Origin of the sequence: Mordavella massiliensis, assembly GCF_016902415.1 — a bacterium.
GTDB classification, from domain to species: Bacteria; Bacillota; Clostridia; order Lachnospirales; family Lachnospiraceae; genus Merdimonas; species Merdimonas faecigallinarum.
The window spans coordinates 1-47443 of record NZ_JACJLV010000019.1; the positions used below are offsets into that span (position 1 = coordinate 1).

Sequence of the window (47443 nt, forward strand, 5' to 3'; positions counted from 1 at the left end):
GGATGTGGATGACATGGGTTTTAAAACAGACATTGAAATTGCACAGGAAGCAAAGATGAAGGTGGTCAATGAGATCGCCGATACGCTGGGGATCCCGGACGAATACGTGGAGAACTACGGAAAGTATAAGGCAAAGATTGACTACCGCTATTACAATGATTCTCTGAAGGATCGTCCGGACGCAAAGGTGGTGCTGGTGACAGCGATCAACCCGACTCCGGCAGGAGAAGGAAAGACTACCACAACCATCGGTGTGGCGGATGCGCTCAATAAGATCGGCAAGAAGACCATGGTAGCCCTGCGTGAGCCTTCCCTTGGCCCGGTCTTTGGCGTGAAAGGAGGAGCCGCCGGCGGCGGATATGCCCAGGTCGTTCCCATGGAAGATATCAACCTTCACTTTACAGGAGATATTCATGCCATCAGCGCGGCCAACAACCTGATCGCCGCTATGCTGGACAACCACATCCATCAGGGGAATGCCCTGGATATTGATACAAATAGAGTAACCTGGCGCCGCTGTGTGGATATGAATGACCGTCAGCTGCGTAATATTGTAGACGGTCTTGGACCGAAGGCAGACGGCGTTACCAGACAGGACGGATTTGATATCACCGTTGCGTCAGAGATCATGGCAGTATTCTGCCTGGCCAGCGACGTGATCGACTTGAAGAAACGTGTGGCCCGGATCATTGTTGCATATTCCAGAGACGGAAAACCTGTGACTGCCGGGGATATCCATGCTGAAGGCGCGGTAGCCGCCCTGTTAAAGGATGCGTTAAAGCCGAATCTGGTACAGACACTGGAGGGGACGCCTGCATTTGTACACGGCGGACCTTTCGCAAATATTGCGCACGGATGTAACAGCGTGATCGCAACCAAGATGGGAATGAAACTGGCGGATTACATGATCACAGAGGCCGGATTCGGCGCGGATCTTGGCGCTGAGAAGTTCCTGGATATCAAGTGCAGAATGTCCGGTGTGCGCCCGTCCGCTGTTATCATTGTTGCAACGATCAAGGCTCTGAAATATAACGGCGGTGTTCCGAAGGCAGAGCTGCAGGAGGAAAATCTGGAGGCTCTGGAACAGGGTATTCCGAATCTTCTGAAGCACGTGGAAAATATTACACAGGTATACAAACTTCCGGCTGTGGTTGCCATCAACCGGTTCCCGACGGATACAGAGGCAGAGATCGCACTTGTCCGCAGCAAATGCGAGGAGCTTGGCGTAAATGTTGCTTTATCAGAAGTATGGGCAAAAGGCGGAGAAGGCGGTATTGAACTGGCCAACGAAGTAGTACGTCTCTGCCAGGAAGAGAGTCATATGGAATTCGCCTATGATACAGAAAGCTCCATCAAAGAAAAGATCGAAGCCATTGCGACAAAGATCTATGGAGCGGACGGAGTGGATTATCTTCCGAAGGCAGAAAAGGAGATCCGCAACCTGGAGAACATCGGCCTTGGAAACCTGCCGATCTGTATGGCGAAAAACCAATACTCACTGACAGATGATGCCAAGAAACTGGGAAGACCGGTCGGCTTTCGGATCACCATCCGGGATATTACGGCTTCTACAGGAGCGGGATTCCTGGTTGCTCTTACCGGCGATATTATGAAGATGCCGGGACTTCCCAAAGTACCGGCTGCAGAAAAGATTGATGTAGACGCAGACGGCGTGATCTCCGGACTGTTCTAAGGAGCCGCCGGTTATGATGCTTGAAAAGAAAACAACGGAATTTCTGGAAGTGTTGTCTTCCAAAGAGCCGGTTCCCGGCGGCGGCGGTGCAAGCGCCGCCGTCGGGGCTTTTGCCGCAGCTCTTGGCATGATGGTCGCAAGTCTTACAGAAGGCAAGAAAACATATGCCGCAGTGGAAGAAGAGATCCTCTGTGCAAAAGACCGGCTGAAGGAGATCCGTGACCGGCTGGTCCATCTGGCAGATGAAGATGCCAGGGCTTTTGAGCCCCTGTCAAAAGCCTACGGGCTGCCAAGGACGACAGAGGAGGAACAGAAGGTCAGAGAAGAAGTCATGGAAGAGGCGCTCAAGGAGGCCAGCCTTGTGCCGCTTACCATTATGGAAACGGTGCTGGAGTCCATGGCCGAACTGGAGGTTCTGGAAGAAAAGGGAAGCAGACTGGCTGTCAGCGATGCGGGCGTGGGCATCCTGTTTGCCCAGGCGGCACTGGAAGGAGCGTCTTTAAACGTCCTGATCAATACGAAGATGATGAAGGACAGGGAAACAGCCGGACATTATGAGCAGCGGGCGGCGGAACTGATCCGGGAGGGACGTCAGAGAAAAGATCGTATTTATGAAAGGGTATTAAAGAAATTGCAGTAACAGGGAGGACACAGATAAAATGAGTATCATCATGAAAGGCGCGGAAGTGGCAAAAGCTATGAAAGAACATCTGATCCGTGAGACAGAAGCGCTGAAGGAAGCAGGAGTCAATCCCTGTCTGGCTATTATACGGGTGGGGGCAAGACCGGATGATCTTGCCTATGAAAGAGGCGCAAAGAAGCGGATGGCGATGGTCGGGATCGAGTGCCGCGTCATAGAGCTTCCCGGGGATATCGGACAAAAGGAGTTTGAGGAAGTGTTTGACCGGGTGAATGAGGACAGTACCGTGCACGGCATTTTACTGTTCCGGCCGCTTCCGGCCCATCTTGACGAGGAACCGGTGAAGGCTGCGATCCATTCGTATAAAGATGTGGACTGTATGAGTGCGGTAAATATCGCAAAAGTATTTTCCGGAGATGCGACCGGATTTGCTCCCTGCACGGCAGAGGCAGTGATCCAGATGCTGGACCATTATCAGATCGATCCGAAAGGGAAAAAGGTTACAGTGGTAGGGAGAAGCATGGTCGCGGGAAAGCCTATTTCCATGCTTTTGCTGGATCGTCACGGCACAGTGACGCTCTGCCATACCAGAACTGCAGATCTTGCGGCGGAATGCAGGAAGGCGCAGATCCTGATCGCAGCGGCCGGAAGAGCCGGGATGATCACGGAAGATATGGCAGGCAGCGGGGCGGTTGTCGTAGATGTCGGGATTAATGTGGATGAAGAAGGCAGGCTGTGCGGCGACGTGGACTTTGAAGGGGTACAGGAAAAGGCTTCGTATATCAGCCCGGTGCCGGGCGGAGTCGGAAGCGTAACCACCTCGGTGCTTGCGGCGCATGTGCTTCGCGGCGCCCGTTATCTGAATCCGTTAGCGTAGATGAATGGGGGAACAAATTATGAGAGAAAAATGCAGGATCTTTTTTTCAGCCGTGGCGGCAGGCATCGGGATTGCGATCGGCGGAACGGTCTATATGTCCCTGGACAATAAGATTGCCGGCGCCCTTCTTTTCACAGCCGGCCTTTACGCCATTGTGCTGAACGGACTGCATCTGTATACCGGAAAGATCGGTTATCTGGTCAATGAAAAAAATAAAGGATCCTATGGGGTGCTTCTTTTGCTGACCTGGCTTGGCAATCTGGCCGGGACCTGTCTTGCGGCGGCGGCTCTTACTGCCACCAGAGTGTCTGGATTGTCAGAGACTGCAGCCGGTCTATGCGAGACAAAGCTTGGAGATACGCCGGTCAGTGTATTCTTCCTGGCTGTATTCTGCGGGATCCTGATGTATGTGGCAGTGGACGGGTTTAAGGAAAAGGGGAATCCGCTGATCCTGTTTCTTTGCGTCAGCGTATTTATCCTTTCCGGTTTTGAGCACTGTGTGGCAAATATGTTTTATTTTGCCATGGCAGGCGCATGGTCGGCAAAGACTGTACTGTATCTTCTGATCATGACGCTTGGAAACAGTGTGGGAGGCATGCTGATCCCTGCCATAAAGAAAATCTGAAGATCCGGGGAAACTTAAGAAAACAGCCTCGGAGACAGAATGGAGAAAATGTATGAGTCAAAAAATTGTATTGATAGACGGTCACAGTATATTGAACCGTGCGTTTTACGGTCTTCCGGATCTGACAAACTCGGAAGGACTTCATACCAATGCCGTCTATGGTTTTCTGACCATTTTATTTAAAATATTAGAAGAAGAGACACCGGAGTATCTGACCGTGGCTTTTGATGTACATGCGCCCACGTTCCGCCATGAGATGTATGCGGAATATAAGGGAACGAGAAAGCCGATGGCAGAAGAATTAAGACAGCAGGTTCCTGTCATGAAGGAGGTCTTAAAGGCCATGGGCATCAAGACCATCGAGTGTGCAGGCCTGGAAGCGGACGATCTGATCGGGACGCTTTCCGCCTGCTGTGAAAAAGAAGGGATGGAAGTATCCGTCATTTCCGGAGACCGGGATCTTCTTCAGCTTGCCACAGACCATGTTAAGATCCGGATCCCCAAGACCAGGCAGGGACGGACGGAAGTGGAAGATTATTATGCGGCGGATGTCAAGGAACGCTATCAGGTGACGCCTTCGGAGTTTATTGACCTGAAGGCGCTGATGGGCGATTCCTCCGATAATATCCCGGGCGTACCGGGAATCGGAGAAAAGACGGCTGCAAAGATCATTGTGAAATATCATTCCATTGAAAACGCGCATGCGCATGCTGATGAGCTCAAACCACCAAGAGCTGCCAATGCGATGAAAGAGCACTGGGATCTGGCAGTTATGAGTAAGGAACTTGCCACGATCAATGTCAACGCAGAGTTCCCCTATGAACTTGCAGAGGCAAAGCTGGAAAATATCTATACAGAGGAAGCATATGCGTGGTTTCAGAAACTGCAGTTTAAGAACCTGCTTTCCCGGTTTGATGTGAAAGCTCCATCCAACAAGATTGAAGATTCCTTCCATGAGATCAGGAACCGGAAAGAAGCGGAGGCAGTTTTTGAAAAGGCGGACGGCGCCGCATGTATCGGCGCCTGCATCTTTAAAAATAAAGAAGAAGTGCTGCCTTTGTTTGCAGACCAGGCACAGATCGGCGGGATCGGGATCAGTTTTTCTAAAGAGGACCACTATTGCATCCGTACCGGGCCGGATCTGCAGATATCCTGGCTGCTGGAACAACTGTCACGGGTTGCAGCAGGCGCGGAAAGATTTGCCATCTTCGATCTCAAATCACAGCTGGACAATCTGAAGATCCAGAAGAAAGAGAACTGTTTTGATGTGACCGTGGCGGCGTATCTTCTGAATCCGCTGAAAAGCAATTATGATTATGAAGATGTGGCCAGAGAGCAGTTGGGACTTGTGATCGAAGAAAAATCAGAGGAATATGTGAAAGTCTGCTATGAAGCATACACTGCATTTGCCGCTTCTCGGATCCTTCTTGATAAGTTAAAAGAAACCGGTATGGAAGAGCTTTTTACAAAGATTGAGATGCCGCTGGTATTTGCCTTGTATCATATGGAGAAAAACGGCGTCCGGGTCAACTCCGATGCGCTGAAGGAGTACGGCGATCAGCTGGCTGTCCATATCCAGGCGCTGGAGAAGGAGATCTACGAGGAAGCGGGAGAGACGTTTAACATTAACTCGCCGAAGCAGCTGGGCGTGATCCTGTTTGAGAAGATGCAGATCCCGGGCGGAAAGAAGACGAAGACCGGATATTCCACTGCGGCAGATGTACTGGAAAAACTGGCGCCGGATCATCCGATCGTGTCAAAGATCCTGGAGTACCGGCAGTACGCGAAGCTAAAATCTACTTATGCGGACGGACTGGCTGCCTATATCGGACCGGATGGCCGGATCCACGGTAAGTTTAACCAGACGATCACCGCCACAGGCCGGATCAGCAGTACAGAACCCAATCTTCAGAACATTCCGGTCCGCACGGAACTGGGACGTATGATCCGCAAGGTATTTGTTCCGGAAGAGGGATATGTATTTGTAGACGCGGATTATTCTCAGATTGAGCTCAGGGTTCTGGCGCACTGCTCTGGGGACGCGCATCTGATCGAAGCGTACCGGGAGGCCAGGGACATTCACCGGATCACCGCATCCCAGGTGTTCCATGTGCCTTTTGCCGATGTGACAGATCAGCAGAGAAGAAACGCGAAAGCGGTAAACTTCGGGATCGTCTATGGCATCAGCTCTTTCGGGCTGAGCCAGGATCTGAGTATCACCAGAAAAGAAGCGGCGAAATACATTGATGATTATTTCCAGACCTATCCGGGGATCAAGACCTTTCTGGATCATGCCGTACAGCATGCAAAGGATCAGGGATATGCAGTGACTTTATTTGGACGGAGACGGCCGGTGCCGGAGCTTTCCTCCAGTAATTTTATGCAGCGGTCCTTTGGAGAGCGGGTAGCCATGAATTCCCCGATCCAGGGAACGGCTGCGGATATCATCAAGATCGCCATGATCGGCGTGGACAGGCGTCTGAAAGAAGAAGGACTCAAATCCCGTCTGGTGCTGCAGGTTCACGATGAACTGCTGATCGAGGCGGAACAGACGGAGGTGGAAACAGTAAAAGAAATCCTCCGGCAGGAAATGGAGCAGGCGGCTTCTCTGGATGTGCCGCTTGAGATAGATATGCATACAGGAGACAACTGGTACGAAGCAAAGTAGAGGTGGAGAAGATATGAAGATCATAGGATTAACCGGAGGCGTAGGCTCCGGAAAAACACAGATTCTTGAATATTTGAATAATAAGTACGGGGCGACCATCTGCCAGACCGACGCGCTGGGAAAGAAGCTTCAGAAAAAGGGCGGTCAGTGCTATGAAGACATTGTCCGGCATTTTGGAGAAGAGATCCTGGATGAAAAGGGAGAACTGAACCGGGAAAAACTGGCAAACATTGTATTCCAGAACGTGGAACAGCTGTCCGTGTTAAACGGGATCGTTCATCCGGCGGTCAAAGATGAGGTCCGCAGGATCATCGCAAAGGAAGAAAGAAAAAATACCAATCTTCTGATCGTTGAGTCGGCGATCCTGGTAGAAGATCATTACGAAGAATTGTGCGATGAACTCTGGTACGTGTATGTAAAGGATGAGATCCGCAAGAAACGGCTTCTTTATTCCAGAGGATACGAACCGGGAAAGGTGGACAGCATTATTGCGGCGCAGCCATCAAAAGAGATCTATATGCAGCACTGCGACCGGGTGATCGATAACAACGGTGTATTTGCAGAAACGCAGATGCAGCTGGATCAGATTATCGCGGATTTATAAAAGATGGAAAGGCAGAAAGACAGATGATGAGATTATGCAGTATAGCCAGCGGAAGCAGCGGAAACTGTATTTATGTGGGGGATGAAGACACCCATCTTCTGGTGGACACCGGGATCAGCAAAAAGAGGATTGAAGAAGGGCTACATAATCTGGGGATCAAAGGGGATGAACTGACCGGGATCCTGATCACCCATGAGCACATCGATCATATCCAGGGGCTTGGCGTTTTCAGCCGGAAATATGAGATTCCGGTATACGCCACACCAGGAACGATCGAAGGGATCCGCTCCATGAAAAGTCTGGGAAAGATCCCGGAGGGACTGCTCCATGAAGTGGAAGTGGACAGGGCCTTCTCCCTGGGAGACATGAAGATCAGTCCCTTTGCCATATCCCATGATGCCAGACAGCCTTCCGGATACCGCATCGATAATGATAAAAAATCCGTGGCTGTGGCTACAGACCTTGGGATGTACGACGAATATACGGTAGAACATCTGAAAGGCCTAAGCGGCGTTGTGCTGGAGGCCAATCATGATATTCATATGCTGGAGGTAGGGCCTTATCCTTATGTGCTGAAACGAAGGGTGATGGGGGATAAGGGACATTTGTCCAATGAACTGTCCGGACGTCTGTTGTGCGATATCCTTCATGACGGACTTCAGCAGGTGATCCTGGGACATCTGAGCAAAGAAAATAATTACGCGGAACTTGCTTATGAAACAGTAAAACTGGAAGTCAGTTTCGGAGACAACCCCTATAAAGGGGAGGATATTCCCATGATGGTGGCAAAAAGAGATCAGATGTCGGAAATTATTACTTTATAGTTATGGAAAGGATTGACAGGAAATATTTATGGAGAAAATAGCAATTGTTACAGACAGCAACAGCGGTATTACACAGAAGGAAGCTGAAAAACTCGGGATCCGCGTGGTTTCTATGCCGTTTTTTATCAATGACGAACTGTTTTACGAGGATATTACTCTTACTCAGGATGAATTTTATCAGAGACTTGCGGAAGATGCGGATATTTCCACCTCTATGCCGTCGCCGGCCGATGTGATGGAACTGTGGGAAGAATTATTACAGGAATATGACAGGATCATCCATATCCCTATGTCCAGCGGACTCTCCGGAAGCTGTGAGACGGCCATGGCTCTGGCCGCAGAATTTGACGGAAGGGTTCTTGTGGTAGATAATCAGCGGATCTCTGTGACGCAGAGGCAGTCTGTTCTGGATGCTCTGGAAATGAGAGAGAAGGGCATGAACGCAGAGGAGATTGTAACTGTGCTGATGCGGGAAAAACTGGAAGCGAGTATCTACATTACCGTAGATACGCTGAAATACCTGAAAAAAGGCGGCCGGGTGACTCCTGCGGCAGCGGCTCTTGGTACAGTCCTGAACCTGAAGCCGGTTCTTACGATCCAGGGAGAAAAGCTGGATGCGTTTGCAAAGGTCAGAGGCTGGAAGGCTGCGAAGAAAACGATGCTGGACGCCATGGAAAAGGATCTGAAGGGACGTTTCGCAGGAAAAGAAGTGCATCTGGAGATTGCCCATACCTGTACGGATGAAGAAGTGGCGGAATGGGAAAAAGAGGTGGCGGAGCGTTTCCCGGGCTATGAGATCCATACAGACCGTCTTTCCTTAAGCGTGGCATGCCACATTGGCCCGGGAGCCATGGCTGTGGCATGCAGTAAGAAGATCGAGATCTGATGCTTTCAGACGCGGACGATCTGCTGGCAGTATTCGTTCACAAAAGGCATTTTGTATTTGTTTGTGATGACACTTTCATAAAGGTCAGAAGCAAACATGTCCTGACGCAGCATTTTCTGCGCGGTTTCAGAGAGCCCTTCTGTCTGCGTCAGTTTTGTAATAAGAGGAATCGAAGAGAAACGCTTGATCCGGGCCATTAACTTGGCTCCCTCTTTGCGGAACCCAAGGACCCGGGCGTACTGGCATCCTCCCGCCTCTTTATAAAGCGACAGATCAGCGGCTCTGATATCCAGGAGAATGTGGAGCATACACCGGCTGATCCGGGAGTAGGTAAGCTCCCTGGTTTTTAAAAGATCACAGAACTGGTCAAACGTAATGAAATCATTGGCGTGATTTACCATGCGGTTGGCCAGTTCTTCTGTCATATCCATGTATTCTTTCAATGATTCCCTTGTTTCGGTCAGCAGTTTATAACGGAATAACAGAGAAAAATCGCCGGTATAGACCGGATAGCGTACCCGGTGTGTCTCTTCCAGGGTGCGGATGCATGCAGGAGGCACCTGGTCCTCCAGGCGGGTAAGGACTTCGGATAATTCCGGTTCGTCATAAGGCTTGTCGGAAGTCATATGAACCGAACTTCCGGCATAGGCAAGAAGCCTTCGGATGGCGGAAGCGGAGCTGTAGCCTTCCTTCAGATCTTTGTCGTGGTAACCGGAGACTTTTCGCTTGATCGTATAGGCGCCGATGGGGCTTTTCCGCCGGTACAGCGCTTTGATGTATTCGATCCCCAGGATATTATTGGGCTGTTCCAGGATTTCGTCCAGGGACGGGTCCTGCAGGTAGGACTTTAATGCCGCCTGCCTGGCAAGGGGGAAGGAGAGGCCGCTTTTTAGATTCGCCTGAAGAAAGGAACGGTATTCCTCCGGCTCATCCGCAGTAATATGGGCGATCTTTTCCAGAAGATAGTAGTCGCCGCATTCACTTCCAAAGCAGATACAGTCGATGCATCCAAGCTGTTCCAGCAGGGAAACCGCTCCTTCGGCAAAATATTCGGCGCTTCCGCAGGCATAGCATACCGGAAGCTCCAGAACCAGGGGGACGCCGGCCTCCAGGGCAACTTCCGCGCGCAGATGTTTGGGCATGATGGCGGGGGCTCCCCGCTGCACGTAATTGCCGCTCATCACGACAATGGCCGTGTCTGCTCCTGTGACCTCCAGTGCTTTTTCAATATGATATAAATGACCGTTGTGAAAGGGGTTGTATTCTGTGATCAGACCAACGATTTTCATAAGATTCTCCTACTATTAGTATTGTATATCTTTTTGAAATTGATTATACTATAGAAAGGCACGGCTTGCAATCATACGGGAAGGAGGATGCATCATGAGTGAAAACGACAGCAAAATGCGCGAAAAGCTGACAGAAGAGCGGATTCTGGAAATGCTGGAACGCAAGCAGTATAAAGAACTCAAAGAAGAACTGGAAAATAACATGTATCCCGTAGATCTGGCGGATATTCTGGAAGAATTTGACCAGAAGCACATGGTCATGGTATTCCGGCTTCTTGCAAAAGAAGAGGCTGCAGAAACCTTCACGTATATGAACAGCGACATGCGTGAGATCCTGATCGGCGCCCTGACCGATTCCGAGCTGGAAGAGGTCATGGAAGAGATGTATCTGGATGATACCGTAGACGTGCTGGAAGAAATGCCGGCTAATGTGGTAGACAGGCTCCTTCTGGCAACAGATGAAGAGAAGCGGACACAGATCAACCAGCTTCTGCAGTATCCGGAAGACAGCGCCGGAAGCGTGATGAACGTGGATTACATTGCTGTCCGCAAGGAAATGACGGTGGCTGAGGCTATCCTGAAGATCCGTCAGGTAGGTCTTAACAAAGAAACCATCTACACCTGCTATGTGACAGAAAAGCGTAAGCTGATCGGATATGTGGATGTCAAAGAACTTCTGACGACCAGTGAATCGAAACTCATTGAAGAGATCATGGAGACCAATCTTCTGTATGCGCATACCACGGACGATCAGGAAGATGTGGTCCGGATGATCACAAAATACGGGTTGATCGCCCTTCCGATCCTGGATCATGAGAACTGTATGGTGGGCATCGTTACGGTAGACGACGCGATGGACGTTATGCAGGAAGAAACGACGGAAGATATCAGCATCATGGCCGGTGTGGCTCCCAATGAGGATTCTTATTTTGAGACCACTGTTCTGGAGCATGTAAAGAGCAGGCTTCCCTGGCTGTTATTCCTTATGCTTTCCGCAACCATTACCCAGATGATCATGAACAGTTATGAATCCGCCCTTGCGGTGATGCCACAGCTTGCGGGATTTATTCCCATGCTGACGGGTACGGGGGGAAACTGTGGATCGCAGAGTTCCACTCTGGTGATCCGCGGCCTTGCGGTAGAAGAGATTGAATTTGCGGATCTTCCGAAAGTGATCTGGAAAGAGGTCCGGGTGGCTGTCTGTATCAGTCTGGTGCTGGCGGTAGTGAACGGGATCCGCATCCTGATCATGGGACAGGGAGACGTCATGGTTGCGCTGACGATCGGACTGACCATGGCGTGTACGGTTGTGATCGCCAAGGTAGTTGGATGTACCCTGCCTCTGTGTGCGAAAAAAGTCGGACTGGATCCGGCCATCATGGCTACACCTCTGATTTCCACGTTAGTAGACATCAGCACCATCAGTGTATATTTCGCAATCGTCAGCAAAGCATTTCAACTGTGATATTTTCCATTTTGTACCGAAAAATAGACATAAGTTTCCAATAAGAGACCTTGTTTGCAAGGTCTCTTTGTATTATAATTAATATATTGAGAATCTTAGGAAAGGAGTCTATTGAACATGGGATTCATAGATGAGATCAAAGCAAAAGCAAAAACATCCAAAAAGACGATCGTTCTTCCGGAAACAGAGGATATCCGGACTTACGAGGCGGCAGAGGCGGTTTTAAAAGAAGGAACTGCCAATCTGATCCTGATCGGAAGCGAAGAGGAGATTGCCAAAAATAAAGGGGATTTTGACATCAGCGGCGCTACGATCGTTGATCCGGCAACCTACGAAAAGACCGAAGCCTATATTGCCAAACTGGTAGAGTTAAGACAGAAGAAGGGCATGACTGAGGAGCAGGCAAGAGAACTTCTCCTGACAAACTATCTGTATTACGGCGTCATGATGGTAAAGATGAAAGACGCAGACGGTATGGTTTCCGGCGCCTGCCACTCCACAGCAGACACCTTAAGACCCTGCCTGCAGATCCTGAAGACAAAGCCTGGCACCAAGCTGGTCAGCGCATTCTTTGTAATCGTTGTACCGGATTGTGATATGGGAGCTGACGGAACCTTCGTATTTGCAGATTCCGGTCTGGAGCAGAATCCGGATCCGGAGAAGCTTGCAGCTATCGCTCTTTCTTCCGCAGATTCTTTCCGTCTGTTGACAGGAAAAGAGCCGGTTGTGGCTATGCTTTCCCACTCTACCAAGGGAAGCGCAAAACACCCGGATGTAGACAAAGTCGTAGAAGCGACCCGCATCGCAAAAGAAAACGCGCCGGAAGGCCTTCTGCTGGACGGGGAATTCCAGCTTGACGCGGCCATCGTACCGGAAGTAGGCGCATCCAAAGCACCGGGAAGCCCGGTTGCAGGAAAGGCAAATGTTCTGGTATTCCCGGATCTGGATGCCGGAAATATCGGATACAAACTGGCACAGAGACTGGCAAAGGCCGAAGCATACGGACCTCTGACCCAGGGTATCGCAGCGCCGGTGAACGACCTGTCCCGCGGCTGCAGTGCAAAAGATATCGAAGGTGTGGTAGCAATTACAGCTGTACAGTGTATGGCAAATGATTAATATTATAGAGAGGTAAAAAGAAATGAATGTATTAGTAATCAATTGTGGAAGCTCATCTTTAAAATTCCAGCTCATCGACTCTGAGTCTGAGAATGTACTGGCAAAAGGACTTTGCGAGAGAATCGGGATTGACGGAAGCCTGACTTATCAGCCGGCAGGCGGAGAAAAGGTTAAATCCGAAAAAGCGATGCCTACACATACCGAGGCGATCCAGTTCGTGATCGACGCTCTGACAGATTCCGAGACCGGCGTGGTAAAGAGCCTTTCCGAGATCGGTGCAGTCGGACACCGCGTGGTACACGGCGGAGAAAAATTTGCAAGCTCTGTAGTGATCAATGACGAGGTGCTGGCCGGCATCGAAGCATGCAGCGATCTGGCTCCGCTTCACAATCCTGCCAACCTGATCGGTATCCGCGCCTGCCAGAAGCTGATGCCCGGTACACCGATGGTAGCTGTATTTGATACCGCTTTCCATCAGACCATGCCGGAAAAGGCATATTTATACGGACTGCCGTATGAGTATTATGAGAAATATGCAGTAAGACGTTACGGCTTCCATGGTACAAGCCACAGCTTCGTTTCCAAACACGCGGCAGATTTCCTGGGACTGGATCTTAACAATTCCAAGATCATCGTTGCACACCTTGGAAACGGCGCATCCATCAGCGCTGTACTGAACGGCAAATGCGTAGACACATCCATGGGTCTGACACCACTGGAAGGTCTGGTTATGGGAACCCGTTCCGGCGATATGGATCCGGCTATCATGGAATATATCGCAAAGAAGGAAGATCTGGATATCGCAGGCGTGATGAACGTCCTCAACAAAAAATCCGGTGTATACGGACTGTCCAAGAATCTGTCCAGCGACTTCCGTGACCTGGAAGAGGCAATGGAGAACGGCAACAAATATGCAGCAGCAGCTCTGGAAGTGTTCTGCTACCGCGTAGCAAAATACATCGGCTCCTATGTGGCAGCCATGAACGGCGTAGATGCGATCGCATTTACCGCAGGAATCGGTGAGAACGCCGGAATCGTGCGCGAGAAAGTTCTTGCCTACCTGGGATACCTGGGAATCACATTGGATGCGGAAGCCAACAAAAAGCGCGGCGAAGACTTTGTGATCTCCACAGCAGATTCCAAAGTAAAAGTTGCTGTGATCCCGACCAACGAAGAACTGGCGATCGCAAGAGAGACAGTAGCGCTGGTATAACATAGGATTGGTATCTGTCAGCTGTAAAACCATACCAGATTTTGTGTAAATTCGGGTTTTTTAGGGTTGACAATCCGTTATTGCATGATATAATAGTTTAGGTGTGAATAGGAGTATTATTATGATATTAGACCTATCCAGCGTTTTGTCTGAACCACACCGTCCGATTGACACATCGGTGCCTGTAGAGATGGATGTTTTTCAATCCGCTCAGGGCAGCTTTCCGTTAAAGGAAAAATCAGAGTTACATCTTCTGATCGAATACGAAAAAGAACGGAAGCTTCAGATCAGCGGGAAAGCAGAGGTGACGGCAGTTATTCCTTGCGACCGGTGCCTGAAAGATGTGGAAGTCAGGATTCCCCTCGATTTTACAAAGAAGATCAGTGTGGATCCGGAAGAGACGGAAGACTCAGATGAACTAGACGAAACAAATTATATTGACGGATGCAGTTTGGATGTGGAACAACTGGTCCGCAACGAACTGTTAGTAGGGTGGCCGACGAAAGTTCTGTGCAGTGATGACTGTAAAGGCATCTGCAGCGTATGTGGTCAGAATTTGAATGAAGGGACCTGTGACTGTGAAGACACAAGTCTTGACCCCAGAATGTCAGCGATCCGCGATGTTTTTAAGAATTTTAAGGAGGTGTAACCCATGTCAATCTGCCCAAAGAATAAATCTTCCAAAGCAAGAAGAGACAAAAGAAGAGCAAACTGGAAGATGAGCGCACCGAACCTGGTGAGATGCAGCAAGTGCGGCGAGCTTATGATGCCTCACAGAGTCTGCAAAGCTTGTGGCTCTTATAACAAAAAAGAAATCATTCCTCAGGATTAATTAGAAGCTATAGAGGAAAAGACTTAGATCAGGAAGAAGTCCACTGATGGATTTCTTCCTGATTTTTTTATTTGGGACGTAGACCTTTGCAAAAGGTCTACGTCCCAAATTACGTTTTGCCCTGTACCTATTTGAAATTTACCCTGTACCTGATCGTCAAATATCTTGACAGCAAATATATATCGAATTACAATATATATAACATTACAATATATTTGCTGGAAAAGAGGTGAATTTGAATGACAGGTATAAAAGCAAATGCTTCAGGAAACAGTGCAATGCTTATTTTGAAATTGCTTTCCGAAAAAGATATGTATGGATATGAGATGATTGAAACACTTGCAAATCGTTCGAATAATGTGTTTGAAATGAAGGTGGGTACGCTTTATCCAATCTTGCATAGTATGGTTCAATCCGGGTATCTTACGGTTTATAGTGAGGAAGCGAATGGAAAACTTCGGAAATATTATCACTTAACAGAGAAGGGTCAAAAATATTTAGAAAAAGTAATTAAGGAGTGGAAGCTTTACACGGACACGGTATATGGGCTGATAGGAGGCTGATCGGATGACGGAAGAGAAGTACTTGAAGAAATTAACTAAATATATTCATGATCCGGAAATCAGAAAAGAGATTCAAGATGAATATAGAGCACATATACATGACTGCAAACAGGCATTGATTTGCGGTGGAATGACGGAGAATGAGGCGGAAGCGGAGGCTGTTCGTCAAATGGGAGATCCGGTTTTGGCAGGCAGAAAAATGGATCAGATATACCGGTCTAACATAGACTGGAAAATGGCCGTATGGTTTGTCTGTTGTGCTTTGCTTATTGGCGGACTGAAAGTGTCAGTTGTCATTTACTATCAGAAAGATCTGGATAACGAAACTTATAATCTTATTATGATGGTAACCGGAATCGCATTCTTGGTTTGGGGGCTTTTCTGGTCAGCTGTAGAGAAATGTAATAATTATGAGCTATTTTATGTATGGGCAGAAGATTGGGGCGGAGCAGGAACCGGGCTTGTGAACAGCGGGGTACAGCTGGCTATGGGAGTTGCCTTTTTGTCTACGGATTTTCAGACGCTTTTTGTACTTATTCTCATTGTGGAAATGGTACAAATGCTGGAACGGTTTCTTATCGTAAGGGCGCAATCAAAGAAAGAGGAAAAATTAATGTGGGAACATGGCGTTGCGCGGACAGACATTCTGCCTTATAAAGGGCTGGCGGTCATAGAAGGTAAAAAAATGCGTGTCCGCACTATTTCGGGTAACATTCCCAAGGGAAGAGATATTGTTGTGATCGGCTTGCGGGGATTTCGTCCAATTGTGATGTCTGCAGATTAATTAACACTGCAGGAGGGAATCATATGAATAAAAAAAGGGCATTAAAAATGGTGTGTATCATTCTTCTTTTTCTTGTGGCCGGGATGCTTTTGTTTCCGTGGCTGAGGATCGGGAAAGACTGGTACACCCTTTTTGCATTTTATCGATCTGTCTTTTTCGAAGATCAGTTAAGAGAATTTGTAAAGATTACTGCTTCCGCATATTTTATCCCGGTTTTTCTTGTCTTTGGTCTGGCGGCAGGAATTGGCGCGGGTGTAAAGGCAGTCCTTATGTTGTTTCACCGTTCCTGCAGGATAGTTACGGGTCTGATTTATGGAGCGGAACTGGTCTATATTGCAACCATGTTTTCTTTTGGAGGATACATGCCAAGTCCGGCGGCGCTCCTTTCGTCATTATTGATCTTTACAGAATTTATGGTTGAAAAGTATGCGCAGGAATACGAGGATTTTACGAAAGAGTGGGAGTTTCAGCGCAAGAAGGAAGCGGCAGAAAAGGCGGAACGTAAAAAGAGACTTTCCTTTCCGGGGAAATATGATGTCCAACTGCTGAGAATTATGTGGAGAGAGACAAGGCATCAAAAGAGAGCTCTATTTCTGATCTGTGCAGGGAACAGCGCGTTATTGGGAATTATGCTGTTCCTTTTTGCAATGAAAACAACGCTTGGAAAAGGGTATGGCATAACGGACGAATTGCCTTCACAGGGGTTGAATGGAATATTATCGGATGCAGTCTTCATGGTTGTCCTGATTTATCTTTTTTATCAGGCGATTACCATTTTTTATTATATTGACAGACTTAGGGAACGGCAAAGGATGTTATGGGTACTGGGCGCCAGAGAAAAAGCCAAAATGATGATACAGGGGCTGGAATATGGCTTGATGGTCCTTTGTTCTTTATTAGTCGGCACAGGGATCGGAACAGGAGTCTATGGCGGTACAGCCGTGATCCTTAATGAACAGTTTCACTGGAAGTTACCGTCTGGTATCCCCCTGGAAATCTATTTTCTGGTAATGCTTTTCTTCTTGCTGATGTCCGGATCAGCGATCTTTGTCACGAATGATAGTTTGAAAGGCGCAGGAAAAAGAAATGTAAAATGGATTCCAGGAAGGAGAATGGCGGCTTTTTTAGGACTCCTTGCTGTAACGGGGCTGATATATTATGTTATCAGTTATGGACAGAGAAGAAATGCGGAGAGTATCTATTCCTTACTAATCGGGATTGCGGGAAGTAATGTTTTATTCATCGTTGCATTTTACTGTTGGAAAAGAAATGTATACAAAGACCGTTCGGAAACATTTAGTCAGATTATGGAAAAGATCCCTCTGCAAAGCGGATTCCTGAAAAATATTGGTGCAAAAGCAGCGTTATTTTTTGTCCATTTTGTATTTCTTGCTGTGCTTTCAATTAAAATGGCAGGAGTTCTTGCGGCGCCGCCGGCTGAGAAACTGTATCCCTATGATTATGTCTGTATAGCATATCCGGAGGATACTCCTCTTTTTGAAGAACTAAAAAAGAATCAGCTGGCTGAGGTTTTGAACTTTCCTATGACCAGAGTGACAACGGTGCAGGGAGAAGCAACAGACTGGATAGACGTGGCGAACAATTATTATATGAGTGTGATCTGGCCGCAAGGACAGCATATTGGCATATCACAGACCACCTACCAGAAACTTTGCAGAGAAATCAAAGTGGCGCCCAAAGAGTTTTCTTTAGAGAAGGAACAGATACATATTGTATATCAACAGGATCTTTCCGTAAAGGCCCATCCTCTGGACTGGTTTATGGATCGAAAAAAACCATATATTCGTATCGGTCAGCCTCTAAGATATTATGACTATCATTTCCGGGAACAGGAATATCCGCCAAGACAGGTGAAAAGCGAAGAGCGAGCCATATTAACAGGTGTGTTTCAAGGCGGTTTTCAGGAAAATCTGGTGGTTTTTTCAGACTCTTATTTTAATAGTATCAGACGGGAAGAAGGGCCCTCTGAACTTGTTTTGCTCCGGGTAAAAGAAGAAGCACGCAAACAGGTTGAAGAAAAACTGTCAGTTTTTGCAGAAAATCATAAATCAGATTCTTCCTGGTCAAGATTAATACAACCATATTACAGTAAAAATACTAAGGTAGACGATGTGGAATCCGAACGCATATTGATCATGGCTGCATTGTTCATGGAAACGGTTATGTTGTTGATGAGTCTTTTTCTGATTCAAACGATCAAGCTGGAATTTGAAAAAGAGGAACGTAAAAAGCGGCGTACATTATTATTTCATCTTGGGATCCGCAGAAGTGAAGAAATCAAGAACTGCCGGAAAGAATACAGAAGACAGTTTTTCGATCCGCTTATACATGCATATATCCTGGCATCTTTGATTGCGGTACTGACCTGTTATCTCCGGGATATGAGCAGGAGTGAAGGACAAAGATTTGTATTGATCCTAATATTGATATGGGGAATATATCTGGCTGTTTATCTGCTTATATATCGGACGAAAAGGAGGGAGTCCATATGGAAATCCAATTAAAAAATATTACAAAAACATATGACGGGGAAGTTTTGAAAGGAATCAGTCTTACAATTTGCCAGGGAGATTATATTTCTATAACCGGAAGATCCGGAAGCGGAAAAACAACCCTCCTTAAAATCATCGGACTATTGGAACAGCCTACAGAAGGAGAAGTTATCATCGACGGAATAAAGAGTGCGGATCTGTGGAAGGACGAATTAGCAGATATACGTAGACAAAAAATAGGATTTATTTTTCAAGATTACTTTCTTTTGGAGAATCTGTCCGCATTGGACAACATCCTGCTTCCGGGACTGCTGGAAAAACAAGAAGGGAGCCGGGTAAAAAGCAGAGCATACGAATTAAGCCAGTATCTTGAAATAGAAGAAAAGCTTCTGAAAAAATATCCAAAAGAACTTTCCGGCGGAGAAAAGCAAAGAATAGCAATCGTAAGAGCTTTGATGAATGATCCGGATATTCTTCTGGCCGATGAACCAACAGGGAATCTGGACGAAAAAAACCAGGAAAAAGTTCAATCTATTTTGAAAAGATTACATGAAAAAGAAAGAAAAACAATACTGTTAGTGACGCATGACATGGAATTCGCAAAAACAAGTAAAAAACATTACAATCTGATAAATGGAAAACTTGTAACGGGTACACCCTGAAATTCAATTTGGGACACCCTGAAATGGAAATGGGGACGTAGACCTTTGCAAAAGGTCTACGTCCCCATTTCCATGTTTCACTATTGATTTTTACCCCAATGTTTAGTAGAATTATCCTTGAAGTTGCTAGGAGGATGAAAAATGGCAGAGATTACAAAGGTCGCTTTGGATGCGATGGGCGGAGATAATGCTCCTGCCGAGATTGTCAAGGGCGCGGTAGATGCCCTGTCAAGAGAGAAGAGTCTGTATCTGTTCCTGGTTGGCCGGGAAGATGCTGTAAAAAGTGAATTGAGTAAATATGATTATGACAAGGAACGTCTGGAGATTGTTCCGGCTTCTGAAGTGATCGAGATGGCAGAGCCGCCGGTGAACGCGATCCGGAGAAAGAAGGATTCCTCGATTGTGGTAGGAATGAAGCTGGTGAGAGAAGGAAAGGCGGATGCCTTTGTGTCGGCCGGAAGTACCGGAGCTGTCCTGGTGGGCGGCCAGGTGATCGTAGGCCGGATCAAAGGTGTGGAGCGTCCGCCGCTTGCTCCGCTGTTCCCGACGGAAAACGGGGTATCGCTTTTGATCGACTGTGGAGCCAATGTGGATGCCAGACCTTCCCACCTGGTTCAGTTTGCCAAGATGGGATCCATCTACATGGAGCATGTGGTAGGTGTGAAAGACCCTAAGGTAGGCATTGTGAATATCGGCGCAGAAGAGGAAAAGGGAAATGCGCTGGTAAAGGAAACCTTCCCGCTTCTCAAGGCAGAGAAAAGTATTCACTTTATCGGAAGCGTGGAAGCAAGGGATATTCCCAGAGGAACGGCGGATGTGATCGTCTGCGAGGCCTTTGCGGGAAATATTATCCTGAAGCTGTTTGAAGGCGTAGGCAAAACGCTGATCAGCGAAGTGAAAAAGGGCATGATGTCAAGTTTCAGAAGCAAGATTGGCGCTCTTTTAGTAAAACCGGCGCTGAAAAGCACGCTGAAAAAATTTGACACTGCGGAATACGGCGGAGCGCCTCTTCTTGGTCTGAACGGTCTGGTCGTCAAGACCCACGGCAGTTCCAAGGCAAAGGAGATCAGTAATACCATTGTACAGTGTGTAACCTTTAAGAAGCAGAAGATCAATGAAAAGATCAGAGAAAGTATTCAAGCGGAAGCTGCCGCTGAAGAATAGAAAATAAGAAAAAGGAGAATGAGGTATGGAATTTGAAAAGTTAAAAGAAATTATTGCTGACGTGTTGAATGTTGAGGCTGATGACATTACAGAGGACACAAAATTTGTTGATGATCTGGGCGCGGATTCACTGGATATTTTCCAGATCATTATGGGGATAGAAGAAACCTTTGATATTGAAATTGATAACGATGAAGCTGAGAAGATCGTCACAGTCGGAGACGCTGTAGAGCAGATCAAAAAGGCGACAAATAACTAAGTGATAAGGAGTGAAAAAGCCCTGCCGGGCTTTTTCATTTTATGAGGCATTATTATGGATCAGAAACTAAAACAGTTAGAAGAAAAGATCGGATACGCCTTCCATGACAGGAGTCTTCTGAAGAAAGCCATGATGCACAGCTCTTATATTAATGAAAAGCAGCTTCCCAAACATGAGTGTAACGAGCGGCTGGAATTCCTCGGAGACGCGGTGCTGGAACTGGTATCCAGTGAATTTTTATTTCACGCCCACCCGGACATGCCGGAAGGGGAACTGACTAAGACCAGGGCAAGCATGGTATGCGAACCCTCTCTTGCGTTCTGTGCCAGAGAATTAAAACTTGGAGAGTATCTGCTTCTGGGAAAAGGAGAAGACGCCACAGGCGGAAGACAGAGAGATTCTGTCACCTCTGACGCCATGGAAGCGCTGATCGGCGCCATTTATCTGGATGGTGGTTTTGCTAATGCAAAAGAATTTATCCACAGATTTGTACTGAACGATCTGGAACACCGGAAACTCTTTTTTGATAGCAAGACTATCCTTCAGGAAATCGTGCAGGCTCATTTCAGGGAGCATATCCAGTATGAACTGGTAAATGAAGAAGGGCCGGATCACAACAAATCCTTTGAGGTCGCTGTGTATATCGGCAGAGACTGCCTGGGCACAGGAAAAGGCAGGACCAAAAAAGCAGCGGAACAGGAAGCGGCATACCGGAGCATCTTAAAGCTGCATCAAGAAAATATAAAGTAGGTGGGGTATGTATCTAAAAAGTATTGAAGTACAAGGGTTTAAATCATTTGCCCATAAGATCAAATTTGATTTCCATAACGGGATTACCGGTATTGTGGGACCAAACGGCAGTGGAAAAAGCAACGTGGCCGATGCCGTGCGCTGGGTGCTGGGCGAGCAGAGAGTCAAGCAGCTAAGAGGCGGGAGCATGCAGGACGTGATCTTTTCCGGAACCGAGAACCGAAAGCCCTTAAGTTATGCATCTGTAGCGATCACGCTTGACAATTCGGATCACCAGCTGCCCATTGACTACGAAGAGGTTACGGTGGCAAGAAAGCTGTACCGCTCCGGAGAAAGCGAGTACCTGATCAATGGCGCGGCCTGCAGATTAAAAGATGTTAATGAATTATTTTACGATACCGGTATCGGAAAAGAGGGGTATTCGATCATCGGACAGGGTCAGATTGACCGGATCTTAAGCGGAAAGCCGGAGGAAAGACGGGAATTATTCGACGAAGCTGCCGGAATCGTGAAATTCAAGCGCAGGAAAAATACTTCTCTGAAAAAACTGGAAGAAGAGCGCCAGAATCTTCTTCGTGTCAGCGATATCCTGGCCGAACTGGAAAAGCAGGCCGGACCTCTGGAGAAGCAGGCGGAGACTGCCAGAGAATATCTGAAGAAAAAAGAAGAACTTAAGACGTATGATATCAATATGTTTCTTCTGGAGACCGAACGGATCCAGGAGCAGATCGCTGATATCGAAGAGAAGTTAACAAATACCCGGGCGGAGCTTGGCGAGGCCGGACAGCAGTACGACGCTATGAAAGCGGAGTACGATGCGGTAGAAGAACAGATGGACAATATTGACGCTTCCATCGAAAAGGCCAAGAGCCAGCTCAATGAGACGAGCCTCTTAAAGCAGCAGCTGGAAAATCAGATCGAGCTCTTAAAAGAGCAGATCCACAGCGCACACATGAATGATGCCCATTATGACCAGCGGGCGCAGACGGTTCTTGCAGAACTTGAGAACCGGGAGAAAAGCCGTCAGGAACTTTTGCAGGAGCAGGAAGAGATCGACGCGCAGATGAACCGTCAGAAAACGCTGGAAGATGAGGCGGGTGCGGCTCTTCTGGAGGTGCAGTCAAGGATCGCGGATCTTTCGGCGGAAATTGAACAGCATCAGAATGAAGTGATGGAAGTTTTAAGCAGCCGGGCGTCTACAAAGGCGAAGATTCAAAAATACGATACCATGCTGGAGCAGATCCAGGTACGAAAGGCCAGAATGCATCAGCAGATCCTGGAAGCCGGAAGCGAGTACGGACAGCAGAAAGAAAAGCAGGAAGAATATCTTGCGGAACTGGAACGCATATCAGAACAGATCCGGGAACTGACTCAGGAAAATGCGACTTACGAGGAAAAGATCGAAAAGATCCAGAAGATATTGGCAAAACAGACGGAGCAGTTCCGGATCGGCCAGACCGCATATCACAGGGAGCAGTCCAGGCTGGAATCCTTAAAAAATATTACGGAACGATACGACGGATATGGAAACAGTATCCGGAAGGTCATGGATCATAAAGAAAAAGAGAAGGGTCTTCTCGGCGTTGTGGCTGATATCATCAAAGTTGACAAACAGTATGAGATCGCCGTAGAGACCGCGCTTGGCGGAAGCATCCAGAATATTGTGACAGAGGATGAAGAGACTGCGAAGCGGATGATCCAGTTCTTAAAGAAGAATAAATTCGGCCGGGCCACGTTCCTTCCGCTGACCAGTATCCGGCAGGGGGCAGGCATCAGCCAGCAGGCTGCGTTAAAAGAGCCTGGAGTCGTCGGAACGGCCAATACGCTTGCCAGGGCAGATGCAAAGTATCAGAAGCTTACAGACTATCTTCTGGGCAGAACCCTGGTGGTAGACCACATTGATCACGCGTCCGCGATCGCCAGAAAATATCACCAGTCGATCCGGATCGTTACTCTGGAAGGGGAACTGATCAATCCCGGCGGGTCCATGACAGGCGGAGCATTTAAAAATTCCAGCAATCTCTTAAGCAGACGCCGGGAGATCGAAGAATTTGAGAAGACAGTCCGTCAGCTGAAAAAAGAAATGGACGAACTGGAAGAGCAGTCCGAACAGCTTCGGAAAGAACGGACCGGATATTATGAAAAGACGGATGAGATCGCAGAAAAACTCCGGAAAGCCTATGTCATCCAGAATACGGCCAAGATGAACGCTGATCAGGCGGCGTCCAGGATGCAGAGCGCAAAGAGCCAGGCAGAAAGCACCCAGAAAGAGGCCGATGAACTGGATGCGCAGATCACAGACATCATGGACAATCAGGAGTCTATTACTGTTGAACTGGATACGTCAGAAAACCTGGAGAAAGAGCTGACCACGCAGATTGAAGAAATGCAGAAAAAGCTGGAGACAGAGCAGCAGCTGGAAACCAGGAGACAAAAAGCTACGGAAGAGATCCATCTAAGTTATGCAGCTCTGGAGCAGAAATATGCGTTCCTGGCAGAAAATCTGAACCGTATCGAAGAGGAAAGCAACAAATTCCGGCAGGAACTTTCCCAGCTGGAAGAAAACAGAGGGGAAAATTCCGGAGAGATTGAAGAAAAGGAACGTCAGATCAGCGAGCTTCGCCAGACCATAGAGGATTCCGGCGAATTGTTTGCAGAGATCCGGCAGGAGATTGAAAAATACAAAAAGAACAGAGAAGAACTGACGCTGAAACACAAGTCATTTCTGGAGAACCGGGAGACCTTATCCAAACACATGTCTTCTCTTGATAAGGAAATCTTCCGTCTGGAAAGCCAGAAAGAATCAGGCGAGTCGGCTTCAGAAAAGCAGATCAACTATATGTGGGAAGAATATGAGATCACCTACAACCACGCCAAAGAGTTGAGAGATCCGAATCTCACAGATCTGTCTAAAATGAAAAAACGGATCCAGGAACTCAAAAGTGAGATCCGCGGACTTGGAAACGTAAATGTAAATGCTATTGAAGAATACAAGAGTGTTTCCGAACGATATGAATTCCTGAAGGGACAGCATGCCGATCTGGTGGAGGCAGAAGCCACGCTGGTACAGATCATCGAAGAACTGGATACCGCCATGCGGAAACAATTCAAAGAACAGTTCGCGCGGATCGCAAGTGAGTTTGATACCGTATTTAAAGAATTGTTCGGAGGCGGAAAAGGAACGCTGGAACTGATGGAGGATGAGGATATCCTGGAAGCGGGAATCCGTATCATCGCGCAGCCGCCGGGCAAGAAGCTGCAGAATATGATGCAGTTATCCGGCGGTGAGAAAGCACTGACCGCGATCTCGCTGTTGTTTGCCATCCAGAACCTGAAGCCGTCGCCGTTTTGTCTCCTGGATGAGATCGAAGCGGCCCTGGATGATAACAATGTGGGCAGATTTGCAAAATACCTGCATAAACTGACAAAGAACACGCAGTTTATTGTGATCACCCACAGAAGGGGCACTATGACAGCTGCAGACAGGCTTTATGGTATCACCATGCAGGAAAAGGGCGTGTCCACCCAGGTTTCCGTAAGTCTTCTGGAAGACCAGCTGGATCAGTAAAGGAGGAAGGATATGGCAGATTTTTTTAAACGTCTGGTTTCCGGACTTAGTAAAACAAGAGATAATATTGTATCCGGGATGGACAGCATTTTTCACGGCTTTACAAAGATAGATGAAGATTTCTACGAAGAGCTGGAAGAAGTGCTGATCATGGGCGACCTGGGAGTACAGGCTACGTATGATATCCTGGAAGATTTAAGGGAAAAAGTAAAAGAACGCCACATCAAGGAGCCTCTGGAATGCCGGCAGCTTCTGATCGACAGCATCAAAGAGCAGATGGATGTAGGAGAGACGGCATACGAGTTTGAGGAGAAAACCTCGGTTGTCATGGTGATCGGCGTCAACGGTGTGGGAAAAACGACCACCATTGGAAAACTGGCCGGAAAACTGCGGGCCCAGGGGAAAAAGGTAGTGCTGGCTGCGGCAGATACCTTCCGGGCGGCTGCAGGCGAACAGTTGAAAGAGTGGGCGAACCGCGCGCAGGCAGAACTGATCGGCGGACAGGAAGGCTCCGATCCGGCGGCAGTTGTCTATGACGCCGTTGCAGCGGCAAAGGCCAGACATGCAGACGTGCTTTTATGCGATACGGCCGGAAGACTTCATAACAAGAAGAACCTGATGGAAGAGCTGAAGAAGATGAACCGGATCATTGACAGGGAATTTCCGGAGGCTTTCCGGGAAACATTAGTAGTCCTGGATGCTACCACGGGTCAGAACGCGCTGCAGCAGGCGAAGGAATTTAACGAAGTGGCAGATATTACCGGCATCATCCTGACAAAAATGGACGGTACAGCCAAAGGCGGGATCGCTGTTGCGATCCAGGCAGAGCTTGGGATACCGGTAAAATATATCGGAGTAGGAGAAACCATTGACGACCTGCAAAAATTCGATGCAGATACTTTTGTAAATGCACTGTTTACTGCAGAATAATCAACAAAAGAAGGAGGAATGGAAATGCTGACACTGGAAAAATTTGAACGGGCAAGCGAACTGGTAAAAGAGGTGACTTCACCGACCAAACTGGTCTACAGCGAATATTTAAGCGAACAGACAGGCGGACGGGTTTATTTAAAACCGGAGAATATGCAGCATACCGGCGCGTATAAGATCCGTGGAGCTTATTACAAGATCAGTACGCTGACGCCGGAAGAACGGGAAAAGGGTCTGGTAGCCGCTTCCGCAGGCAACCATGCCCAGGGCGTTGCTTTTGCGGCGCAGAAATTCGGCTGCAAAGCCACCATCGTAATGCCGACAGTTACTCCGCTGATCAAAGTGAACCGCACCAAGAGCTATGGAGCAGAAGTGGTCCTTCACGGAGACGTCTACGATGACGCCTGCGCATATGCGCTGGATCTGGCCGAAAAAGAAGGCTGTACCTTTGTGCATCCTTTTGACGACCTGGATATCGCAACCGGACAGGGAACGATTGCTATGGAGATCGTCCAGGAACTTCCGACAGTGGACTATATCCTGGTGCCCATTGGCGGCGGCGGACTGGTGACCGGAGTGGCTACACTTGCGAAAATGCTCAATCCCAAGATCCAGGTGATCGGGGTAGAACCTGCGGCTGCGGCCAGTATGACGGCTGCTCTGGAAAACGGCGGACCGGTGACCCTTGACAGCGCCAACACGATCGCAGACGGTACTGCCGTAAAACGGGTAGGCGACAAGATCTTCCCCTATGTTCAGGAAAATCTGGACGCGGTTCTGACTGTGGAAGACGACGAACTGATCGGCGCATTCCTTGATATGGTGGAAAACCACAAAATGATCGTAGAGAATTCCGGACTTCTGACAGTTGCCGCTTTGAGACAGCTGGATCTGAAGGGGAAAAAGGCCGTATCCATCTTAAGCGGCGGCAACATGGATGTGATCACCATGTCCTCCATCGTACAGCACGGTCTGATCCAGAGAGACCGGATCTTCTCTGTATCTGTGCTGCTTCCGGATAAACCGGGCGAGCTGGTACGGGTTGCACAGACTATTGCCGATGCACAGGGAAATGTAATCAAGCTGGATCATAATCAGTTTGTCAGCACCAACCGCAATGCTGCAGTGGAACTTCGGATCACCATGGAAGCTTTTGGAACCGAGCATAAACATGAGATCATGAAGGCGCTGGAAGATCAGAACTTCCGTCCAAGAGAAGTCGGAGCAAAATTATATTAAGGAGAAGATAGAGATGACTAAAATTAAGATGACCACGCCCATCGTAGAGATGGACGGAGACGAGATGACCCGGATCCTCTGGAAGATGATCAAAGAACATCTGCTGGAACCTTTTATTGAGCTGAATACCGAGTATTATGATCTTGGACTGGAACACCGCAATGAGACGGATGATCAGGTGACCATTGATTCCGCAAATGCCACAAAAAAATATAAGGTGGCGGTGAAGTGCGCTACGATTACCCCCAATGCCGCCCGTATGAGCGAGTATGATCTGAAAGAAATGTGGAAAAGCCCCAACGGCACCATCCGTGCCATCCTGGACGGCACAGTGTTCCGTGCGCCGATCGTGGTAAAAGGTATTGAACCCTGTGTGAAAAACTGGAAAAAGCCGATTACGATCGCAAGACATGCGTACGGAGACGTTTATAAAGGGACTGAGATGAAAGTTCCGGGAGCCGGAAAAGTGGAGCTGGTCTATACAGGCGCAGACGGAACAGAAGAAAGAGAACTGGTCCATACCTTTGACGGCCCGGGGATCGTTCAGGGCATGCACAATGTCAATGCATCCATAGAAAGTTTTGCAAGAAGTTGTTTCAATTATGCGCTGGACACAAAGCAGGATCTGTGGTTTGCAACCAAGGATACCATTTCGAAAAAGTATGACCATACGTTTAAAGATATTTTCCAGGAAATCTACGATGCGGAGTACAAAGAAGCGTTTGAGAAGGCCGGGATCACCTATTTCTACACGCTGATCGATGATGCGGTGGCGCGGGTGATGAAGTCCGAAGGCGGCTATATCTGGGCCTGCAAAAACTATGACGGAGATGTGATGAGCGATATGGTGTCTTCCGCATTCGGATCCCTTGCCATGATGACCTCCGTTCTGGTATCTCCGGAAGGATACTATGAATATGAGGCTGCCCATGGCACGGTGCAGCGTCACTATTACAAACATCTGGCAGGAGAGGAGACCTCTACCAATTCCGTGGCTACGATCTTTGCATGGACAGGGGCGCTCCGTAAACGAGGAGAACTGGATGGAAACTCTGAACTGATGGAGTTCGCGGACCGGCTGGAGCAGGCGACGATCGATACCATTGAGGAAGGCAGTATGACAAAAGATCTGGCTCTGATCACGACCATCCCGAATCCAACCGTGCTCAATAGCGAAGATTTTATCAAAGAAATTGCAAAGAAGTTATCTTAAGAAAGAAGGAGGAGCAGGCAATTAAGCCAGCTCCTCCCATTTTTCGTAAAGCGCTTCCAGTTCTTCTGCAATCTGTGCTTTTTCTGCAGCCAGTTCCTGGCATCTCACAGAGTTGGTAAATACTTCCTCCTGCGTCATCAATGTATCGATAGCTGCGTCCCGTTCCTCCAGCTTAGTGATCCGGTCTTCAGTCTTTTTCAGTTCGTTCTGCCGTTTACGCTCCCTGGCCTGGGCTTCCTTTTGTTCTTTCCAGTCCAGCTTGGAAGCAGTAGGTTCCTCCTGGGCAGGAGAGGATTTGGAAGAAGCAGAAGCGTCAATGCCGTAGGCCAATGTCAGTTCCTCTTTTTTCTCCAGATAATAATCATAGTTTCCAATATAATTTACAAAAGTCTGTCCGGTCAGTTCCAGGATGCGGGTAGCAGTCTGATTGATAAAATACCGGTCGTGAGAGACATAGAGAATTGTGCCGGTATAATCGTTCAACGCCTTTTCCAGGATTTCCTTGGACACGATATCCAGATGGTTGGTGGGCTCGTCCAGGATCAGGAAATTCGCCTCTGAGAGCATCAGCTTTGCAAGGGAGACCCGTCCCCGTTCACCGCCGCTCAGATCCCCGATCCGTTTAAACACATCGTCCCCGGTAAAAAGAAAAGCGGCAAGGATGCTGCGGATCCGGGTGTTGGTAAGGGAAGGATAATCATCAGAGATTTCTTCAAAAATGGTTTTATCCATATGAAGGACATGATGCTCCTGGTCGTAATACCCGATCTGCACGTTGGTTCCCAGTGAAAAGGTTCCGGTATCTGCGGGAACCACCTGATTTAAGATCTTCAGAAGGGTTGTCTTTCCTGTGCCGTTATCACCGATCACAGCCACATGTTCACCGCGTTTGATCTCAAAGTTCGCATCAGTAAACAGTGTCTGTCCGGGAAAGGATTTGCTTAAATGTTCCACGGACAGGACATCATTTCCGCTGACAATGGCCGGTTCCAGAGTGAGATGGATCTCGGTATTCATCTCTACAGGTTTTTCCACCCGCTCCATCTTATCCAGCATTTTCACCCGGCTTTCCGCCCTGCGGATTGATTTTTCCCGGTTAAAAGAACGGAGCTTTTCAATGACTGCCTCCTGATGGCGAATCTCCTGCTGCTGATTCAGATATTCTTTCAGTCTGGCCTCACGGATCTGCTGCTTTTTCACTGCGTAATCACTGTAGTTTCCAAGGTAAGTGGTAAGGGTGCCTTGTTCAATCTCCAGGACCTTTGTGACCACCCGGTTTAAAAAGTACCGGTCGTGGGATACGATCAGTACCGCGCCGTGGTAGTTCATCAGATACGTTTCCAGCCAGGCGATGGAATTTAAGTCCAGATGGTTGGTGGGCTCATCCAGAAGCAGGATATCCGGTCTGGTGAGAAGAAGCTTGCCCAGGGATACACGGGTTTTCTGTCCGCCGGACAAGGTGTCTACTTTTTTGGAAAATTCTTCCTCATCAAAACCAAGTCCCTTTAAAACGCCGGCGATCTCGCTTTCGTATGCATATCCGTTTTCCCGTTCGAACGCGGCGGTGAGCCGGGTATAGGTGTCAAGTCTGGCCGAAAGAGCGTCGCCGGAAAGAGACTTTAATTCCTGTTCGATACTGCGGATCTGCTGCTCCATGGCGATCACATCCGCTTTGGCGAGGCGGACCTCTTCATAGATGGTATTGCCGCTTTGCATTTCCTGATGCTGCGCCAGATAGCCAAGGGTCTTGCCCCTGGTCAGAACAATATCGCCTCCGTCAGAAGGCAGTTCTCCTGCGATCATCTTAAGAAGCGTGGATTTTCCTGCGCCGTTCGATCCGATCAGCGCGGCTTTTTCATGATCTTCAATATGAAAAGAACCGTCCCGGATAATGACGTGTTCTCCAAAAGATTTATTGATTTTATGACAGGCTAGTATCATAATTTCCTCCTTCATGCGTACGTTTTCATTATATCGAAAATAAGACAAAATACAACTAAAAGTTTGACTTTATAAATACAATTCTATATAATAATTTGTGAGATTAAACAACATGGAAGGTGAAGGCAAGTGGAAGACAGAGGAATTTCCAGGGCAGTGATCAGAAGACTGCCAAGATATTATAGATATTTGGGGGAATTACTGGAAAATGGCGTGGAACGGATCTCCTCCGGCGACTTAAGCAAGCGGATGAAGGTCACGGCTTCTCAGATCCGTCAGGATCTGAATAATTTCGGCGGTTTCGGACAGCAGGGATATGGGTATAATGTAAAATATCTGTACACCGAGATCGGTAAGATCCTGGGACTGGAAGAAGACCATAATATCATCATTATCGGCGCCGGTAATCTTGGGCAGGCGCTGGCTAATTATACGGCATTTGAGAAGCGCGGGTTTATCCTGAAAGGAATCTTTGATGTGAATCCGCGGCTTCAGGGCGTGTCTATCCGCGGCGTGCCGGTGCGTATGATGGATGAACTCAAGACATTTATCCAGAATAATGATGTGGAGATCGGTGTGCTCACGATTCCCAAGGAAAAAGCGATCGAGGTGGCAAATCTGCTGGTAGACAACGGCGTGCGCGCGATCTGGAATTTCGCACATACAGATTTAAACCTGCCGGATAATGTGATCGTGGAAAATGTTCACCTGTCAGAGAGCCTGATGCAGTTATCCTATAACATCAGCCGCTATAAAGAAGAGCATAAATAGGTTGGATAAAAGCGTGTAACGGCAGCCATATTTCCGATGGCCTGCCGCTACACGCTCTTTTATATCAGATCAGGGGAACGGGCGGGAAGAAGCCCGCATATAACAGCTAAAGGGAGGTCTTTCGTGGATTATATATTAAGCGGGAAACAGATGAGCCGGGCGGACCGGTATACCATAGAGACACTGGGTGTGCCGTCTCTTAATTTGATGGAGCGGGCTGCCGAAGGCTGTGTGCAGGTAATGACAGAAAAGAATCTTGATCTTTCAGCGCCCTGCGTGGTCTGCGGTTCCGGAAATAACGGAGGGGATGGTTTTGCCATTGCAAGGATCCTTTTGAAACAGGGATATCAGCCGGTGGTCTGTATGGTTGGGAACAAGGATCACTGTTCGAAGGAAACCGAAACCCAGATGACTGCTCTTACAGACCGGGGCGTCCGGATCCTTGACGGGTATGTGCCCGGGAAGTACAGCATTGTCATTGACGCGGTATTCGGCGTAGGGTTGAACCGGGAGATCACAGGGACTTATCAGGATGTGATCCGTCAGATGAATGCCTCTTCGGGACTTAAATTCGCCGTGGATGTGCCTTCCGGAATCTCTGCGGACTCCGGAACGGTTCTTGGCACGGCGTTCCGGGCAGATATCACGGTGACTTTTCAGAAAAAGAAAACCGGGCTTATGCTTTCTCCGGGAAGATCTTATGCAGGAAGTGTGATCCCATGGAAGATCGGGATTTCGACTGATCCGGTCTGCCATGAAGGCATCTATCTGATGGACCGGAAGGATTATCAGGCGATGCTGCCTGTCCGCTCCGAAGATTCTCACAAGGGAACTTTTGGGAAACTCCTGATTATCGCGGGCAGCAAGGGAATGTCCGGCGCCGCATATCTAAATGCCATGGCCGCTTATTTAACCGGAGCCGGCCTGGTGCAGATCTATACAGAGGAGACGAACCGGGAGATCCTGCAGACCCTGGCGCCGGAAGCGATCGTCAGTACGTACCGGTCGTATGAGCAGCAAAAGCTTCTGGAACTGTTATCCTGGGCGGACGCGGTCTGTATCGGATCCGGGATCGGCACCTCGGAAGTGTCGGCAAAGATCCTGAAATCGACGCTGGAGAAAGGAAAGGGTCCCTTTGTTATTGATGCCGACGGGCTGAATCTTCTGGCTGAACATCCGGAATACCAGGAGTTCCTGGCAGGTAAAACAGCGATTCTGACCCCGCACATGAAAGAAATGTCAAGACTTCTCGGAAGCAGCATTTCAGAGTTGCAGAAAAACAGGGTGGACGTTTTAAGAAGCTTTACCGAGAACCATGCCGTTACCTGCATCTTAAAAGATGCCAGGACGCTGATCGGAATTCCCGGATTTGGACTGGTACTCAATACCACGGGAAATGCCGCAATGGCAAAGGGCGGTTCCGGGGACGTGCTGGCCGGGATCCTTGCCGGACTTCTGGTACAGCAAAAAGACAGTAAAAGCGCTGCCTGCCTGGGAACTTATCTCCACGGCAGATGCGGCGATCTGGCAAGAGAAGAAAAAGGACCTTACAGTGTGCTGGCAAGAGATCTGCTGGAGCATATAGGACCGGCTTTTGGGGAACTCATAGAATATTGTTCCAAAGAAAAGGAGGAGTGGATATGAACAAATACACAAGAGTCTGTGCAAAGATTGATCTGGATGCGATCGAGTATAACATGGAAATGATGAAGAAAAACATCCAGGACGGCACAAAGATTATGGCAGTGTTGAAAGCAGACGGTTACGGACACGGAGCCGTTCAGATCGCCGGACTTCTGGAGGATAAAGACTATATCTGGGGCTATGCCACGGCGACGTTGGATGAAGCAATGGCCATCAGAAAAAAAGGGATTGAAAAGCCCATCCTGGTTCTTGGGACCGTATTTCCGGATCAGTGGGGAGCCGTGATCGAGCATGAGATCCGTATGACCCTGTACAGGGAAGAGGTTACCAGGACAGTATCAGATCTTGCATGCCGTATGGATAAGGATGTTCATATCCATGTAAAGATCGACACCGGCATGTCCAGGATCGGTCTTCCCGTGAATGAAGAAAGTGTGGAGAATATTGTCCGGATGAGCGAGATGCCTCACATCAAAATGGAAGGTCTTTTCACACATTTTGCAAAAGCAGACGAGACGGATAAGACCTTTACGAAAAAGCAGCTTTCCCAGTATCTCTGGATGAAAGAGAAGCTGGCGGAAAGAGGTGTTACCTTCCCCTATTATCATTGTTCAAACAGCGCCGGTATCATCGACGTGCCGGAGGCGAACATGGATCTGGTAAGAGCGGGGATCTCTACTTACGGACTCTATCCTTCCGAAGAGGTCAACAAGGAAAACGTGCCGTTACGGCCGGCGCTGGAACTGATCAGTCACACTGCCCATGTAAAATGGGTGGAGGAAGGCACGCCGGTCAGCTATGGCGGAACGTATATTACAGACCGTCCGACCAGACTGGCCACGATCCCTGTGGGATATGGCGATGGATATCCCCGCAGTCTTTCGAACAAAGGCTATGTGCTGATCCGGGGACAGAAAGCTCCGATCCGGGGACGGATCTGCATGGATCAGATGATGGTGGATGTAACAGATATCCCGGATGCGGATTATGGAGACCGGGTAGTGCTGATCGGCCGCGACGGGGATGAATTTCTCCCTGTGGAGACACTGAGCGATCTGTCGGGAAGATTTAACTATGAATTTGTCTGCGATCTGGGAAAACGGATCCCGCGGGAATTTATCCGTCATGGAGAAGTCGTGGAACAGATGGACTGGTTTTAGAAAAACCCCGCGCTCTTACGGCGCTTTGGAATACTTCCGAAAAAGATGGAAATACTAATCTTATCTTTTAGTAAGTGGAGTGTGAAGAAAGTGCAGGTAAGACGTGGAGATATCTATTATGCAGATTTAAGTCCTGTGGTGGGGTCAGAACAAGGAGGGATCCGTCCGGTCCTGGTTATTCAGAATAATATAGGGAACCGGCACAGTCCCACTATTATCTGCGCCGCCATTACATCACGGATGAACAAGGCAAAACTGCCGACCCACGTGGAGATCGACGCCGGCAGATACCAGATCGTTAAAAATTCGGTGGTGCTGCTGGAACAGGTGCGCACCATAGATAAGCAGCGGCTGAAGGATATGGTCTGCCATCTTGACAAAGAAATTATGGAGAAAGTTGATGAAGCTTTAAGGGTCAGCCTGGAGCTTCATACATAGCAAAGGAGTAAACAAGCAGATTATGGAAGAGGGTAGTTTATTTCAGCGGATGAAAAATATTTTCCAGGTGGAAGATGAGAAGCTGGACGAAGGGATGCAGAAAGAAGCGGCGGTATTGATCCGCAACATTTTCCGGTATATGGATAAAGACGCCAAAGATATTATGACACACCGGAAAAATATAGCCGCCATAGACGAGGAGGAACTTCTGGAGGATGCCCTGCATTTTATGCTGGAGGAGAATTATTCCAGATTCCCCATTTATCATGAAGATATTGATGAGATCACCGGATTTTTGCATCTGCGGGAAGCAGTCAGCTGTTATCTGAACGAAAACTTAAGAAAGGTTCCCGTAAAGGATCTGACCGATTACATACGTCCGGCGTATTTTGTGCCGGAGAGCAAAAGTATTGATACGCTATTTAAAAAAATGCAGGCGGAAAAGATCCACATTGTGGTTGTGCTGGATGAATACGGACAGACCTCCGGACTGGTGGCAATGGAAGATATTCTGGAAGAGATCGTGGGAAATATCCTGGACGAATATGACGAGGAGGAACAGATGGTGGCAAAGCTGGCCGACGGAAGTTACGCGGCCGATGGCATGACCGATCTGGAAGATCTGGGGGATCTTTTAAATATTCCTTTTGAGAAAGACGAGTATGAGACGCTGAACGGATTCCTGGTCGATAAACTGGACCGCATCCCGCAGGAGGACGAATCCTGTGAAGTAGAGTACGAAGGATATCTTTTCACCGTTTTATCTGTGGATAATAACATCATCCAGAGAGTTAAGATTGAAAAACAGCAAAAAGAGTGATAGAATAGGAAAAGTGTGAAAAGATAAGATACGAAGAGAGGGAAAGGTAGAAATGTCAGGACATTCAAAATTTGCGAATATTAAGCACAAAAAAGAAAAAAATGACGCAGCAAAAGGAAAAATCTTTACCAAGATCGGAAAAGAGCTGGCAGTTGCGGTAAAAGAAGGCGGAAGTTCTGATCCGGCTAACAACAGCAGACTGCGTGACGTGATCGCAAAGGCAAAAGCCAACAACATGCCCAACGACACGATCGAAAGAAATATCAAACGGGCAGAGGGCGACGCGAATGCGGCAAATTACGAATATATTACTTACGAAGGATACGGCCCCAACGGAACAGCGATCATTGTAGAGACGCTGACAGATAACAAGAACCGGACCGCTTCCAACGTAAAGAACGCATTTACCAAGGGAAACGGCAATGTGGGAACTCCCGGATGCGTTTCCTTTATGTTCGATAAAAAAGGACAGATCATTATTGACAAAGAAGAGTACGAAGGAGATGCGGACGAACTTATGATGCAGGCTCTGGACGCAGGCGCAGAAGATTTTGCCGAGGAAGAGGACAGTTATGAGATCCTGACTTCCCCGGAGGATTTCAGTGCTGTGCGCATCGCGCTGGAGGAGGCAGGACTTCCGATGGCGTCTGCAGAAGTGACGATGATCCCGCAGACCTATGTGGAACTTACCGATGAGAAGGATATCGCCTCCATCCAGAAAACACTGGATATGCTGGACGATGATGACGACGTCCAGAACGTATATCATAACTGGGAGGAATAAATGGCCCATGGAAGAACTGAAGCAAGAACTGGAACAGTTATTTGATGAAATGATACATAAGATCCAGTTGTTCAAAAAGAAGACATACAGTCCGGCATTTCTGGAGGCATATCAGGATCACAGGAACCTGTTCTCCAGGATCAGCGCCGCCTGTTCCGGGGAAAAAGCGATTCCGTCCTCTGAACTGGCAGAAGTGATTCCGGAGTATGCGTATCAGAAAATGCAGAAGTTCTCCAGACGCGACAGAGAAAAGTTTGCGCTGAATTTTAATCTTACAATGGTGGCCTATATTGTGCCGCTGTTTATGTATACGAGAGACCCTGTCTGCGAAAAGCTGGCAGAGGACATGGCTCTTTCCTGGAATCAAAAACAGGTGACAAAAATGGAGATCCGAGTATCTACTTACGAAAAGATTGCCGCGGGATTTAAGAAAAGCTGGTTTTCTTTTGGCAGATCTTCAGATAAATAAGAATAACATCATACAAGGAGGAAACATCTATGAGCGATTATAGAAGAGAAACGAAATGTGTCCAGAGCGGATATGAACCAAAGAACGGAGAACCCAGAGTCCTTCCGATCTATCAGAGCACTACCTTTAAGTACAGTTCCAGCGAGCAGATGGGAAGACTTTTCGACCTGGAGGAATCCGGATACTTCTATACCAGACTCCAGAATCCCACCAATGATGCCGTAGCTGCAAAGATCTGTGATCTGGAAGGCGGTTATGCTGCAATGCTTACTTCTTCCGGACAGGCGGCCAGCTTTTATGCCATCATGAATATTGCCGCTGCCGGCGATCATATTGTATGCGCGTCCGCTTTATACGGCGGTACCTACAACCTGTATGCTCATACAATCAAGAAAATGGGAATTGACGCGACCTTTGTTGATCCGGACTGTACGGCAGAGGAACTGGACGCTGCATTCCGGGAAAATACCAAGGCTGTCTTTGGCGAGACGATCGCAAATCCTGCACTTGTGGTCCTGGATATTGAAAAATTCGCACATGCGGCTCATAAGCACGGCGTACCGCTTATTATCGATAATACGTTCGCTACTCCGATCAACTGCCGTCCATTTGAATGGGGCGCTGATATCGTGACGCATTCTACAACAAAGTATATGGACGGACACGCAACCTGCGTAGGCGGCGCGATCGTGGACAGCGGTAATTTTGACTGGGAGGCCCATGCAGATAAATTCCCGGGACTTACGACTCCGGATGAGACCTATCACGGGATCGTTTACACGCAGAAATTCGGCAAAGGCGCTTATATCACCAAAGCCACCGCACAGTTGATGCGTGATCTTGGCTCCATTCAGGCTCCGCAGAACGCATTTCTTCTGAATCTGGGCCTTGAGACGCTGCATCTTCGTATGGAACGTCACTGTTCCAATGCAAAGAAGGCGGCGGAATATCTGAAGAATCATGAGAAGGTCGCATGGGTAGAGTGCCCGTCCCTTCCGGGAGACAAGTATTATGACCTGGCGCAGAAGTACATGCCGGACGGCACCTGCGGTGTGATCACGTTTGGCCTGAAGGGCGGAAGAAATGCCGCTGTACGTATGATGGACAGCTTAAAGCTGATAGCGATCGTAACACACGTAGCGGACGCAAGAAGCTGCGTTCTTCATCCGGCCAGCCATACCCACCGCCAGATGAACGATCAGGAACTGATCGAGGCAGGCGTTCAGCCGGATCTGATCCGTTTCAGCGTAGGAATCGAGAATATTGACGATATTATCGCTGATCTGGAGCAGGCATTGAAAGAAGTATAAAATATTACAAACACCTCCATACTAAGAGAAAGTATGGAGGTGTTTTTATGGGAAATGAAGCAGATAAGCAGGAGCAGATCAAAGAGACCGGAAGTCTGGACCTGAAAGGAGATCAGGGGCGGGGAAGGATCCGGCTTCTGACGATCATCGGGGAAATCGAGGGTCATGAGACCCTTTCCGGAAATACAAAAGCCACAAAATACGAGCATCTTCTCCCGATGCTTGCAGAACTGGAAGACAGCGACGAGATTGACGGGCTTTTGATCCTGCTGAACACACTGGGAGGAGATATTGAGGCCGGACTGTCCATTGCAGAAATGATCGCCTCTTTAACGAAGCCTACGGTATCCCTGGTCCTTGGGGGAAGTCATTCGATCGGAGGGCCTCTGGCGGTCGCAGCCAGATATTCTTTTATTGTACCAAGCGGCACGATGATCATCCATCCGGTACGCTCGAACGGAATGTTTATCGGCGTGACACAGAGCCTGCGCAATATGATCCGCACCCAGGACCGGATCACCCGTTTTCTGGCAGAACATTCCAGGATCTCGCAGAGCAGGATCGAAGAACTGATGCTGAATCCCACGGAACTGGTCAAAGATGTGGGGACCCTTCTGGAGGGCAGGGACGCGGTCCGTGAAGGACTGATCGATGAAGTCGGCGGACTGGGGGATGCTTTGCATAAACTGCACGAAATGATCCGGGAAGAGCGGGAGAAAAAGTGTAAAAATATGTAATGACAGGCTTTCTGAAAAATGATATACTAATATATAGTATTGTCAATTAGTAAGGGGGAGCTTATGTATGGCTTCTAGATCAAAAAAGAAGGGAAGCAAAAAGACATCCGGACGGAAACAAACTCAAAGTTTCCTGAAAGATGAGATTCTTATCTGGCTGACACTGGCTGTCAGTATTTTGATGTTAGTCAGCCTTTTCGGATTCGGAGGATTTATAGGGGGGACATTTTCCGATATCCTGTTTCTTGTATTCGGGCTGGCTGCTTATGTGATTCCGTTTTTATTATTCGGCGGAGTCACATTTCTTGTGTCTAACCGTGAAAACAGACAGGCTTATATCAAGACGGGGGCCTGGATCCTGCTGCTGATCCTTGCCTGCACGTTCCTGGAACTGGTAGATAAAAAAGGCGGGTTCTTGGGACAGGGACTTGCCGGCGTATTAACTCCGGCCATTGGAACGGCCGGTACATATGTGGCAGTGATCATACTGATGATCATCTGCATGGTGATCATTACGGGCAAGTCCGCGCTGAAAGGGGTAAAGAGTCAGAGCGGCAAGGCTTATGATAAAGCAAAACGTGACGCCGCCAGGCTGAAGGAACGTACCCAGGCGATTAGGACCGATGAGATCCGAAGAAGGGCCGGGGAGATTCAGGACAAAAAGAGTCAGAAACGAAGAGACCGTCATGTAGAAGGCGTATCCTTTGATACGACGTTAAAGAAAAAATCGCCGGAGATCCGGGAGTTAAGCGCAGAGCCGGAGGATACCCAGGCGCCTGTATTCCCGATCCACAGAGGAGAAGACGACGCACGTACAGTAATCCCGGATTACCCGGAGGAAGCAAAAGTTCCGGAATCTTCAGGAGAAACCGGTGAGCCGGAGATGGTAAGAGAAAGCCGTCCGGGAAAGAAAAAAATGAACGCAGAAGAGATTGCCAGCGAAACAAACGCTGTTGCGGCCGCTGCAAAGAATCAGACAGAAAAGAAAGCAAAAGCCTACCGGTATCCGCCGATCTCCCTGTTAAAACGGGGCGCAAAGCATAGCGGGGAATCGGATGCATCCCTGCGGGAAACGGCGATGAAGCTGCAGCAGACCCTGCAGAACTTTGGCGTGCAGGTAACAGTGACCAATGTCAGCTGCGGACCTTCTGTCACCCGGTATGAACTGCAGCCGGAGATGGGAGTAAAGGTCAGTAAGATCGTAGGACTTGCCGATGACATTAAACTGAACCTGGCCGCCGCAGATATCCGGATCGAAGCCCCGATCCCGGGAAAAGCAGCGGTGGGTATCGAAGTTCCCAACAAGGAGAACTCTCCGGTAATGCTGCGGGATCTTCTGGAGTCTTCTGAGTTTAAGAACAGTGTCTCCAAGGTTTCCTTTGCCGTGGGAAAAGATATCGGCGGAAAAGTTGTAGTGTCTGATATCGCGAAGATGCCCCATGTGCTGATCGCCGGAGCCACAGGATCCGGTAAATCTGTATGTATCAATACACTGATCATGAGTATTTTATACAAAGCTTCTCCAGAAGAGGTGAAGTTGATCATGATCGATCCCAAGGTGGTGGAATTAAGCGTTTACAATGGGATTCCACATCTGATGATCCCTGTAGTGACAGATCCGAAAAAGGCTGCCGGCGCCCTCAACTGGGCCGTGGCAGAAATGACAAGAAGATACCAGGCATTTGCAGAGTATCATGTCCGTGACATGAAAGGCTATAATGAGAAAGTCCGTGTGATGCCTGCAGGAGAGGACGGGCAGACGCCTGCTCTGATGCCCCAGATCGTGATCATCGTTGATGAGCTGGCGGATCTGATGATGGTAGCGCCAGGAGACGTGGAGGAGGCCATCTGCCGGCTTGCCCAGCTTGCGCGTGCCGCAGGCATCCATCTGGTACTGGCAACCCAGAGACCATCCGTTAACGTAATTACCGGCCTGATCAAGGCGAATATGCCGTCCAGGATCGCCTTTGCGGTATCTTCCGGCGTGGATTCCAGAACGATCATTGATATGAACGGCGCTGAAAAGCTGCTTGGTAAGGGAGATATGCTTTTTTATCCTTCCGGTTATCAGAAACCGGCCCGCGTACAGGGTTCCTTTGTAACAGACAAAGAAGTACAGAGCGTTGTGGAATACTTAAAGGATAATAACAGCGACGCCTCGTATGACGAGGAAATCGTACAGCACGTAAATACGGCTTCTGTCGGAGGCGGTACGATTGGCGGCGCAGCTTCCGAAGACGAAGAAAGAGACATCCATTTTGTAGATGCAGGACGACTGATCATAGAAAAAGAAAAGGCATCGATCGGAATGCTGCAGCGGTCCTTTAAGATCGGGTTCAACCGAGCGGCAAGGATCATGGATCAGCTTGCGGAAGCAGGCGTGGTAGGGCCGGAGGAAGGCACCAAACCGCGGAAGATCCTTATGACATCAGCTGAGTTTGAACAGTATGTAGAAGAAACATTGTAAGAAGAATCGACTATACGATCAGAAAAAATGTTGAAAATAGATGTTCGGGAGGAAATCGCAACATGAAATGTAGAAATTGCGGACATAAAATACCGGATGGAAAGTTATATTGTGAGTATTGCGGGGAAGCGGTTCAGATCGTTCCGGATTACAATCCGCTGGATGATATGCTGACTGCTCAGATCAAAGTCTCTCTGGACGATGAGGACACGGACGGATCCGGATCAAGGAGCCGGACCGGAACCAGACGAAGTAAGACAAAACGCGGCACAGCCGGACGCGGTACGGCCGGGAAAAAGGCAGGCGGACGTAATACCGGAACCGGTAAGGCGACAGGCCGCACAGGCAGAAATACCAGGCCTTTGTCTCCGGAGGAGGAGCGAAGCCGCAGACGTCAGCAGGCGGCGAGAAGAAAAGAGGCGCTTCGCAGGAAGAGAAGAAGGCTGCTTCTGATCATGGGCCTGATCCTGGTACTGATCGTTGCTGCTGTTTATCTTCTGTACAGCAATTCTTATGCAGGAGTGGTAGGAAAAGGAAATAAAGCGTTATCCTCCGGAAACTATACAGAAGCAAAAGAGGCATTTGAACGCGCCATCTCAAAAAATAAGGAAAAGCCGGAAGCCTATGCAGGTCTGTCCAAAACCTACATTGCCCAGGATGATCCGGATGCGGCGGAAGCCGTGTTCCTGACTGCACTGGAGGACCAGAACAATAATGCAGATCTATATGAAGCCTGTGTGGATTTTTATATGGATACCAAACAACAGGAAAAGATACCGGAACTTCTGAAGGACGCGGGAGATTCTGTCAGAAAGGCTCTGGGCGGATATATCATCGATGAGCCGGAGTTCAGCCTGGATCCGGAAGAAACCTTTGAAGACGTACAGGAACTGACTCTGACGGCAAGAAAAGGCGAGAAGATCTATTATACGACAGACGAGTCGGACCCGTCTGTTTCTTCTACGGAATATACGGAACCGATCCAGATCAGCGAAGGCGTTACCGTCATTACCGCGATCGCGGTAAATGGGGATGGTGTTCCCAGTCTTCCGGCCCGGAAAACCTATACGGTGGAACTGCCGATCGTAGACGCGCCTGCGGTATCTCCTTCTACCGGACAATATGAAGAGGCCCGGCAGATTGAGATCAAAGTGCCTGACGGATATGATGCGTATTACACTATGGACGAATCCGATCCGACCACAGCGTCCACCAAGTATACCGGTCCGGTTGAGATGCCGGAAGGCACCACTATTTTCAAAGCGATCCTGGTCAACGGGCAGGGACGTTCCAGTGGCATTACAACGCGCAATTACGAGCGGGTATCCGAATAATGTCACTTGATATTTTGCGCCAGATACATTATTATGAAAGAAGCATATAAACTAGATTTAGGAGGAAACAAGATGTACAAGATATTAAAAGCCGAAAAGCTGGCTGATATGATCTATCTTATGGATGTTGAAGCTCCTCGCGTAGCAAGGCATTGCATGCCCGGTCAGTTCGTGATCGTTAAGATGGATGAAAAAGGGGAACGTATTCCTTTGACGATCTGCGATTACGACAGAGAAGCCGGTACGATCACGATCGTATTCCAGACAGTGGGAGCATCTACACATAAGATGGCAACCTTAAAAGCAGGGGATTCTTTCCGCGACTTTACCGGTCCGCTGGGATGTCCTTCCGAACTGGTAGAGGAAGATCTGGATACGCTGAAAAAGAAAAAAATCCTGTTTGTCGGCGGCGGTGTCGGCGCGGCGCCTGTTTATCCACAGGTAAAGTGGATGCATGAGCACGGGATCGACGTGGATGTGATCATTGGATCCAAGACAAAGGATATGCTTCTGCTGGAAGAAGAAATGAAAGCAGTTGCCGGAAATTATTATCCCTGTACAGACGATGGTACATACGGACATGCAGGAATGGTTACTTCCATGATCGAAGAACTGCATGCACAGGGCAACCGGTATGATGTCTGTGTTGCCATTGGTCCTATGATCATGATGAAATTTGTCTGTCTTCTGACCAAAAAACTGGAGATCCCTACGATCGTCAGCATGAACCCGATCATGGTGGACGGAACCGGTATGTGCGGAGCCTGCCGGCTTCATGTGGGCGATGAGATCAAATTTGCCTGTGTAGACGGACCGGAATTCGACGGTCATCTGGTCAACTTTGACGAAGCAATGAAGAGACAGCAGATGTACAAGACCCAGGAGGGCCGTGCAATGCTGAAATTACAGGAAGGCGACACCCATCACGGCGGATGTGGCCATTGCGGAGGTGACAACTAATGGCTGATATGTTAAAAAGAGTTCCTGTAAGAGAGCAGGACGCAAAAGAAAGAGCGACAAACTTTGAAGAAGTATGTTACGGATATAATCAGGAAGAAGCCATGGAAGAGGCTTCCCGCTGCCTGAACTGTAAAAATGCCAAATGTATCCAGGGATGTCCGGTATCGATCAATATTCCCGGATTTATCGCAAAGATCAAGGATGGCGATATCGAAGGCGCTTATCATGTGATCAGTGAATCCTCTGCACTTCCGGCCATCTGCGGACGTGTATGTCCCCAGGAATCCCAGTGCGAATGCAAATGTATCCGCGGTATCAAGGGAGAACCGGTATCTATCGGTAAGCTGGAAAGATTTGTTGCTGACTATGCTCTGGAGCATGATATCAAACCGCAGAAAGCCGAGAAGACCAATGGACACAAGGTTGCGGTGATCGGTTCCGGCCCGTCTGGACTTACCTGTGCCGGCGATCTTGCAAAGCTTGGATACGAAGTTACAGTATTTGAAGCACTTCATGAACTGGGTGGCGTACTGGTATATGGTATTCCAGAGTTCCGTCTTCCCAAGGAGAAGGTTGTAAAGAAAGAGATTGAAAAGGTAAAAGAACTTGGCGTTAAATTTGAGACCAATGTAGTAATCGGAAAATCCACGACCATCGATCAACTGATGGAAGAGGAAGATTTTGAGGCTGTTTTCATTGGCTCAGGAGCCGGACTTCCTATGTTTATGGGAATCCCGGGAGAGACTGCCAACGGCGTGTTCTCTGCGAATGAGTATCTGACCAGAAGCAATCTGATGAAGGCTTTTGATGATTCCTATGATACACCGATCGCAGCCGGCAAAAAAGTTGCCGTAGTAGGCGGCGGAAATGTTGCCATGGATGCTGCAAGAACTGCACTTCGTCTTGGCGCAGAGGTACATATTGTATACCGCAGAAGTGAGGCTGAACTCCCCGCCAGAGTAGAAGAAGTACACCATGCTAAAGAAGAAGGCGTGATCTTTGATCTGCTTCGGAATCCGAAGGAGATCCTGGTAGATGAGAACGGCTGGGTAAAAGGCATGAAGGTGATCAAGATGGAACTTGGCGAACCGGATGCATCCGGCAGAAGACGTCCGGTAGAGATTCCGGGATCTGAGTATGAGATCGAGGTTGACACCGTGATCATGTCTCTTGGAACTTCCCCGAATCCGCTGATCGCTTCCACCACAAAAGGACTGGAGACCAACCGCAGAAAATGTATCGTGGCAGAAGAAGAGAACGGTCAGACTTCCAAGGCATGCGTATTTGCCGGCGGAGACGCGGTAACAGGAGCTGCTACAGTAATCCTGGCCATGGGCGCAGGAAAAGCAGGTGCAAAGGGAATCCACGAACTGTTATCTGCAAAATAAAGCATGAAATTGTTACGGTCAGATAAGATATAAGATGAACTGACCATGAACAGGGACGTATTCTTTTTAACAGGAAGCAAAAGTATGATGCAAAAGGAATACGTCCCTGTTTTGTTGTATATATGTAACTAGAATCATACATTGGAAAGGAAGCAGGAAATGAGACGTGAATCCAGATTATCAGTAACAGACGTCTGCTATATTGCCATTATGGCTGCCGTAACAGCAGTGCTGGCACAGATTGCGATCCCCATGCCCATGGGAGTCCCTATGACCATGCAGACCTTTGCCGTTACGCTTTGCGGGATTTTACTCGGATCCAGAAAAGGCGCCGTCTCCATGGTGATCTACCTGTTGATCGGCACCGCCGGGGTTCCGGTATTCTCTGCTTTTACAGGCGGGGTGCAGTGCCTTGTTGGACCCACAGGCGGATTCCTGGTGTCTTTTCCTGTTATGGCCTACCTGATCGGACTGGGTGTGGAATGGAAGAAGAAAGGCGCCTTTCTTATCTTTTTACTTCTGGGAACCGCGTTCAATTATGTGGCCGGAGTCCTGTTTTTTGTGGTGACGATGGACAGCACTGTCTGGGCAGCTCTGACGGCCTGCGTGCTTCCGTTTCTTCCCACGGCGGTACTGAAGGCAGTACTTGCTTCGATATTCGGGCTTCAACTCAGAAAACGGCTGCAGCCTTTCTTGCTGTATTAATAATAGTGGACAGAAGGAGAACCTGTTTATGGAACTGGCATTCGTAACGGCGCTTGGTGTAGGCGGCGCAACTATTATCGGAGTCCTGATCGGATTCTTATTTCAAAAAATTCCTCATGAATTCAATGATGTGATCCTTGGTTTTGCGGCCGGTATCATGTTTGCGGCTGCAGTCATCGGTCTGATCATCCCTTCTCTGGAAGAAGGCAATATCTGGGTGACACTGGCAGGAATCCTGGCAGGAGCCGTTTTCCTGAATCTTGCGGACTACCTGACTCCGCATCTGCATCATCTGACGGGAATGGATCAAGAGGCACATACGGGGAAACAGAGTCATATCAACAAAGTCATGTTGTTCGTCCTGGCGATTGCCATCCACAATCTGCCGGAGGGAATCGCGGCAGGAGTAGGCTTTGGAAATGAAAATATCGGAAACGCCATTACGGTGGCCGTCGGAATCGCTCTCCAGAATATTCCGGAAGGTATGGTGATCGTATCACCTTTGATCCTGGCAGGTGTTCCAAAACTCAGAGTTTTCTTCATTGCCAGTTTTACAGGCATCATTGAAGTCGTAGGCACCATAATCGGATTTGGCGCAGTCAGTATCGCAACGGCCATTCTTCCGTTTGCGCTTGCCTTTGCGGGCGGTACGATGGTCTATGTGGTCAGCGATGAGATGATCCCGGAGACACACAGCCATGGGTATGAGCGCCAGGCAACCTATGCATTGATCCTTGGCTTTATGACCATGCTTCTTATGGATCATTATATCGGCGGATAAGGGAGTAAGAGGAACAGATGAAGATCACACTGGTCACAGTAGGAAAAATCAAAGAAAAATATCTAAGAGACGCGATCCATGAGTACAGCAAACGGCTGAGCCGTTACTGTAAGCTGGAGATGATTGAGGTGGCGGACGAAAAAACTCCGGATCAGGCCAGCGAAACAGTGGAAGAGCAGATCCGGGATAAGGAAGGGGAACGGATCTTAAAATATCTCAAAGACGATATGTATGTAATCACGCTGGAGATCGCTGGAAAGATGCTTTCCTCAGAGGAACTGGCGGACAAGATAGAGAAACTGGGGATCCAGGGACACAGCAGCATCGCTTTTGTGATCGGCGGATCCATCGGACTTGGACGGGAAGTGCTGAAGCGGTCAGACTACAGCTTAAGTTTTTCAAAGATGACCTTTCCCCATCAGCTGATGCGGGTGATCCTGCTGGAGCAGGTGTACCGGAGCTACAGGATCATGAACGGGGAGCCGTATCATAAATAAGTGCGGTCTTTTCGCATTTGGGTGCGATATGGTTGAGAAATATTCATAAAAGAAAAGCCATACCAGAGGAAGTAGAGAGATAAATTTACTTACTTCGTGGATATGGCTTTTTTTCTTTTGTTAAACCAACAAGATAATCAATGCTGACATTATATAATTTTGAAAGTTGTATGAGCATATCTATCGGGATTTGACGGGTCCCTTTTTCATATCTACGGTAAACTTCTCGTTGGCATCCGAGATATTGTGCTACTTCAGCCTGTGTTTTATCGTTATCAATTCGTAAATCTTCTAACCGTTGAAATTTCATAATATCACCAAGTAAAAGCTATCATACAGTTGCATATAATATCTAAATATGCTATCATATGGTTGCATAGAAAGTGCGAAAGGAGAATGAAAATGGAGAAATATAAACAATTTGAAGAAAACAATCCAGATTTCGTTAATGCGGCTGAAAATGGAAATCTAAATGCTTGCTTTATGCTTTCATGCACATATCTAGGTATGAATGAAGAGATTGGAACAGATCTATTTAATGAACAAAGAGCGATATATTGGGCAGAAAAATGTCTAGCTTCTGGAACCGAAGAAGGCTTATGTTATTATGCAGAAGTGTTAAATATGGCTGGATATCTGAATCAAAAAATGGGATTTTTTGACAATAATGTATATGATTGCTATTTGAAGGCAAGAGACACGATTTTAAAATTGGAAAACAGCAGTATTGACTCCGATAGGTGGAAAAACATATATATGGAAATTGAGTTGAACCTAGGTTGGTTGTTAGTAAATAAGGAAAGTTATAATTATGACCCGGACGACGCAAAATCACATTTTTCTAATGTGTATAGTAT

The 47443-nt window shown here is 48.2% G+C and carries 44 protein-coding genes; 41 read left to right on the forward strand and 3 right to left on the reverse strand.

The window, feature by feature from the left end; genetic code table 11:
• Positions 1-13 precede the first annotated feature (13 nt).
• The 8 genes from H6A13_RS06995 to H6A13_RS07030 are packed head-to-tail and all read left to right on the forward strand — an operon-like array spanning position 14 to position 8817.
• Positions 14-1693 (forward strand): formate--tetrahydrofolate ligase, encoded by a 1680-nt coding sequence (locus tag H6A13_RS06995; RefSeq protein ID WP_204908941.1) that lies wholly within the window; start codon positions 14-16, stop codon positions 1691-1693.
• Between the two features lie 13 nt (positions 1694-1706).
• Entirely contained in the window at positions 1707-2333 is a 627-nt protein-coding gene (locus H6A13_RS07000) for a cyclodeaminase/cyclohydrolase family protein (protein WP_338043026.1), read from the forward strand.
• Positions 2334-2352: 19 nt separating this feature from the next.
• On the forward strand, positions 2353-3210 hold the full coding sequence (locus H6A13_RS07005; protein ID WP_204908902.1) for a bifunctional 5,10-methylenetetrahydrofolate dehydrogenase/5,10-methenyltetrahydrofolate cyclohydrolase: 858 nt from the start codon (positions 2353-2355) through the stop codon (positions 3208-3210).
• Positions 3211-3229: 19 nt separating this feature from the next.
• A complete protein-coding gene (locus tag H6A13_RS07010) occupies positions 3230-3835 on the forward strand; it encodes a formate/nitrite transporter family protein (RefSeq protein ID WP_204908903.1) in 606 nt (201 codons plus the stop codon).
• A 52-nt stretch (positions 3836-3887) separates the two neighbouring features.
• Complete coding sequence (gene polA, locus H6A13_RS07015) at positions 3888-6503, forward strand: DNA polymerase I (RefSeq protein ID WP_204908904.1); 2616 nt, start codon at positions 3888-3890, stop codon at positions 6501-6503.
• 13 nt (positions 6504-6516) lie between these two features.
• Positions 6517-7107, forward strand: a complete 591-nt coding sequence (coaE, locus tag H6A13_RS07020; protein ID WP_204908905.1) for a dephospho-CoA kinase — start codon at positions 6517-6519, stop codon at positions 7105-7107.
• A 23-nt stretch (positions 7108-7130) separates the two neighbouring features.
• Positions 7131-7931, forward strand: coding sequence for an MBL fold metallo-hydrolase (locus H6A13_RS07025; protein WP_420827222.1), 801 nt, complete (start codon positions 7131-7133; stop codon positions 7929-7931).
• Between the two features lie 28 nt (positions 7932-7959).
• The gene (locus tag H6A13_RS07030) at positions 7960-8817 is read left to right on the forward strand and encodes a DegV family protein (RefSeq protein WP_204908906.1); all 858 of its coding nucleotides are present in this window, start codon (positions 7960-7962) and stop codon (positions 8815-8817) included.
• Between the two features lie 5 nt (positions 8818-8822).
• Here H6A13_RS07030 and H6A13_RS07035 read toward each other — a convergent pair whose 3' ends face one another.
• On the reverse strand, positions 8823-10106 hold the full coding sequence (locus tag H6A13_RS07035; RefSeq protein ID WP_204908907.1) for a nucleotidyltransferase: 1284 nt from the start codon (positions 10104-10106) through the stop codon (positions 8823-8825).
• A gap of 94 nt (positions 10107-10200) precedes the next feature.
• Here H6A13_RS07035 and mgtE point away from each other — a divergent pair, with 94 nt between their 5' ends.
• The 16 genes from mgtE to H6A13_RS07115 all read left to right on the forward strand — a co-directional run bounded on the left by mgtE (position 10201) and on the right by H6A13_RS07115 (position 28380).
• The gene (mgtE, locus tag H6A13_RS07040) at positions 10201-11571 is read left to right on the forward strand and encodes a magnesium transporter (RefSeq protein WP_243416453.1); all 1371 of its coding nucleotides are present in this window, start codon (positions 10201-10203) and stop codon (positions 11569-11571) included.
• A 117-nt stretch (positions 11572-11688) separates the two neighbouring features.
• Positions 11689-12690: a phosphate acetyltransferase gene (pta, locus tag H6A13_RS07045; RefSeq protein WP_204908908.1), complete on the forward strand. Its 1002-nt coding sequence runs from the start codon at positions 11689-11691 to the stop codon at positions 12688-12690.
• Between the two features lie 22 nt (positions 12691-12712).
• Positions 12713-13903: an acetate/propionate family kinase gene (locus H6A13_RS07050; protein ID WP_204908909.1), complete on the forward strand. Its 1191-nt coding sequence runs from the start codon at positions 12713-12715 to the stop codon at positions 13901-13903.
• Between the two features lie 121 nt (positions 13904-14024).
• Positions 14025-14552 carry a YceD family protein gene (locus H6A13_RS07055; protein WP_204908910.1) on the forward strand — a complete coding sequence of 176 codons (528 nt, stop codon included), beginning with the start codon at positions 14025-14027 and terminating at the stop codon, positions 14550-14552.
• Between the two features lie 3 nt (positions 14553-14555).
• On the forward strand, positions 14556-14735 hold the full coding sequence (rpmF, locus tag H6A13_RS07060) for a 50S ribosomal protein L32 (RefSeq protein WP_204908911.1): 180 nt from the start codon (positions 14556-14558) through the stop codon (positions 14733-14735).
• Positions 14736-14974: 239 nt separating this feature from the next.
• A complete protein-coding gene (locus H6A13_RS07065; protein WP_204908912.1) occupies positions 14975-15298 on the forward strand; it encodes a PadR family transcriptional regulator in 324 nt (107 codons plus the stop codon).
• Between the two features lie 4 nt (positions 15299-15302).
• Positions 15303-16082 (forward strand): NfeD family protein, encoded by a 780-nt coding sequence (locus tag H6A13_RS07070; RefSeq protein ID WP_204908913.1) that lies wholly within the window; start codon positions 15303-15305, stop codon positions 16080-16082.
• 23 nt (positions 16083-16105) lie between these two features.
• Positions 16106-18607: a hypothetical protein gene (locus tag H6A13_RS07075; RefSeq protein WP_204908914.1), complete on the forward strand. Its 2502-nt coding sequence runs from the start codon at positions 16106-16108 to the stop codon at positions 18605-18607.
• On the forward strand, positions 18592-19257 hold the full coding sequence (locus H6A13_RS07080) for an ABC transporter ATP-binding protein (RefSeq protein ID WP_204908915.1): 666 nt from the start codon (positions 18592-18594) through the stop codon (positions 19255-19257). Before H6A13_RS07075 ends, H6A13_RS07080 begins: the two co-directional genes overlap by 16 nt.
• 141 nt (positions 19258-19398) lie before the next feature.
• Entirely contained in the window at positions 19399-20421 is a 1023-nt protein-coding gene (gene plsX / locus H6A13_RS07085) for a phosphate acyltransferase PlsX (RefSeq protein WP_204908916.1), read from the forward strand.
• Positions 20422-20446: 25 nt separating this feature from the next.
• Positions 20447-20680, forward strand: a complete 234-nt coding sequence (acpP, locus tag H6A13_RS07090) for an acyl carrier protein (RefSeq protein WP_204908917.1) — start codon at positions 20447-20449, stop codon at positions 20678-20680.
• A 54-nt stretch (positions 20681-20734) separates the two neighbouring features.
• Complete coding sequence (gene rnc / locus H6A13_RS07095; RefSeq protein WP_204908918.1) at positions 20735-21430, forward strand: ribonuclease III; 696 nt, start codon at positions 20735-20737, stop codon at positions 21428-21430.
• Positions 21431-21437: 7 nt separating this feature from the next.
• Positions 21438-24998: a chromosome segregation protein SMC gene (gene smc, locus H6A13_RS07100; protein WP_204908919.1), complete on the forward strand. Its 3561-nt coding sequence runs from the start codon at positions 21438-21440 to the stop codon at positions 24996-24998.
• Between the two features lie 12 nt (positions 24999-25010).
• Entirely contained in the window at positions 25011-25928 is a 918-nt protein-coding gene (gene ftsY, locus H6A13_RS07105) for a signal recognition particle-docking protein FtsY (RefSeq protein WP_204908920.1), read from the forward strand.
• A 24-nt stretch (positions 25929-25952) separates the two neighbouring features.
• Complete coding sequence (gene ilvA, locus H6A13_RS07110) at positions 25953-27167, forward strand: threonine ammonia-lyase (protein WP_204908921.1); 1215 nt, start codon at positions 25953-25955, stop codon at positions 27165-27167.
• Positions 27168-27180: 13 nt separating this feature from the next.
• A complete protein-coding gene (locus H6A13_RS07115) occupies positions 27181-28380 on the forward strand; it encodes an NADP-dependent isocitrate dehydrogenase (RefSeq protein ID WP_204908922.1) in 1200 nt (399 codons plus the stop codon).
• 21 nt (positions 28381-28401) lie between these two features.
• Here H6A13_RS07115 and abc-f read toward each other — a convergent pair whose 3' ends face one another.
• Entirely contained in the window at positions 28402-30321 is a 1920-nt protein-coding gene (abc-f, locus tag H6A13_RS07120; RefSeq protein ID WP_204908923.1) for a ribosomal protection-like ABC-F family protein, read from the reverse strand.
• A 129-nt stretch (positions 30322-30450) separates the two neighbouring features.
• Here abc-f and H6A13_RS07125 point away from each other — a divergent pair, with 129 nt between their 5' ends.
• From H6A13_RS07125 to rlmH, 16 genes are all read left to right on the forward strand, one after another.
• Positions 30451-31092, forward strand: a complete 642-nt coding sequence (locus H6A13_RS07125; RefSeq protein ID WP_204908924.1) for a redox-sensing transcriptional repressor Rex — start codon at positions 30451-30453, stop codon at positions 31090-31092.
• Between the two features lie 123 nt (positions 31093-31215).
• On the forward strand, positions 31216-32736 hold the full coding sequence (locus tag H6A13_RS07130; protein WP_338043028.1) for an NAD(P)H-hydrate dehydratase: 1521 nt from the start codon (positions 31216-31218) through the stop codon (positions 32734-32736).
• Positions 32733-33896: an alanine racemase gene (gene alr, locus H6A13_RS07135; RefSeq protein WP_204908925.1), complete on the forward strand. Its 1164-nt coding sequence runs from the start codon at positions 32733-32735 to the stop codon at positions 33894-33896. The genes H6A13_RS07130 and alr overlap by 4 nt, the downstream gene beginning before the upstream one ends.
• Positions 33897-33986: 90 nt before the next feature.
• A complete protein-coding gene (locus H6A13_RS07140; protein WP_204908926.1) occupies positions 33987-34334 on the forward strand; it encodes a type II toxin-antitoxin system PemK/MazF family toxin in 348 nt (115 codons plus the stop codon).
• A gap of 22 nt (positions 34335-34356) precedes the next feature.
• Positions 34357-35154 (forward strand): hemolysin family protein, encoded by a 798-nt coding sequence (locus H6A13_RS07145; RefSeq protein WP_204908927.1) that lies wholly within the window; start codon positions 34357-34359, stop codon positions 35152-35154.
• A gap of 52 nt (positions 35155-35206) precedes the next feature.
• Positions 35207-35938 (forward strand): YebC/PmpR family DNA-binding transcriptional regulator, encoded by a 732-nt coding sequence (locus tag H6A13_RS07150; RefSeq protein WP_204908928.1) that lies wholly within the window; start codon positions 35207-35209, stop codon positions 35936-35938.
• 7 nt (positions 35939-35945) lie between these two features.
• Entirely contained in the window at positions 35946-36407 is a 462-nt protein-coding gene (locus H6A13_RS07155; protein WP_204908929.1) for a hypothetical protein, read from the forward strand.
• Between the two features lie 29 nt (positions 36408-36436).
• Positions 36437-37717, forward strand: coding sequence for an O-acetylhomoserine aminocarboxypropyltransferase/cysteine synthase family protein (locus H6A13_RS07160; protein ID WP_204908930.1), 1281 nt, complete (start codon positions 36437-36439; stop codon positions 37715-37717).
• 47 nt (positions 37718-37764) lie between these two features.
• Positions 37765-38454 carry a ClpP family protease gene (locus H6A13_RS07165; protein WP_204908931.1) on the forward strand — a complete coding sequence of 230 codons (690 nt, stop codon included), beginning with the start codon at positions 37765-37767 and terminating at the stop codon, positions 38452-38454.
• Positions 38455-38521: 67 nt separating this feature from the next.
• Positions 38522-40921 carry an FtsK/SpoIIIE family DNA translocase gene (locus H6A13_RS07170; protein ID WP_204908932.1) on the forward strand — a complete coding sequence of 800 codons (2400 nt, stop codon included), beginning with the start codon at positions 38522-38524 and terminating at the stop codon, positions 40919-40921.
• Between the two features lie 62 nt (positions 40922-40983).
• Positions 40984-42255, forward strand: coding sequence for a chitobiase/beta-hexosaminidase C-terminal domain-containing protein (locus tag H6A13_RS07175; RefSeq protein ID WP_204908933.1), 1272 nt, complete (start codon positions 40984-40986; stop codon positions 42253-42255).
• A 72-nt stretch (positions 42256-42327) separates the two neighbouring features.
• A complete protein-coding gene (locus tag H6A13_RS07180) occupies positions 42328-43215 on the forward strand; it encodes a sulfide/dihydroorotate dehydrogenase-like FAD/NAD-binding protein (RefSeq protein ID WP_204908934.1) in 888 nt (295 codons plus the stop codon).
• Positions 43215-44603, forward strand: coding sequence for an NADPH-dependent glutamate synthase (gltA, locus tag H6A13_RS07185; protein ID WP_204908935.1), 1389 nt, complete (start codon positions 43215-43217; stop codon positions 44601-44603). The genes H6A13_RS07180 and gltA overlap by 1 nt, the downstream gene beginning before the upstream one ends.
• 159 nt (positions 44604-44762) lie before the next feature.
• Positions 44763-45308 carry a biotin transporter BioY gene (locus tag H6A13_RS07190; protein WP_204908936.1) on the forward strand — a complete coding sequence of 182 codons (546 nt, stop codon included), beginning with the start codon at positions 44763-44765 and terminating at the stop codon, positions 45306-45308.
• A gap of 28 nt (positions 45309-45336) precedes the next feature.
• On the forward strand, positions 45337-46089 hold the full coding sequence (locus H6A13_RS07195) for a ZIP family metal transporter (RefSeq protein ID WP_204908937.1): 753 nt from the start codon (positions 45337-45339) through the stop codon (positions 46087-46089).
• Between the two features lie 17 nt (positions 46090-46106).
• Positions 46107-46586, forward strand: a complete 480-nt coding sequence (gene rlmH / locus H6A13_RS07200; protein ID WP_204908938.1) for a 23S rRNA (pseudouridine(1915)-N(3))-methyltransferase RlmH — start codon at positions 46107-46109, stop codon at positions 46584-46586.
• A gap of 85 nt (positions 46587-46671) precedes the next feature.
• Here the strand turns inward: rlmH and H6A13_RS07205 are convergent, their stop codons facing one another.
• Positions 46672-46896: a helix-turn-helix domain-containing protein gene (locus H6A13_RS07205; RefSeq protein WP_204908939.1), complete on the reverse strand. Its 225-nt coding sequence runs from the start codon at positions 46894-46896 to the stop codon at positions 46672-46674.
• A gap of 92 nt (positions 46897-46988) precedes the next feature.
• Here H6A13_RS07205 and H6A13_RS07210 point away from each other — a divergent pair.
• A partial coding sequence (locus H6A13_RS07210) for a hypothetical protein (protein ID WP_204908940.1) occupies positions 46989-47443 on the forward strand: 455 nt, incomplete at its 3' end.

Excerpts from the sequence above, each read along its gene's own strand:
- H6A13_RS07005 (WP_204908902.1), top strand. The coding sequence starts at position 2,353 with ATGAGTATCATCATGAAAGGCGCGGAAGTGGCAAAAGCTATGAAAGAA.
- H6A13_RS07025 (WP_420827222.1), top strand. The coding sequence starts at position 7,131 with ATGATGAGATTATGCAGTATAGCCAGCGGAAGCAGCGGAAACTGTATT.
- H6A13_RS07170 (WP_204908932.1), top strand. The coding sequence starts at position 38,522 with ATGGCTTCTAGATCAAAAAAGAAGGGAAGCAAAAAGACATCCGGACGG.
- alr (WP_204908925.1), top strand. The coding sequence starts at position 32,733 with ATGAACAAATACACAAGAGTCTGTGCAAAGATTGATCTGGATGCGATC.
- H6A13_RS07180 (WP_204908934.1), top strand. The coding sequence starts at position 42,328 with ATGTACAAGATATTAAAAGCCGAAAAGCTGGCTGATATGATCTATCTT.
- mgtE (WP_243416453.1), top strand. The coding sequence starts at position 10,201 with ATGAGTGAAAACGACAGCAAAATGCGCGAAAAGCTGACAGAAGAGCGG.
- H6A13_RS06995 (WP_204908941.1), top strand. The coding sequence starts at position 14 with ATGGGTTTTAAAACAGACATTGAAATTGCACAGGAAGCAAAGATGAAG.
- H6A13_RS07195 (WP_204908937.1), top strand. The coding sequence starts at position 45,337 with ATGGAACTGGCATTCGTAACGGCGCTTGGTGTAGGCGGCGCAACTATT.
- abc-f (WP_204908923.1), bottom strand. The coding sequence starts at position 30,321 with ATGATACTAGCCTGTCATAAAATCAATAAATCTTTTGGAGAACACGTC.
- H6A13_RS07055 (WP_204908910.1), top strand. The coding sequence starts at position 14,025 with ATGATATTAGACCTATCCAGCGTTTTGTCTGAACCACACCGTCCGATT.
- H6A13_RS07000 (WP_338043026.1), top strand. The coding sequence starts at position 1,707 with ATGATGCTTGAAAAGAAAACAACGGAATTTCTGGAAGTGTTGTCTTCC.
- H6A13_RS07150 (WP_204908928.1), top strand. The coding sequence starts at position 35,207 with ATGTCAGGACATTCAAAATTTGCGAATATTAAGCACAAAAAAGAAAAA.
- rpmF (WP_204908911.1), top strand. The coding sequence starts at position 14,556 with ATGTCAATCTGCCCAAAGAATAAATCTTCCAAAGCAAGAAGAGACAAA.
- H6A13_RS07165 (WP_204908931.1), top strand. The coding sequence starts at position 37,765 with ATGGGAAATGAAGCAGATAAGCAGGAGCAGATCAAAGAGACCGGAAGT.
- pta (WP_204908908.1), top strand. The coding sequence starts at position 11,689 with ATGGGATTCATAGATGAGATCAAAGCAAAAGCAAAAACATCCAAAAAG.
- H6A13_RS07010 (WP_204908903.1), top strand. The coding sequence starts at position 3,230 with ATGAGAGAAAAATGCAGGATCTTTTTTTCAGCCGTGGCGGCAGGCATC.
- H6A13_RS07190 (WP_204908936.1), top strand. The coding sequence starts at position 44,763 with ATGAGACGTGAATCCAGATTATCAGTAACAGACGTCTGCTATATTGCC.
- rnc (WP_204908918.1), top strand. The coding sequence starts at position 20,735 with ATGGATCAGAAACTAAAACAGTTAGAAGAAAAGATCGGATACGCCTTC.
- H6A13_RS07115 (WP_204908922.1), top strand. The coding sequence starts at position 27,181 with ATGACTAAAATTAAGATGACCACGCCCATCGTAGAGATGGACGGAGAC.
- coaE (WP_204908905.1), top strand. The coding sequence starts at position 6,517 with ATGAAGATCATAGGATTAACCGGAGGCGTAGGCTCCGGAAAAACACAG.
- H6A13_RS07075 (WP_204908914.1), top strand. The coding sequence starts at position 16,106 with ATGAATAAAAAAAGGGCATTAAAAATGGTGTGTATCATTCTTCTTTTT.
- H6A13_RS07145 (WP_204908927.1), top strand. The coding sequence starts at position 34,357 with ATGGAAGAGGGTAGTTTATTTCAGCGGATGAAAAATATTTTCCAGGTG.
- rlmH (WP_204908938.1), top strand. The coding sequence starts at position 46,107 with ATGAAGATCACACTGGTCACAGTAGGAAAAATCAAAGAAAAATATCTA.
- ftsY (WP_204908920.1), top strand. The coding sequence starts at position 25,011 with ATGGCAGATTTTTTTAAACGTCTGGTTTCCGGACTTAGTAAAACAAGA.
- gltA (WP_204908935.1), top strand. The coding sequence starts at position 43,215 with ATGGCTGATATGTTAAAAAGAGTTCCTGTAAGAGAGCAGGACGCAAAA.
- polA (WP_204908904.1), top strand. The coding sequence starts at position 3,888 with ATGAGTCAAAAAATTGTATTGATAGACGGTCACAGTATATTGAACCGT.
- plsX (WP_204908916.1), top strand. The coding sequence starts at position 19,399 with ATGGCAGAGATTACAAAGGTCGCTTTGGATGCGATGGGCGGAGATAAT.
- H6A13_RS07205 (WP_204908939.1), bottom strand. The coding sequence starts at position 46,896 with ATGAAATTTCAACGGTTAGAAGATTTACGAATTGATAACGATAAAACA.
- H6A13_RS07050 (WP_204908909.1), top strand. The coding sequence starts at position 12,713 with ATGAATGTATTAGTAATCAATTGTGGAAGCTCATCTTTAAAATTCCAG.
- H6A13_RS07160 (WP_204908930.1), top strand. The coding sequence starts at position 36,437 with ATGAGCGATTATAGAAGAGAAACGAAATGTGTCCAGAGCGGATATGAA.
- H6A13_RS07155 (WP_204908929.1), top strand. The coding sequence starts at position 35,946 with ATGGAAGAACTGAAGCAAGAACTGGAACAGTTATTTGATGAAATGATA.
- H6A13_RS07070 (WP_204908913.1), top strand. The coding sequence starts at position 15,303 with ATGACGGAAGAGAAGTACTTGAAGAAATTAACTAAATATATTCATGAT.
- H6A13_RS07030 (WP_204908906.1), top strand. The coding sequence starts at position 7,960 with ATGGAGAAAATAGCAATTGTTACAGACAGCAACAGCGGTATTACACAG.
- smc (WP_204908919.1), top strand. The coding sequence starts at position 21,438 with ATGTATCTAAAAAGTATTGAAGTACAAGGGTTTAAATCATTTGCCCAT.
- H6A13_RS07065 (WP_204908912.1), top strand. The coding sequence starts at position 14,975 with ATGACAGGTATAAAAGCAAATGCTTCAGGAAACAGTGCAATGCTTATT.
- H6A13_RS07080 (WP_204908915.1), top strand. The coding sequence starts at position 18,592 with ATGGAAATCCAATTAAAAAATATTACAAAAACATATGACGGGGAAGTT.
- H6A13_RS07035 (WP_204908907.1), bottom strand. The coding sequence starts at position 10,106 with ATGAAAATCGTTGGTCTGATCACAGAATACAACCCCTTTCACAACGGT.
- H6A13_RS07175 (WP_204908933.1), top strand. The coding sequence starts at position 40,984 with ATGAAATGTAGAAATTGCGGACATAAAATACCGGATGGAAAGTTATAT.
- ilvA (WP_204908921.1), top strand. The coding sequence starts at position 25,953 with ATGCTGACACTGGAAAAATTTGAACGGGCAAGCGAACTGGTAAAAGAG.
- acpP (WP_204908917.1), top strand. The coding sequence starts at position 20,447 with ATGGAATTTGAAAAGTTAAAAGAAATTATTGCTGACGTGTTGAATGTT.